At 37.1% G+C, this 57,671-nt stretch carries 48 protein-coding genes and 1 rRNA gene (1 of these 49 running past the window's edge); 25 read left to right on the top strand and 24 right to left on the bottom strand.

Annotation, left to right across the window (positions count from 1 at the left end):
* Both rrf and Q0983_RS16185 read left to right on the top strand, forming a co-directional pair.
* Window positions 1-96, top strand: a 5S ribosomal RNA gene (gene rrf / locus Q0983_RS16180); the annotation flags it as partial.
* 143 nt (window positions 97-239) lie between these two features.
* Window positions 240-755: a hypothetical protein gene (locus Q0983_RS16185; RefSeq protein ID WP_299555727.1), complete on the top strand. Its 516-nt coding sequence runs from the start codon at window positions 240-242 to the stop codon at window positions 753-755.
* On the opposite strand, the gene Q0983_RS16190 is transcribed toward Q0983_RS16185, so the two are convergent.
* From Q0983_RS16190 to trmD, 8 genes are all read right to left on the bottom strand, one after another.
* Window positions 736-978: a DUF6095 family protein gene (locus Q0983_RS16190; RefSeq protein WP_299555729.1), complete on the bottom strand. Its 243-nt coding sequence runs from the start codon at window positions 976-978 to the stop codon at window positions 736-738. The genes Q0983_RS16185 and Q0983_RS16190 overlap by 20 nt on opposite strands.
* Complete coding sequence (murQ, locus tag Q0983_RS16195; protein ID WP_299555731.1) at window positions 965-1,783, bottom strand: N-acetylmuramic acid 6-phosphate etherase; 819 nt, start codon at window positions 1,781-1,783, stop codon at window positions 965-967. Before murQ ends, Q0983_RS16190 begins: the two co-directional genes overlap by 14 nt.
* A 19-nt stretch (window positions 1,784-1,802) precedes the next feature.
* Window positions 1,803-2,612 carry a DUF4249 domain-containing protein gene (locus Q0983_RS16200; protein ID WP_299555733.1) on the bottom strand — a complete coding sequence of 270 codons (810 nt, stop codon included), beginning with the start codon at window positions 2,610-2,612 and terminating at the stop codon, window positions 1,803-1,805.
* Between the two features lie 3 nt (window positions 2,613-2,615).
* Window positions 2,616-4,991 (bottom strand): TonB-dependent receptor, encoded by a 2,376-nt coding sequence (locus Q0983_RS16205; RefSeq protein WP_299555735.1) that lies wholly within the window; start codon window positions 4,989-4,991, stop codon window positions 2,616-2,618.
* Window positions 4,992-5,073: 82 nt separating this feature from the next.
* Window positions 5,074-7,281, bottom strand: coding sequence for an NADP-dependent isocitrate dehydrogenase (locus tag Q0983_RS16210; RefSeq protein WP_299555737.1), 2,208 nt, complete (start codon window positions 7,279-7,281; stop codon window positions 5,074-5,076).
* An 865-nt stretch (window positions 7,282-8,146) separates the two neighbouring features.
* A complete protein-coding gene (rplS, locus tag Q0983_RS16215; RefSeq protein WP_299555739.1) occupies window positions 8,147-8,497 on the bottom strand; it encodes a 50S ribosomal protein L19 in 351 nt (116 codons plus the stop codon).
* Window positions 8,498-8,656: 159 nt separating this feature from the next.
* The gene (locus tag Q0983_RS16220) at window positions 8,657-8,989 is read right to left on the bottom strand and encodes a hypothetical protein (RefSeq protein ID WP_299555741.1); all 333 of its coding nucleotides are present in this window, start codon (window positions 8,987-8,989) and stop codon (window positions 8,657-8,659) included.
* Window positions 8,990-8,999: 10 nt separating this feature from the next.
* A complete protein-coding gene (gene trmD, locus Q0983_RS16225; RefSeq protein ID WP_299555743.1) occupies window positions 9,000-9,677 on the bottom strand; it encodes a tRNA (guanosine(37)-N1)-methyltransferase TrmD in 678 nt (225 codons plus the stop codon).
* Window positions 9,678-9,889: 212 nt separating this feature from the next.
* Between trmD and Q0983_RS16230 the strand changes: the two genes are divergently transcribed.
* The 6 genes from Q0983_RS16230 to Q0983_RS16255 all read left to right on the top strand — a co-directional run bounded on the left by Q0983_RS16230 (window position 9,890) and on the right by Q0983_RS16255 (window position 20,923).
* Entirely contained in the window at window positions 9,890-11,833 is a 1,944-nt protein-coding gene (locus Q0983_RS16230; RefSeq protein WP_299555745.1) for a peptidylprolyl isomerase, read from the top strand.
* A gap of 9 nt (window positions 11,834-11,842) precedes the next feature.
* A complete protein-coding gene (locus tag Q0983_RS16235; RefSeq protein ID WP_299555747.1) occupies window positions 11,843-12,694 on the top strand; it encodes a peptidyl-prolyl cis-trans isomerase in 852 nt (283 codons plus the stop codon).
* A complete protein-coding gene (locus tag Q0983_RS16240; protein ID WP_366141018.1) occupies window positions 12,678-14,117 on the top strand; it encodes a peptidylprolyl isomerase in 1,440 nt (479 codons plus the stop codon). Before Q0983_RS16235 ends, Q0983_RS16240 begins: the two co-directional genes overlap by 17 nt.
* Window positions 14,118-14,121: 4 nt before the next feature.
* Entirely contained in the window at window positions 14,122-15,075 is a 954-nt protein-coding gene (locus tag Q0983_RS16245; protein ID WP_299555751.1) for an AAA family ATPase, read from the top strand.
* Window positions 15,076-15,302: 227 nt separating this feature from the next.
* Window positions 15,303-18,080, top strand: coding sequence for a bifunctional aconitate hydratase 2/2-methylisocitrate dehydratase (locus tag Q0983_RS16250; protein ID WP_299555753.1), 2,778 nt, complete (start codon window positions 15,303-15,305; stop codon window positions 18,078-18,080).
* Window positions 18,081-18,655: 575 nt separating this feature from the next.
* On the top strand, window positions 18,656-20,923 hold the full coding sequence (locus Q0983_RS16255) for an aconitate hydratase (RefSeq protein ID WP_299555755.1): 2,268 nt from the start codon (window positions 18,656-18,658) through the stop codon (window positions 20,921-20,923).
* Between the two features lie 124 nt (window positions 20,924-21,047).
* On the opposite strand, the gene Q0983_RS16260 is transcribed toward Q0983_RS16255, so the two are convergent.
* The gene (locus Q0983_RS16260) at window positions 21,048-21,368 is read right to left on the bottom strand and encodes a YtxH domain-containing protein (protein ID WP_299555757.1); all 321 of its coding nucleotides are present in this window, start codon (window positions 21,366-21,368) and stop codon (window positions 21,048-21,050) included.
* A 108-nt stretch (window positions 21,369-21,476) separates the two neighbouring features.
* Window positions 21,477-22,139, bottom strand: a complete 663-nt coding sequence (locus Q0983_RS16265; RefSeq protein WP_299555759.1) for a GldM family protein — start codon at window positions 22,137-22,139, stop codon at window positions 21,477-21,479.
* Between the two features lie 87 nt (window positions 22,140-22,226).
* Between Q0983_RS16265 and mazG the strand changes: the two genes are divergently transcribed.
* Entirely contained in the window at window positions 22,227-23,000 is a 774-nt protein-coding gene (gene mazG, locus Q0983_RS16270; protein ID WP_299556021.1) for a nucleoside triphosphate pyrophosphohydrolase, read from the top strand.
* A gap of 373 nt (window positions 23,001-23,373) precedes the next feature.
* Here mazG and Q0983_RS16275 read toward each other — a convergent pair whose 3' ends face one another.
* From Q0983_RS16275 to Q0983_RS16325, 11 genes are all read right to left on the bottom strand, one after another.
* Window positions 23,374-25,848, bottom strand: a complete 2,475-nt coding sequence (locus Q0983_RS16275) for a DUF349 domain-containing protein (protein ID WP_366141019.1) — start codon at window positions 25,846-25,848, stop codon at window positions 23,374-23,376.
* A gap of 154 nt (window positions 25,849-26,002) precedes the next feature.
* The gene (locus Q0983_RS16280) at window positions 26,003-26,740 is read right to left on the bottom strand and encodes a shikimate dehydrogenase (RefSeq protein ID WP_299555761.1); all 738 of its coding nucleotides are present in this window, start codon (window positions 26,738-26,740) and stop codon (window positions 26,003-26,005) included.
* A complete protein-coding gene (locus Q0983_RS16285) occupies window positions 26,740-27,756 on the bottom strand; it encodes a DUF368 domain-containing protein (RefSeq protein WP_299555763.1) in 1,017 nt (338 codons plus the stop codon). Before Q0983_RS16285 ends, Q0983_RS16280 begins: the two co-directional genes overlap by 1 nt.
* On the bottom strand, window positions 27,756-28,679 hold the full coding sequence (locus Q0983_RS16290; protein WP_299555765.1) for a DUF368 domain-containing protein: 924 nt from the start codon (window positions 28,677-28,679) through the stop codon (window positions 27,756-27,758). Before Q0983_RS16290 ends, Q0983_RS16285 begins: the two co-directional genes overlap by 1 nt.
* Window positions 28,680-28,736: 57 nt before the next feature.
* Window positions 28,737-30,125, bottom strand: coding sequence for a tetratricopeptide repeat protein (locus Q0983_RS16295; protein WP_299555766.1), 1,389 nt, complete (start codon window positions 30,123-30,125; stop codon window positions 28,737-28,739).
* 152 nt (window positions 30,126-30,277) lie between these two features.
* Complete coding sequence (locus tag Q0983_RS16300) at window positions 30,278-31,465, bottom strand: aspartate aminotransferase family protein (protein ID WP_299555768.1); 1,188 nt, start codon at window positions 31,463-31,465, stop codon at window positions 30,278-30,280.
* The gene (locus Q0983_RS16305) at window positions 31,462-33,228 is read right to left on the bottom strand and encodes an OstA-like protein (protein WP_299555770.1); all 1,767 of its coding nucleotides are present in this window, start codon (window positions 33,226-33,228) and stop codon (window positions 31,462-31,464) included. Before Q0983_RS16305 ends, Q0983_RS16300 begins: the two co-directional genes overlap by 4 nt.
* 264 nt (window positions 33,229-33,492) lie before the next feature.
* Window positions 33,493-34,767 (bottom strand): adenylosuccinate synthase, encoded by a 1,275-nt coding sequence (locus Q0983_RS16310; protein WP_299555772.1) that lies wholly within the window; start codon window positions 34,765-34,767, stop codon window positions 33,493-33,495.
* A 13-nt stretch (window positions 34,768-34,780) separates the two neighbouring features.
* On the bottom strand, window positions 34,781-35,233 hold the full coding sequence (locus tag Q0983_RS16315) for a transcriptional repressor (protein ID WP_299555774.1): 453 nt from the start codon (window positions 35,231-35,233) through the stop codon (window positions 34,781-34,783).
* A gap of 26 nt (window positions 35,234-35,259) precedes the next feature.
* Complete coding sequence (locus Q0983_RS16320; RefSeq protein WP_299556025.1) at window positions 35,260-37,479, bottom strand: RelA/SpoT family protein; 2,220 nt, start codon at window positions 37,477-37,479, stop codon at window positions 35,260-35,262.
* Between the two features lie 72 nt (window positions 37,480-37,551).
* The gene (locus Q0983_RS16325) at window positions 37,552-38,127 is read right to left on the bottom strand and encodes a non-canonical purine NTP diphosphatase (protein ID WP_299555776.1); all 576 of its coding nucleotides are present in this window, start codon (window positions 38,125-38,127) and stop codon (window positions 37,552-37,554) included.
* 81 nt (window positions 38,128-38,208) lie between these two features.
* Here Q0983_RS16325 and Q0983_RS16330 point away from each other — a divergent pair, with 81 nt between their 5' ends.
* From Q0983_RS16330 to raiA, 5 genes are all read left to right on the top strand, one after another.
* On the top strand, window positions 38,209-38,598 hold the full coding sequence (locus Q0983_RS16330) for a hypothetical protein (protein WP_299555778.1): 390 nt from the start codon (window positions 38,209-38,211) through the stop codon (window positions 38,596-38,598).
* A 30-nt stretch (window positions 38,599-38,628) separates the two neighbouring features.
* Complete coding sequence (locus Q0983_RS16335; RefSeq protein ID WP_299555780.1) at window positions 38,629-40,203, top strand: hypothetical protein; 1,575 nt, start codon at window positions 38,629-38,631, stop codon at window positions 40,201-40,203.
* Between the two features lie 11 nt (window positions 40,204-40,214).
* Window positions 40,215-41,855 carry an AMP-binding protein gene (locus tag Q0983_RS16340; RefSeq protein ID WP_299555781.1) on the top strand — a complete coding sequence of 547 codons (1,641 nt, stop codon included), beginning with the start codon at window positions 40,215-40,217 and terminating at the stop codon, window positions 41,853-41,855.
* Between the two features lie 11 nt (window positions 41,856-41,866).
* Window positions 41,867-42,418, top strand: a complete 552-nt coding sequence (locus tag Q0983_RS16345) for a GDSL-type esterase/lipase family protein (RefSeq protein ID WP_299555782.1) — start codon at window positions 41,867-41,869, stop codon at window positions 42,416-42,418.
* A gap of 73 nt (window positions 42,419-42,491) precedes the next feature.
* On the top strand, window positions 42,492-42,794 hold the full coding sequence (gene raiA / locus Q0983_RS16350) for a ribosome-associated translation inhibitor RaiA (RefSeq protein ID WP_299555783.1): 303 nt from the start codon (window positions 42,492-42,494) through the stop codon (window positions 42,792-42,794).
* Window positions 42,795-42,817: 23 nt separating this feature from the next.
* Here raiA and Q0983_RS16355 read toward each other — a convergent pair whose 3' ends face one another.
* Complete coding sequence (locus Q0983_RS16355; RefSeq protein WP_299555784.1) at window positions 42,818-44,080, bottom strand: hypothetical protein; 1,263 nt, start codon at window positions 44,078-44,080, stop codon at window positions 42,818-42,820.
* A gap of 115 nt (window positions 44,081-44,195) precedes the next feature.
* Here Q0983_RS16355 and Q0983_RS16360 point away from each other — a divergent pair, with 115 nt between their 5' ends.
* Window positions 44,196-45,299, top strand: coding sequence for a hypothetical protein (locus Q0983_RS16360; RefSeq protein ID WP_299555785.1), 1,104 nt, complete (start codon window positions 44,196-44,198; stop codon window positions 45,297-45,299).
* 75 nt (window positions 45,300-45,374) lie between these two features.
* Window positions 45,375-46,514, top strand: coding sequence for a DUF2911 domain-containing protein (locus tag Q0983_RS16365; protein ID WP_299555786.1), 1,140 nt, complete (start codon window positions 45,375-45,377; stop codon window positions 46,512-46,514).
* 1 nt (window position 46,515) lies between these two features.
* On the opposite strand, the gene rlmH is transcribed toward Q0983_RS16365, so the two are convergent.
* Window positions 46,516-46,989: a 23S rRNA (pseudouridine(1915)-N(3))-methyltransferase RlmH gene (gene rlmH, locus Q0983_RS16370; protein WP_299555787.1), complete on the bottom strand. Its 474-nt coding sequence runs from the start codon at window positions 46,987-46,989 to the stop codon at window positions 46,516-46,518.
* A gap of 128 nt (window positions 46,990-47,117) precedes the next feature.
* Between rlmH and nadC the strand changes: the two genes are divergently transcribed.
* From nadC to priA, 4 genes are all read left to right on the top strand, one after another.
* Window positions 47,118-47,975, top strand: a complete 858-nt coding sequence (gene nadC, locus Q0983_RS16375; RefSeq protein ID WP_299555789.1) for a carboxylating nicotinate-nucleotide diphosphorylase — start codon at window positions 47,118-47,120, stop codon at window positions 47,973-47,975.
* An 84-nt stretch (window positions 47,976-48,059) separates the two neighbouring features.
* A complete protein-coding gene (locus Q0983_RS16380; protein WP_299555791.1) occupies window positions 48,060-48,986 on the top strand; it encodes a YihY/virulence factor BrkB family protein in 927 nt (308 codons plus the stop codon).
* A gap of 2 nt (window positions 48,987-48,988) precedes the next feature.
* Window positions 48,989-49,414, top strand: coding sequence for a DUF2147 domain-containing protein (locus tag Q0983_RS16385; RefSeq protein WP_299555793.1), 426 nt, complete (start codon window positions 48,989-48,991; stop codon window positions 49,412-49,414).
* 11 nt (window positions 49,415-49,425) lie between these two features.
* The gene (priA, locus tag Q0983_RS16390) at window positions 49,426-51,879 is read left to right on the top strand and encodes a primosomal protein N' (RefSeq protein ID WP_299555794.1); all 2,454 of its coding nucleotides are present in this window, start codon (window positions 49,426-49,428) and stop codon (window positions 51,877-51,879) included.
* Window positions 51,880-51,887: 8 nt separating this feature from the next.
* Here priA and Q0983_RS16395 read toward each other — a convergent pair whose 3' ends face one another.
* Window positions 51,888-52,583, bottom strand: coding sequence for a LytTR family DNA-binding domain-containing protein (locus Q0983_RS16395; RefSeq protein WP_147131013.1), 696 nt, complete (start codon window positions 52,581-52,583; stop codon window positions 51,888-51,890).
* 198 nt (window positions 52,584-52,781) lie between these two features.
* Between Q0983_RS16395 and rpsF the strand changes: the two genes are divergently transcribed.
* From rpsF to Q0983_RS16420, 5 genes are all read left to right on the top strand, one after another.
* Window positions 52,782-53,120, top strand: coding sequence for a 30S ribosomal protein S6 (gene rpsF, locus Q0983_RS16400; RefSeq protein ID WP_299555811.1), 339 nt, complete (start codon window positions 52,782-52,784; stop codon window positions 53,118-53,120).
* Window positions 53,121-53,122: 2 nt separating this feature from the next.
* The gene (gene rpsR / locus Q0983_RS16405; protein ID WP_299555813.1) at window positions 53,123-53,419 is read left to right on the top strand and encodes a 30S ribosomal protein S18; all 297 of its coding nucleotides are present in this window, start codon (window positions 53,123-53,125) and stop codon (window positions 53,417-53,419) included.
* Window positions 53,420-53,432: 13 nt separating this feature from the next.
* The gene (rplI, locus tag Q0983_RS16410; protein WP_299555815.1) at window positions 53,433-53,885 is read left to right on the top strand and encodes a 50S ribosomal protein L9; all 453 of its coding nucleotides are present in this window, start codon (window positions 53,433-53,435) and stop codon (window positions 53,883-53,885) included.
* A 132-nt stretch (window positions 53,886-54,017) separates the two neighbouring features.
* Window positions 54,018-57,197 (top strand): TonB-dependent receptor, encoded by a 3,180-nt coding sequence (locus Q0983_RS16415; protein WP_299555816.1) that lies wholly within the window; start codon window positions 54,018-54,020, stop codon window positions 57,195-57,197.
* 103 nt (window positions 57,198-57,300) lie between these two features.
* A protein-coding gene (locus tag Q0983_RS16420) for a DUF6495 family protein (RefSeq protein ID WP_299555818.1) crosses the window boundary here: on the top strand, window positions 57,301-57,671 show its 5' portion. The gene runs 97 nt beyond the window's last position; the window shows 371 of its 468 coding nt (coding positions 1-371); its start codon is at window positions 57,301-57,303; its stop codon lies beyond the right edge, outside the window.

A 57,671-nucleotide genomic window follows, 5' to 3' on the forward strand; every position in this document is an offset into this window, starting at 1 on the left:
AGCGATGGGGCTCACCTCTTACCATTCCGAACAGAGAAGTTAAGCCCATTAGCGCCGATGGTACTGCATCAGTGGGAGAGTAGGTCGTTGCCTTTTTTGGTACTGAAACAAGTTCAGTATTTATTAAAACCCTTCATAGAAATATGAAGGGTTTTTTGTTTTTGCCATGTAAGGAAAGCGTTTTGTTAAGACTAAATCTAAAATTTTTAAATTCAAATTATTTAGTTAATTTAGTTTGCATGGATATAATCATCGAATCTACGCTTAAAACCCTTAGAAAATCTAGATACTTATTAGAGCAACTTTCCGACGAAGCATTATGCAATGCTTCCATTTCACCATATTATTCCAGTATTGGCTCCCATATAAGGCATATTTTGGATTTTTACGATTGTATTTTCAATATTAATTCTGACAATGTTGTCGATTTAACAGCCAGAAGCAGAAACAGGGAAGTAGAATCTAAATGTTGTACTGCGCTATCTTATTTAGATGTTGTAGAAGGCAAATTAAGATCAAATGCATTTGAAATGTCAAAAACGGTTAGTGTCATTGACGATTTAGGTATGGGGAAAATTGAAATGCAATACACGGTGGCATCGCTTTTTTCGCAGGCTAATAGCCATACCATTCACCATTATGCCATCATTAATTATATACTGGAAGGGTTGAATATTACTTTTGAAGACAGCGATTTTGGTTATAATCCAACGACTCCAAAAGCACTCTTGAAAATTAAGAAGCTTTCTTTTTAAACATACTGTCTAAAATGGTATTAATGCCTTTAAATGCCAAATATACCGCAAGCCCACATATTACTATCGCTATAACCAGGAGAATGGAGTCTATAGGTGCTTTTATTTTGGTTTGAGAAATATAGATAAGTGTTGGGCCAATAAACATACACGCTAAAGACACCCCCATTATTTTAAGGCCTTTTACAAGAACTTCTTTATTTGTTCTTTTAGTTTCCGTCATTGTAGTTTTTAATGGCTAACCGCACACTTCCGTATTTATCCAATAACTTTTGAGCTTCCGCTTCAGTAATATGCAATTCATTCATGATCATTTTGGTTCCTCTGTCAACCAGTTTGTTATTACTTAGTTGCATATCAACCATTTTATTGCCTTTGATATGGCCTAACTGTATCATAGTTGTAGTGGTAATCATATTAAGCACCAGTTTTTGAGCTGTCCCGGCCTTCATTCTGGAACTTCCGGTAACAAATTCCGGACCTACAATAACCTCAATAGGAAATTGGGCTGTTTGCGATAGCGGACTGTTATGATTGCAGGTAATACAACCGGTTATGATATTGTTTTTGTTGCATTGCTCTAAAGCACCAATTACGTATGGTGTAGTACCGGAAGCGGCAATGCCAACCACAACGTCTTTATCAGAAATTTTATGGGCTTTTAAATCTTCCCAACCTTGTGTTGTTGAGTCTTCGGCAAATTCTACGGATTTTCTAATGGCAGAATCACCTCCTGCAATCAGGCCGATAACCAAATTATGGGAAACACCAAAAGTAGGCGGGCACTCCGATGCATCAACAATGCCCAGGCGTCCGCTTGTACCGGCGCCAATGTAGAATAACCTACCACCGGATTTTAATTTATTAACTATTTGATTTACAAGGACTTCAATTTCAGGAAGTACCTTTTCAACAGCCCAAGGAACGGTTTTGTCCTCTTTATTTATGTTGAAAAGTAACTCGCCGACACTCATCTTTTCAAGATGATTATAATACGAATCCTGCTCGGTAGTTTTTGTGAAACTCATGTTTCAAAAATACGTTATTTTATTGGACTGTATAATTAAAAACATCGGTTTCAGAGACTCTGAAATAGCCCAATGGAAAATTATCCGGATTGGTTTGATTTACACAATTGCCACGAACGGTAGCGGGTTGGGTCTCAAAAGGATCACCGGATTCATCATCAGTTTGTTGCAACAAAATAAACAGATATTGATAATGGAGTTGGGAAATTCCGGATATTTTTATTGTTAAGTCATCAAAAGGTTCTAAATCTTCGTCGGAATAAAACCCAAAAATTTGATTTCCGTTGTTGAACTCATCATCATAAACTTCTAAAGTAGGCACATTTTCCTCTAACGAAAACTCGAATAAATAATAGTTCTCGTCTTCAGGATCCGTATAATAGGCTTTTATTTCAATATCATCACCTGAAAATCCGCCGTTATTATTTTGTTCAACATAATCTATTGATGATACCGGCTTTAGAGTCTCTACGGCAGTATATACTTCATCATTGTAAGTAATGTCAAGTGTGTAAACACCATCTATTTCCGGAATAAATGTACTGTTTGTATAAATACCTGATGTTCCCTGCTCTGTAAAAACAAAAACATTATCATGCAAATCTCTGACATTAACTAATGCGCCTGTTGCCGGAGGGACCTCTTCATCAAAATACGGAGCTGTTAAGGATAACTTAATGTCCTGTTCGTTGCCTTGAGTCCCTTTTATCCAGGATAGTGAAGCATCTATTACCAACCTGGGTTCAGCCGTTTTTAAATCTACGTCAATAACATCTTCGCAGGAAAAGATCAGTAAGCCAAACAGGATGATGTAAATAAACTTTTTCACAAATTAGAACTTAAAATTATACGATATTGATGGTGCTATTCCAAAGATAGCTAATCTGGTAGCTTCGTTTACTCCGGTATCATAATTTTCACCAAAAGTGATGGATGCTGCATTTTTACGATTGTAAACATTATAGATGCTCAATACCCAATGGCTTTTCCATTTTTTTTCTCTTTTCTGCTTTGGGGTATAGGTCAGTGCAAGATCTAATCTGTTATAAGAAGGTAATCTGTCTTCATTTCTCAACCCAAAATTTGGAATGTTGATACCGTTATATTCGTATTGGCTGTTAGGAAATGTAACAGGTTGTCCTGTCTGAAAAATAAAGTTGGCATTTAGTTTAAACTTCTCATTCCAGTTGTAGTTAGTGGTTAATGAAATGTCATGGGTTTTGTCAAAGGGCGTTTTGTACCAGGCGCCATTATTTATTCCTGTTTCAACAGGCGTTCTGCCCTTTGTTTGTTGTTCGGATTTTGAAAGTGTATAAGCTAACCAGCCTTTAAATTTTCCTTCGTTTTTTCTCAGAAGGAATTCCAAACCGTAAGCACGGGCTTTTCCATTTAAAATAACCTGTTCAATAGCATTATTCGCTATCAAATCGGCACCGTCAATATAATCTATCCTGTTTTCTATGGTTTTGTAAAAACTTTCAACTTCTAAAGAATACAGGTTGTTTTTAAAATTCTTAAAGTATCCAACGGCAAATTGATGTAAGGATTGAGGTTTAACGTATTTTCCACTTGGTGTCCAGATATCTAAAGGCGTAGGGGCGTTGGTATTTGATAATAGGTGCAGGTATTGATTCATTCTGTTATAACTGGCTTTTACAGAACTGTTAGAGCCCGTTTGATACGCTAAAGAAAACCTGGGTTCAAAATTGAAAAAGCTCGCAATAACATCGCTTCGTTTATAAGATTCCGTATCAATGGGAGGAGCCATCATATAAATGTTAAAGTCTTCATTATAAATCACCGCTTCATCGTTTTCATAAACATTCAGTTCATCTTGTCCCAGCCTTAAAAAGGAGCTCAATCTCAAGCCATATGAAACCGATAATTTGTCAGAAACCTTATGTTCAGCGTCCACATAAAGGGCATTTTCAAACGCATATTTATCGGTTAATTTAAAGGGGTTTATTCCGGAGGTTGCCGTGGTAGGCCTTATATCTCCGGGATTAAATTTATAATACACACTGTTTAAACCGTATTGCAGTTTTAGCTTATCTGTTAAATAATGTTTGAAGTCGTATTTTAAGTTAAAATTTTGGATTCCGGATACCCAATCAAACTCCACAAAACTCAGTTTTAAATCGTAATAATAATCGGAATAAATTAATGATAGATTAGAGAACAGTTTATCAGAAAACAGATGATTCCACCTGAAATTCAAAACCGAATTTCCGTAACTATTTTCAAAAGTATCTTCAATTCTAAAGACGTCTCTCCCGAAATATCCCGATAGATAAATGTTGTTTTTTGAATTTATTTTATAGCTTAATTTGGTATTTAAATCGTAGAAATAGGCAATGTTATTAATGTCGAAAAGTGGTAAAAATAGGTGGGCATAAGTGGATCTTCCACCAAAAAGGAAAGAACCTTTGTCTTTTTTTAACGGCCCTTCGGCCAATAATCTGCTGGAAACAAGGCCAATGCCACCATTCATGTGAAACGCTTTACTGTTCCCTTCTTTTTGATAAATGTCCAGTACCGAAGACACACGTCCGCCATAACGAGCCGGAATGCCCCCTTTGTACAAACGAAGGTCTTTTATAGCATCGGGATTAAATACCGAAAAGAGTCCGAATAAATGCGACGAGTTATAAATAGTAGCTTCATCCAAAAGAATTAGATTTTGATCTGCCGAGCCACCCCTTACATTAAATCCGGAAGCACCTTCACCAACCGTGGTAACACCCGGCAAAAGGGTGATAGCTTTTACAATATCCGATTCGCCAAGCACTACAGGGATTTCTTTTATGGTGGCAGAGGTTAACTTATTAACGCTCATTTGAGGTTTTTTAATACTAAGTCTCTCTATGTTTTCCGTGATAACAACTTCGTCCAAACTTTCTAAAGCATTAACCAGACTGAAGTTTTTGCCAATGTTGTTTGTTAATTCAATGGTTTCGGTTTTTGTAGCATACCCTAAATAGCTGATAACAACAGTATAGGTTCCTTTTGGCAAAGTAATGGAGTAAAAGCCGTATTCGTTGGTGGTGGTTCCTGTTTGGGTTTCGGGAAAAATGATATTAACACCAATAAGGGTTTCGTTACTTTTTTCTTCAGTAATAACACCGCTTAATGTAACTTTTTCCTGGGCAATACCTTTAGTGAAAACACAAAGAAATATGATGAGAGAACAGAACCAAAGGTTTTGCATGCAAAAACAATTTTTTATAAAAATATAAAAAAAGCCCCTAAGACAGGAGCTTTTAACAAGTTGTTAGGCTTTTTGTTTAACATTATACGTTATTCAATACTTTGCCTAATATTTTATTGAATGTTTTGTTTGGTCTCATTACTGAGCTGGCCAATGCTTCATTAGGCATGTAGTAGCCTTCAATATCGATTGGTTTACCTTGAATGTCATTTAATTCCTTTACAATAGCTTCTTCGTTAGCGGCTAATTCTAATGCGATAGGTTTAAATTCGTCTCTAAGTTCAGCGTCCACATTTTGATTTGCTAATTCTTGTGCCCAATACATGGCTAAATAGAAATGACTTCCTCTGTTATCTAATTCTCCGGCTTTTCTTGAAGGGCTTTTTTTGTTATCCAAGAGTTTCATTGTAGCATTATCTAATGCTTCACTTAAAACTTTAGCTTTTAGGTTGTTGTTAACTTCAGCATAATGCTCTAAAGAAACGGATAATGCTAAAAATTCACCTAAAGAATCCCAACGTAAATGATTTTCGGCTAATACTTGTTGCACGTGTTTTGGTGCAGAACCACCTGCCCCCGTTTCAAATAATCCACCACCATTCATTAAAGGTACTATGGATAACATTTTAGCAGAAGTCCCTAATTCCAAAATTGGGAATAAATCTGTTAGGTAATCACGTAATACATTACCTGTTACAGAAATAGTGTCCAGGTTTACTTTTACTCTATCCAATGTGTATAAAGTAGCTTTGATTGGAGATTTAATATAAATTTCTAATCCCGATGTGTCGTGATTTGGTAAATAAGTATTTACTTTTTTAATAAGTTCAACATCATGAGCTCTGTTTTCATCTAACCAGAATACAGCAGGCCAACCAGTTGCTCTGGCTCTGTCAACCGCTAGTTTAACCCAATTTTGAATTGGGGCATCTTTGGTTTGACACATTCTAAAAATGTCGCCCGCTTCAACTTCTTGCGATAAAAGCACATTGCCGTTTGTATCTATAACTTCAACGGTTCCAGCTTCATCTAATTGGAAAGTTTTATCATGAGACCCATATTCCTCGGCCTTTTGAGCCATTAGTCCCACGTTAGGAGTTGTTCCCATTTTTACCGGATCAAAAGCACCATGTTCTTTACAGAAATCTATGGTTGCCTGGAATACACCGGCATAAGATCTGTCTGGAATTAAAGCCTTGGTATCTTGTTGTTGTCCCTCTGCATTCCACATTTGTCCTCCTGTACGAATCATAGCAGGCATTGAGGCATCTACAATAACATCAGAAGGTACATGTAGATTTGTAATTCCATTGTCAGAGTCTACCATGGCAACAGCTGGCGCATCTTCATAAACAGCTTTAATAGCAGCTTTTACTTCTTCTTCTTTAGCATGACCTTCTATTTTGTCATAAACATCTCCAATACCATTGGTAGCAGTAACACCTAATTCATCAAATAGTTCCGCGTATTTTTCAAATACATCTTTGTAGAAAACTTCAACAACAGCTCCAAAAATAATCGGGTCAGAAACCTTCATCATGGTAGCTTTCATATGTAATGATAACAATACGCCATTCGCTTTGGCATCAGCAATTTCTTTTGCGGCATATTCCTTAAGAGTACTAATGCTCATTACAGAAGTATCAATAATTTCTCCGGCTAACAAAGGAGCATATCCCTTTAGCTCTTTACCGTTGAAAGTAATTTTAAAGTCTGTAGCTTCAGCTAGGGTGATAGATTTTTCTGATCCATAAAAGTCATTTGCTTCCATAGAAGCCACGTGAGTTTTAGAATCCTCTTCCCATTTCCCCATTTTATGAGGATTCTTTTTGGCGTAATGGGAAACAGCTTTAGGTGCACGTCTATCGGAGTTCCCTTCCCTTAAAACAGGGTTTACCGCACTACCTTTAACTTTATCGTATCGAGACTTAATGTCTTTTTGTTCATCGTTTTTTGGTTCACTTGGATAATCTGGTACCGCAAAACCTTTAGATTGCAACTCTTCAATAGCTTCTTCTATCTGAGGAACAGAAGCACTAATATTGGGTAATTTAATGATGTTTGCTTCAGGTTTTTTTACCAGTTCGCCAAGTAGGGCTAAATCATCAGGAACACGTTGATCTTCATTTAAGTAATCTGGAAATACAGCTAGTATTCTTGCTGCTAAGGAGATGTCTTTAGTTTCAACATCAATTCCAGCAGACTCAACAAAAGATTCAACAATTGGTAAAAAAGAACGTGTTGCTAAAGCAGGAGCTTCGTCTGTTTTGGTATAAATAATTTTAGACATTAGTGTCGCTTTTTTTGAATTATTATGATGCTAAAAACCCGTAAAAAATAGAAGATTCGTTTTTAGCGATGCGAATATACAAAAATAGACATTTATAACTGTTTAAATGTTAAATGAAAACTAACAAAATAGTTAAATTTATTAGAATTTTAAAAAAGTGGTTAACCAATACGAATTTGACAAAAAACCGACCGAGAAGTTATAAAAAAACAAAAGCCATATCACTGCAGAACTTAATCTCCTTTGATATGGCTTTCTTTGAAATCACATTACTGCAATCTATTCAGTATTGCTACCAAATCGGTTTAAATTTTCATCAAACCTTTTCAATTTCAGTCTTGTCATTTCAAGTGAAACATTTTTCCTGTAATTTTCAAAATGTATTGACATATTACTAAAATGTTTCAGTTAATTGTTTTTTTTGATGCTATTAACCTCACCTTTCGTTTGCACGTTGGGTTTGTTTAAAAGCATTGCTCTTATTTACAGCGTTCACTTTCGCTCCCGTTGCTTTTTCAAGCTTTCGGCTTTACCAGTTGCCACCTACTTACGTATGTGGGACTTTTTAAAGCTTCATGGTTCTTCAGTTTTCCACGCATACACCTGGCACTTCAAAACCTCAAAAAACAATTAAAAATAAAGAACGTTACCTTATTTGAAATAACATTAATTCATCTTAAAATGAAAACAACGCCCTAAGACCTGTTGTTATTTCTTTTGCTAATATAGAACCAGATTTCAAAAAAACAAATTTTTCAAGCTATTAGATATCAACCATTTATAAACCATACTTATTAACAATTTGTTAATAAAAAAGCCCTGATATAAAATCAAGGCTTTCATTGTTTTAGTGTTTAAGGTACTACTAGTGTCTGCTTTCTTTAATTCTGGCTTTTTTACCGGTAAGACCTCTGAAGTAATAAATACGTGCTCTACGAACTTTACCACGTTTATTAACTTCTATTTTTTGTAATGCAGGTAAATTAATAGGGAAAATACGCTCTACCCCAATGGAACCTGACATTTTTCTAATAGTAAACGTTTCAGAACTTCCTGATCCTCTGCGTTGTATTACAACACCTTTGAAAAACTGGGTTCTTGTTTTGTTTCCTTCTTTAATTTCGTAATAAACAGTAATGGTGTCACCGGCGCTAAACTCCGGTATGTCTTTTCTTGTTACAAATTCGTCTTGTACAAATTTTACTAAAGATTCCATCTTTTTAAATTTAATAATGGTTAATTCGAAACAACATACACGATTCTCGCCAGAGGTTAACCCGAAATTGGCTGCAAAGATACATAAAAACTAATAAGTTGAAAGTAATAAGTTAAAAGTTTTTTGTCTTTAATTCATCCCAAAGATGGACTATTATAATTAAGACTTTATATGTTGTCTTGCTAACCGGGCAGAAAGCATTATCAATCCTATGGCAAAGATTAATACCGACAAGCCACTCAAAAGAGAAATCGTTCCCTGTATTTTTAAGAGGCCTTCGGGGTCCTTAGATAAAATGGGTAGAATTGTGCCTAAAGCGGCCATCACAATCTTTAGAATAGACCCGAACAGCATTAAATAGGTAGCGGTACTTTTGATTTTTATAATTAAAATAATACTGGCAACAAGCATTATTAAAAGTGCTAAAAATGATAAGGTTGTACCTATATAAAAGGAAATCATAAAATCGTTTGCAGCTGAAAAGGTATCCATAAGTGTGTTTTTAGTCTTCTAATAAATCCGGCCTACGTTCTTTAGTTCGCTGATACGCCTGTTCTTCACGCCATTTTTCAATATCGGGAAAATTACCGCTAAACAATACTTCGGGTACTTCCCAGCCATTGTAATCTCTTGGACGCGTATAAATAGGTGGTGCTAATAAATTATCCTGGAACGAATCGGTCAGGGCAGAGGTTTCATTGCCTAAAACTCCGGGGATTAATCGTATGACCGCATCACAAAGTACGGCAGCACCTAATTCGCCACCGGACAGCACGTAATCACCGATAGATATTTCACGCGTTATAAAATGATCTCGTACACGCTGATCCACACCTTTATAATGGCCGCAAAGGATAATAATGTTTTCTTTAAGCGACAGTTGATTGGCAATACCCTGGTTTAAAGTCTCGCCATCTGGTGTCATATATATAATATCGTCATAATGATGTTCTGCCTTTAGTTTACTGATGCATTTGTCAATAGGCTCTATCATCATTACCATTCCGGCCCCACCACCAAACTGGTAATCGTCAACACTTTTATAATTGTCGCTAGTATAATCTCTTAGATTATGTAAATGGACTTCCACCAGATTAGCTTCAATAGCTCGTTTTAAAATAGAGGCTTCAAACGGACTTTTAAGTAATTCAGGTAACACCGTTATAATATCTATACGCATGAGTCTTCTTTATGGAGCAAAGATAATTTAATTGTTGGGTTTATTAAGAAGCAAATTATTAATGTAAAATCAAACTTAAAAAGAAACTCTTCCGATATACAATTTTAATCTAAAAAATCAGTTAAAGAACTAATGTTTAATGCTTTGTTAAACCACTTGCATTATAGCTATATATTAGTATTTTTGTAGCCATCTGAATAATTTTTTACTCCATGTCAAGAAGATTTTTATTTACCTTTTTAGCACTACATTTTATAACTACGGCTTATACCCAAACCTCACAGGATGAGGTGCTTTTTTCGGTAGCCGATGAACCGGTTTATGTTTCAGAATTTTTAAGGGTTTATAACAAGAATTTGGATCTGGTTCAGGACGAATCTCAAAGGGACATTGATCAATATTTAAAACTCTTTACATCGTACAAATTAAAGTTAAAGGAAGCCAGAAGCCTGGGCTTGCATGAAAAGCTATCTTATAAGAGGGAACTTGAAAACTATAAAAAGCAATTGGCTAAAGGTTTTATGAAAGATACTAAAGTTACCGATGCTTTAATAGAAGAGGCTTATGAACGGGTTTCATATGATGTAAAGGCAAACCACATACTAATAAAAATACCTCAAAATGCAAACCCGAGGGATACTTTAGTGGCCTATAACAAGTTACTTAAATTACGGGAAAGAGCTTTAAACGAAGGTTTTGATAAGGTCAGAAAAGAAGTTCATGACGGCAAAACTGTTTTTGGTGAAGCACTTGGATATTTCTCAGGGTTTAAAATGGTTTATAAATTTGAATCGGCCGCTTTCAATACGCCGGTAGGAACCATTTCACAACCGTTTAGAACACGTTTTGGCTACCATATAGTTAACGTTCTGGATAAAAGAAAATCAAGGGGGGAGCGCACCGTGGCCCATATTATGGTGATGGAAAAGAAGGATGATACACTTACTAAACCAGAAGTTAGAATACAGGAGATCTATAGTAAACTGCAACAAGGTGAAACATTTGAAGATTTAGCTAAACAATTTTCCGATGATAAAAGTTCTGCTTCAAAAGGGGGGCAATTGGCACCGTTTTCCAGTGGTCAGTTAAGAGCGGAAAAATTTGAAGAAACAGCTTTTAATTTAGAGAATAAGGGAGATGTGTCAGAACCGTTCAGGTCGGCTTATGGCTGGCACATTGTTAAGCTAATCGATAAAAAATTAATCCCTCCGTTTAAAGACATGAAAGGGGAATTAGAGGTCAAAGTCAAACGTGACGACCGTTCAAAATTAATAGATGAAGCCTTGTATACATCACTAAAAAAACAATATAATGTGAATAACAATCGGCAAGCGCTGGATTATTTTTCATCTATTTTAAATGATAATTACTTCAAAAGAAGCTGGAAATTACCTGAAGACTTTAAAGCTGCTGAACCGCTGGTAAAAATTGGAAGCAAACAGCTCACATATCAGGATTTTGGAAATTACCTGCTTGAAAAACAAAAAGGAAGAATTTATAAAAAGCCTTTAAAAGCGTTTACGTTTGGAATGTATGAGGACTTTTTAAATGATAACTTAGTACAGTACAAAGAAGCTAATTTGGAAAACGAAAATGAGGAGTACGCGCATATTTTGGATGAATACAGAGATGGATTGTTGTTGTTTGACCTTATGGAAAATACCATTTGGAATGCCTCTAAAACGGATTCTGTGGACATTGTAAACTATTATGAGCATAATAAAAGTAAGTATGTTGTTCCCGAACAAATTGATGCTGTTGTGGCCTCATCTTCCAGGCAAAAAACACTTAAAAAGGTTGCCAAACTTCTGGAACAGGGTTTGGAGTTAGATAAAATTAAAAAACTAATAAACAGTAATAATAAGATCGAGGTCATTTTTACCTCGGAACTTATGGATGCTACCAATAAAGCGCTTCCAAAATCGATTCCATTTAAAAAAGGCATTTCCAAAATTTACAAACATAATGGCGGTTTTGTGGTGGTTCAGGTAAAAGACGTTTCACCGGAAACCCAAAAGACTTTTGAAGAAGCTAAAGGCCATGTTATTAGTGATTATCAAACGTATAAAGAAGAAAATTGGGTAAACACTTTAAGAGAAAAATACAAGGTAGTGGTGAATCAGGAAGCCCTAAAAAAGGTGAAATCTCAAATTTAAAAGTATTAGGTGCGTATAAAATTAATCATACTGGTTTTGTTTGTAACACTGGTGTCATGTGATTTTTTCAAAAGGCAGGACGAACAAACCGCTGTTGCCAGAGTCAATGAGTCATATTTATACTATGACGATATTAAAGATTTGGTGAATGATGAAACCAGCGTGGAAGATAGTACGCTTATTGTCCAGAATTTTATTAACAGATGGGCTACGCAACAACTGTTTATGGATGGTGCCAAGCTTAATTTAAGCGAATCTGAGCAGGAAACCTTTAATAAGTTAGTTAATCAATATAAAAATGATCTGTATACTAAAGCCTATATTGAAGCTTTAGTAAAACGAAGTATAGATACCCTTGTTGACACCGATGAAGCCCAGGTATATTACGACAATAATAAAGAAGTTTTCAAACTAAACGAAGAACTCATAAAGTTCAGATATATTCATGTTGATGAAAATATTATTGATTACGATAAGATAAAAGAAAAGTTTGAACGCTTTGAGGCTCAGGATAAAAAGGAATTAGACTCTATTTCGCTTCAATTCAATTCCTATTCATTAAACGATTCCATTTGGATCAGATTAAGCCAGGTTATTGAAAAAATTCCGGTAGTAACCCCTGAAAATAAAAACGAACTGTTAAAAAAATCTAATTTTGTGCAACTCAAAGATTCATTAGGAGTATATTTGATGCAAATTAATGATGTATTGCTGAGGAATAATACAGCACCGCTTGAATACGTTAAGCCTACCATAGATCAAATAGTTATCAATAAAAGAAAGCTAGAGCTTATTAGGCAATTAGAAAAAGATATTATTAAAGATGCTATTAAAAACAAACAATTTGAGATTTATAAATAATATAGGATCCGCTTGTGTTCTATTTGCTTGCTTGCTGGCAATAAACGTTTTATCTGCCCAGGAAATTATTGAAGATAAGCCGAAAGAAGAAAAACCGGCTGAAAAAAAAGATAGTACTTCAACTACCTATAAAGCTGTTAAGGTAGATGGTGTGGCAGCGGTAGTTGGAGATTACATTATTTTAGAATCGGATATTCCAAAAGAAAGAGAACAAATTGCTGCTGCAGGTGGTAATATAGAAGGGGTAAAAGACTGTGAGTTAATGGGGTCCATGTTAGAAAAAAAACTCTACGCCCATCATGCCATTCAGGATAGTATTCAGGTGTCTGATGCTGAAATCCGCGGCCAGGTAGATTATCAAATTCAACAATTCTTACAGTACTTTAACGGTTCCATGGAAAGACTTTTAGAGTATTATAAAAAAGATGATGAGCAAAGTTTCAGGGATGAAATGTTTGAGATAAATAAAAGCAACCAGTTAGCCTCTAAAATGCAGGCAAAAATTGTTGAAGAAGTGGAGATCACCCCTGAAGAAGTGCGTGAGTATTTCAATAAGATCCCGGTAGACAAACGGCCTGTTTTCGGAACTGAATTAAAAGTGGCTCAAATTGTTGCAGAGCCTAAAGTTACGGAAGAAGAAGAGCAAAGAATTATAGACCGGTTAAATGGCTTTAGGGAAGATGTCATGGAAAGAGGTGCCAGTTTCAGATCTAAAGCCGTGCTTTATGGCCAGGATCCGGGATTGAAGGATGCGGGTTATAAATATATCTTAGACAGAAAAAAACCAAGAATGGTTAAAGAATTCAGACAGGCAGCTTTTGCTTTGCAAGAAGGTGAAGTGTCCGAACCATTCAAAACAGATTTTGGCTATCATATAGTATATTGTCAAAAGATCAGGGGGCAGCAATATGATGTAAGCCATATTCTGTTAAGGCCAAAGGTTTCTGACCAGGCCATTAAAGAGGCCAAAGAAAGGCTGGAAAAAATAAGGCAACGTATTGTTGACGGTGATATTTCTTTTGCAGATGCAGCTAAAGAGGCCAGTGACGAAAGGGAAACTAAAAATGATGGTGGGCAATTAATAAATCCCGAAACTCAGGATTATAATTTTGAATTGACAAGAATGGATACGGGGCTGTATGCACAGATCCAAAATTTAAAAGATAATGAAGTGAGTCTGGTGATGAAAGATGAGGACAATCGCGGTAACGTAAAATATAAGATCTTAATGGTCTCGGATAGGATAGATGAGCATCAGGCCGACTATGCCAGGGATTTCCTGAAAATAAAAGAATTGGCCCTTAAAGAAAAGCAGTTAAACGCCATCGAGAAATGGCAATCTGAAAAAATAATGGATACTTATATAAAGATTAGTGGAAAATATAGGGATTGTGATTTTTCTAGTAACTGGTTAAAAAAATAGCATTATGTCTGACGTTGCTGCCGTAGAAGAGTTTGTAAAAAAATATAAAGCGTTAAAACAGGAGATAGCCAAAATTATTGTCGGACAGGATACCGTTGTAAATCAAATTTTGATTTCTATTTTTTCCGGTGGGCATTCTTTACTCATTGGTGTTCCGGGCCTGGCAAAAACTTTAATGGTAAATACCATAGCACAGGCTCTAGGATTGGATTTTAAGCGCATTCAATTTACACCGGATTTAATGCCAAGTGATATTTTGGGAAGTGAGATCTTGGACGAAGACCGTCATTTTAAATTTGTCAAAGGCCCTATTTTCGCCAATATTATTCTGGCAGATGAAATTAACAGGACACCACCCAAAACCCAGGCAGCCTTATTGGAAGCCATGCAGGAACGAGCGGTTACGGTTGCCGGGCATCACTATAAATTGGATCTGCCCTATTTTGTATTGGCAACACAAAACCCTATAGAGCAGGAAGGAACGTATCCGTTACCGGAAGCTCAGTTGGACCGTTTTATGTTTGCTATTAATTTAGATTATCCGTCATTTGATGAAGAAGTGGAAGTAGTCAAGGCTACAACGAACGATGAAAAAATAGAGGTAAATGCGTTGTTCACTGCTGAAGAGATCCTGAATTTCCAACATGTGATCCGTCGCATTCCTGTGGCTGATAATGTTATAGAATATGCTGTGACCATGGTTGGAAAAACCAGGCCCGATGGTGAAGCTGCTGCAGATTTAGTAAAACAATACATCGATTGGGGAGCAGGGCCAAGGGCCTCTCAAAACCTTATTTTGGCGGCAAAAACACATGCGGCCATTCATGGTAAATTTTCACCCGATATTGAAGACGTTCAGGCGGTAGCTAATAGTATTCTTCGCCATAGAATTATTAAAAATTACAAAGCAGAGGCTGAAGGTATTTCAGAAAATCAAATAATTAGCAGTTTATTTTAGAGGTTTTAAGCTCCGGTTTTGTTGATCAGCTATTTTTTATCACAAAATAATGCTAAAAACCTAATCATTTTATTTTAAAATAGCACTATAATAATTTCGTATCATTGCCGGTTGTATTCCCTTAATTATTTTTAAATCTTTGCACTATAATTCGTATTTTGCGTCGCTTTTTGAAAAAATGCGTTTGCTTTTTTCCAGGCCAATTTAATCATTGAAATACTTCATTTATGCAAACTTATAACGATTACATCAAGGAGATTGAGGAAAGAAAAGCTCAGGGACTACACCCTAAGCCAATTGATGGAGCTGAATTAACAAGCGAGATCATCGCTCAGATTAAAGATTCAGATAATCCACACAGAGAAGATTCTCTAAACTTTTTTATTTATAACACCTTACCTGGTACCACAAGTGCAGCCGGTGTCAAGGCCAAATTTTTAAAGGAGATCATTCTTGGTGAATCTGTAGTTGAAGAAATTACCCCTGATTTTGCATTGGAGCAATTATCACACATGAAAGGAGGGCCTTCAATTGAAGTTTTATTAGACTTGGCTTTAGGAACTGATGCTGCCATTGCGGAAGCAGCTGCCAAAGTGTTAAAGACTCAGGTGTTTTTATACGAAGCCGATACGGAGCGTTTAGAAGAAGCTTTTAGAGCTGGAAGTACTATTGCTAAAGACATTATTGAAAGTTACGCTCAGGCAGAGTTCTTTACAAAACTTCCGGAAGTTGAGGAGGAAATAGACATTGTAACTTACATTGCCGGAATAGGTGATATTTCAACTGATTTATTGTCTCCAGGTGCTGATGCACACTCAAGATCAGATAGAGAATTACACGGTCAGTGTATTTTTGAGCATAACAAAGACATGCAACAAGAAGTGTTGGCTTTAAAAGAGCAGCACCCTGATAAGCGCGTGATGTTGATCGCCGAAAAAGGAACTATGGGCGTAGGGTCTTCAAGAATGTCGGGTGTAAATAACGTGGCGCTTTGGACAGGTATTTCATCTAGCCCTTACGTACCTTTTATCAACATTGCACCAGTAATTGCGGGCACTAACGGTATTGCTCCAATTTTCTTAACAACTGTTGGAGTAACAGGTGGTATTGGAATCGACCTTAAAAACTGGGTAACTAGAAAGGATGCCGAAGGTAACACCGTTTATGATACCGATGGAGAACCTGTATTAGAGCAAGTATATTCGGTTGAAACAGGAACTGTTTTAACTATCAACACTAAAGAAAAGAAACTATATAACGGCGATCAAGAATTAAAAGATATCTCTGCGGCTTTAACACCACAAAAAATGGAGTTCATTAAAGCCGGAGGGTCTTACGCAGTGGTTTTTGGTAAAAAATTACAAACCTTTGCTTGTAAGGTTTTAGGAATTGAAGTGCCTCAGGTTTACGCGCCTTCAAGGGAGATTTCCATTGAAGGACAAGGTCTTACGGCGGTTGAAAAAATATTCAATAAAAACGCCGTTGGAACTACGCCGGGGAAAACATTACATACGGGATCTAATGTACGTGTAGAGGTTAACATTGTTGGGTCTCAGGATACTACAGGTTTAATGACCTCTCAGGAGTTGGAAATGATGGCAGCAACGGTAGTGTCTCCTATTGTTGATGCTAGTTACCAATCCGGATGTCATACCGCCTCGGTTTGGGATGATAAGTCTAAAGCTAACATCCCTAAGTTGATGAAGTTTATGAACGACTTCGGGTTAATCACAGCACGTGACCCTAAAGGCGTTTACCACTCCATGACTGATGTAATACACAAAGTATTAAATGATATTACAGTTGATGATTGGGATATCATTATTGGTGGAGACTCACATACACGTATGTCTAAAGGTGTGGCTTTTGGTGCCGATTCAGGAACCGTTGCCTTAGCGCTTGCTACAGGTGAGGCTACTATGCCAATTCCGGAATCTGTAAAAGTGACCTTTAAAGGGAATATGAGAAGTTTCATGGACTTCCGTGATGTGGTGCATGCAACGCAACAACAAATGTTGAAGCAGTTTGGTGGTGAAAACGTATTCCAGGGAAGAATCATTGAGGTGCACATAGGTACCTTAACGTCAGACCAGGCCTTTACATTCACAGACTGGACGGCAGAGATGAAAGCCAAAGCCTCTATCTGTATCTCAGAAGATGAAACTTTAATAGAATCACTAGAGATTGCAAGAGATCGTATCCAAATCATGATTGAAAAAGGTATGGATAACGAAAAGCAAGTGCTTCAGGGCTTAGTTGATAAAGCTAATACTAGAATTACAGAGGTTAAAACAGGAATCAAACCAGCCTTAAAACCAGATGCTAACGCTAAGTATTATGCTGAGGTTGAAATCGATTTAGATGAAATTGCTGAACCAATGATTGCCGATCCGGATGTAAACAACGAGGATCCTTCTAAACGTTATACACATGATACTATCCGTCCGTTATCTTACTACGGAGGAACTAAACAAGTAGACTTAGGATTCGTTGGGTCTTGTATGGTTCATAAAGGTGATATGAAGATCCTGGCCCAAATGTTAAAGAATATTGAAGCGCAACAAGGTAAGGTAGCGTTTAATGCGCCATTAGTGGTTGCTCCTCCAACTTATAACATTGTAGATGAGTTAAAAGAAGAAGGCGACTGGGAAGTGTTACAAAAGTACTCAGGATTTGAGTTCGACGATAACGCACCAAAAGGCTTGGCACGTACCAAGTATGAAAACATGTTGTACTTAGAGCGTCCCGGTTGTAACCTGTGCATGGGTAACCAGGAAAAAGCAGAGCCGGGAGATACCGTTATGGCTACCTCTACGCGTTTATTTCAGGGAAGGGTTGTTAAGGATTCCGGTGAGAAAAAAGGCGAGTCTTTACTATCTTCAACACCGGTAGTGGTATTATCAACCATTTTAGGAAGAACCCCTACTATGGAGGAGTACGAAGCCGCTGTAGATGGTATTCTCTTGACTAAGTTCAAGCCATCTCAAAAAGAGTTAGTAATCTAATTATAGACACAAGCATATAATTGAAAGCCTGAGTTTATAACTCGGGCTTTTTGTTTTTATCATTTGTCATGCTGAACTGTCAGACTGAGCTTGTCGAAGTCTCGTTTCAGCATCTCATTATTATTAGTTGGGCGTTCCCCTTAATACCTACAAGGTTTCTACTTCGACTCCGCTCAGCACGGGCAAAACCTTGCAGGAAACGGGTCGGGCTTTCCGCTATATCTTTTTTTAACGTCATTGCGAGGAGGCACGACGTAGCAATCTGTTAATTTACATTCCTAATTCTTAGCTTAATGCTTCTTTTACAAAAAAGGATGCCGCTACAATCCCTAACGCGGGCATACCTGTCAGGATCAATTCATTCGGTTCACTTACTTATTATACGTTTTTCTTAGGTGTCACACTGAGCGCAGTCGAAGTGCATTTAGGAAGTTCATTTTTAAATGATTTATTAAATAGATTTTACCAAATTAAGAATAAAAGCAATCTATGTTCAAAGGTTTTAAACGGTGTCCTAATTTCGTATATTAGTAATCCTGAAAAATAAAGCATTAAACATTAAATAGATACAGCTTATGACATTTGACATCGATATGATAAAAGGGGTTTACGCGCGAATGAAAGCACGTGTAGATGCGGCCCGCGAAGTCGTTGGAAGACCACTGACACTTTCCGAAAAAATATTGTACAATCACCTTTGGGAGGGTATGCCCGCTCAGGCTTTCAAAAGAGGCAAAGACTATGTTGATTTTGCACCTGATAGAATTGCTTGTCAGGATGCCACAGCGCAAATGGCCTTATTGCAATTTATGCAGGCCGGAAAAAGTAAGGTTGCCGTTCCAACTACAGTGCATTGTGATCACTTGATCCAGGCAAAGGAAGGAGCCGCTATAGATTTAAAACGAGCAAATGATGTCAGCAGTGAAGTATTTAACTTTTTGGAGTCAGTGTCCAATAAATACGGTATAGGTTTCTGGAAACCGGGTGCAGGGATTATTCACCAGGTGGTATTGGAGAATTATGCCTTTCCGGGAGGTATGATGATCGGTACGGATTCACATACGGTAAATGCAGGCGGATTAGGTATGTTAGCCATTGGGGTCGGAGGCGCCGATGCTGTTGATGTGATGGCCGGCATGGCCTGGGAACTGAAATTTCCAAAGCTCATTGGGGTGAAGTTAACCGGTAAACTGTCCGGGTGGACCGCACCTAAAGATGTCATTTTAAAAGTAGCTGAGATTCTTACCGTAAAAGGAGGCACAGGAGCCATTGTAGAATATTTTGGGCCGGGCGCTTTAGCCATGTCCTGTACGGGAAAAGGTACCATTTGTAATATGGGTGCGGAGATAGGAGCAACCACATCTACCTTTGGGTATGATGAGTCTATGGACCGTTACTTAAGAGCTACCGATAGAGAAGGGGTGGCTGATGCCGCTAATGAAGTGGCCCCCTATTTAACTGCGGATGCTGAGGTATATGCCAATCCGGAGCAGTATTTCGATCAGGTTATTGAAATTAATCTGTCTGAATTAGGCCCGTTACTAAACGGACCGTTTACCCCGGATCTATCTACGGAAGTAGGTTCAGACATGACAAAGCGCGCCACCGAAAACGATTGGCCATTACAAGTAGAGTGGGGGTTAATAGGGTCTTGTACCAACTCCTCTTACGAAGATCTGTCGCGTGCTTCATCTATAGCGCAACAGGCCTTAGATAAAAATTTAAAAACCAAAGCCGAATTCGGAATCAATCCAGGTTCTGAACAGGTACGATACACTGCGGAACGCGATGGTATTTTAGAAGTATTCGAAAAACTGGATGCCACTATATTCACCAACGCCTGCGGACCTTGTATCGGGCAGTGGGCCCGTTATTCTGACCCTAAGAATGCCCCAAAGAACAGTATTGTACACTCGTTTAACAGAAACTTTGCGAAGCGGGCTGATGGCAACCCCAATACGCACGCCTTTGTAGCCTCTCCTGAGTTAACAGCGGCTATTGCTATTGCCGGACGTTTAGACTTTAATCCGTTAACCGATAAGTTGATTAACGAAGACGGCGAAGAAGTGATGTTAGAGGAACCTACAGGATGGGAATTACCACCTAAAGGGTTCGATGTAAAGGACAATGGCTATTTAGAGCCCGTTGAAGATGGAAGCGGTGTAAACGTCGTTGTAAAAGACGATTCTGAACGTTTACAGTTACTAACTCCATTCGTTCCTATTGGTGATACCATTACAGGTGCTAAATTATTAATTAAAGCCTTTGGCAAATGTACCACGGACCATATTTCCATGGCAGGTCCCTGGTTACGTTTCAGGGGGCATCTGGATAATATTGCCAACAACACATTAATTGGTGCCGTAAACGCCTTTAACCAGAAGACAAACTTCGTTAAGAATCAATTGACAGGAGATTATGGTGGTGTGCCGGATGTACAACGTGCTTATAAGGCTGCAGGTATTAAAACCGTTGTTGTTGGTGATCATAACTATGGAGAAGGGTCTTCCAGAGAGCATGCGGCTATGCAACCGCGTCATTTGGGAGTTGCGGCGGTGATTGTAAAATCCTTTGCACGTATCCACGAAACAAACCTTAAAAAGCAAGGCATGTTAGGATTAACCTTTGCTAACGAAAGTGATTATGACCTGATTCAGGAAGACGATACGTTCAACTTCTTAGATCTAAATGAGTTTGCACCTGGAAAACAACTAACGGTTGAGATAGTTCATGCTGATGGCAGTAAGGATACCATTAAATTAAACCACACGTATAATGATTCTCAAATTGAGTGGTTTAAAGAAGGGTCTGCCTTAAACTTAATTAAAAAGCAAAATGCTTAATTTAACCTGCAAGGTTTTGAAAACCTTGTAGGTTTGACAATGAATAAAAAAATCCAACGTGAGAGCGTTGGATTTTCATGTTTAAATATTTTGTTTGTCATGCTGAATTTATTTCAGCATCTCATTAACTCGTATGCTGATAAGTTTTATTCTTTTCCTTTAGAATAGCCAATTGCTTTTCTAAAAACGTAATGGCCTGCTCGGTTTTATAACTGGCTTTGGACCTGAAGTCTTTAAAATCTTCTTTAAATTTTTCCTTACCGGATTTGGCGGCTTTAGAAACATCCTCTTTTACCTCTTTAAAATCTTGGGTGATTTGGTCTTTTATGTCTTTACCTTCTTTTTTAAGCTTGTCTCTGGTGACCTTACCTTTTTCAGGGGCTAATAACACTCCTATACCGGCACCAACCAATACGCCTAACACTATGGCTCCTTTATGAATCATTGCTTTTCCTTTTTAATATTGAACTCGTTTTACTAAATAAGTAGTAAAACTCACTGATTTGTTACAAACAAATTCAGTGTCAGTTGATTAGAGCGGTTTTCAGTAGTTTCAACGTTTATCCATTAACTCTATAAACATTGGAGGTGTAGCTTTTCCACAGGAAAAGGATGAAGAGTAATATTGGACATCAAAAATTAATATTTCTTGTCCAATGTTTAGTTTTTTGATTTTAGAAAAAACATCTTCAGAAATTAAATCTCCTTCTACTTGAATTACTTCTCGATGTCCTAATTTTATTTTGTACCCAGAAATATTAATACTATGATTAAACATAAAGTCCTTTATATAGACCTCTAGTTTGGCACCTTTCAACTCTTCAAGAGTCATTTTTAGATTATTAGCTGAGTAGGCATTAATTCTTAATCTCGGTCTTGGGATGTCTTTGATTTCAAAATTAATGCTGTCTGAATTAACTATAGCTCCGTTAAGATATGATTTAGCAACTAACGTTTTTGTTTTAGACCTAGTAGTAGTACAATTAATATTGTATTGCCCCAATAAATCTTTCTTTAAAAGTGCACTTTCCGTCTCGTATAATTGAATACTATCGGCTTTTGGAACATCAATTCTGACTTTATTGTAAATTCCCCGATATAGTATTTTTGGAGATTTCACAAACTCTACTAAAGGGATGAAGTCCTTGTTTCCTTGACTAAACATGTTTGAGGAAACATATAATAAAGCTAATGATAAAATAATTTTTTTCATCATTGAGGTTATAAAAAAATGAACGGATTTGTATGTTCTTTATTGTATGCTCAATTCAGCAAAAACACTACTTTTACAAAAACTTCAAAAATGAACTCCAGACAAGACCAGCTTAAAGCCTTTGATAGATTGTTAACCATTATGGACGAGTTACGTGAGCAATGCCCGTGGGACAAAAAACAGACTATGGAAACTTTGCGTCACTTAACCATTGAAGAAACCTATGAATTAGGCGATGCCATTTTAGATAATGATCTGGATGAGGTTAAAAAGGAGTTGGGAGACCTGTTGTTACATATCACATTTTACGCTAAAATAGGCAGTGAGACCAACGATTTTGACATGGCCGATGTCTGTAATGAAATCTGTGAAAAGCTCATTAACAGGCATCCGCATATTTATAGTGATGTAAAAGTTAATGATGAAGAAGATGTCAAACGCAACTGGGAAAATTTAAAGTTAAAAGAAGGCAAAAAAAGCGTATTAGAAGGGGTTCCCAGAAGTTTACCGGCTTTGGTAAAAGCTAACAGGATCCAGGAAAAAGTGGCGGGTGTTGGGTTTGACTGGGAACAACCCGAACAGGTTTGGGAAAAGTTACAGGAAGAACTCTCGGAATTTCAGCATGAAGTAAAAATGGGCAATCAGGAAGCCATGGAAAATGAATTTGGAGATGTTATGTTCTCTATGGTGAATTACGCCCGCTTTTTAAATATAAACCCGGAGAACGCTTTAGAGCGCACCAATAAAAAATTCTCTAAACGCTTTCAGTATTTAGAGTCCAAAGCCAAAGCTCTAAACAAAAACTTAAAAGACATGACACTTGCTGAAATGGATGTGTTTTGGGAAGAAGCCAAAAAGCTTTAATTTGTCATTCTGAACGCAGTGAAGAATCTCTTAACGTTCATTTTGTCTTGATACAAAACCCTTCGACAACGCTCAGGATAAACCCAGCCAAAAAATCAAGAGTATTTAAAGGAAATTTTATCGATTATCATCGATAAACCACTGCTAAATCTTCATTTCATGCTTATTACTTCATAATGCACTTCCATTCGATTTACAGTTATTTCTGAAAATACTAGTTCTATACCATCCGGATTTTCTTGTAGGTCGGAATAAAAGAACATTGTCATTCTGACACTGAGTTTGTCGAAGTGGAAGAATCTCTTGTATTTAGGTATTAATTTAAAGAGATTCTTCTCTCCATTGCATTCCGTTCAGAATGACAAATGAGTGTTTAGTAAAACTCCTTAATTTTTTGAAGCTTGGATTTCCAAAGTTTTAAAGACTCTTCATGTGCTCTGATATTATTACGAACTTCTTTTACCAACGGATTATCATCCTCAACATTGGTAAAAAACTGTAAGTTGTTTTCAAGCTGATTGATCTTACTTTTAACTTCGTCAATCTTTTTACGGATAAAAGACCGTTCATTATCCAGGTTTTTAGAATCTTCCGAAGCATTGATACTATCCAGTTTATTTTCAAACTTGATCATCTCTACCTCATTTTTATCCATTTCCAAACCGGATAGTAACTCGTCAACGGTTTTCTGGAATTTCCCTTCAATATAGCGTTTATCATTAGGCACTCTTCCTATAGATTGCCATTTTGTTATCTGGTCTTTTATAGTTTGAATGTTTTCTTCTTTATCCCCTTCTAATTTAAGGTCTTTTAAAGCATTCAGAAGTTCGCTCTTTTTACTAAAAGCCTCAAGAGTTTCTTTGTTTGCAGCATTTCTGGTAGCATGCAACCTGTCAAAATAATGATTACAGGCGGTTTTAAATTGCTTCCAGATCCTGTCGCTGTCTTTTCTGGGGACATGACCGATCTTTTTCCAATCACTTTGGATTTTCTTCATCAAGGGGGTTACGGTATCGTAATCCTCACTGTCCTTATTGTCTTCAGCTATTTTAATTAACTCCAGTTTTTTCTGAAGATTGGTGTATTGTTCTTTCTTCAGATCTTTATAAAAGGCATTCTTTTTTCTGTTGAACGTTCTAACAGATTCCTTGAATTTGGCCCAGGTACTTTCGTTTACTTTAATAGGCACTTTTCCGGCATTAAAGAAATCGTTTCTTAAGCTTTCAATTTCCTTGATTCTCTTTTGCCAGGCATTATGGGTATTACTGCCTTCCTGGGCAGTTATGGCCTCTATATTAGCAATTATTTCAAGCTTTTTCTCCAGGTTCTTTTCGTAGACCTTGTCTATTTCCTTAAAGTAAACCTGGCGTTTATCGTTAATTATTTTGGTAGCTGCTTTAAATTGTTCCCAGATCACTTCTCGGTGCTCTTTTCCAACGGGTCCGAGCTCTTCCTTCCACATTTTGTGCAATTCCTGTAACTCTCTAAAAGCACGCAGTACATTGTCGTCTTTGGCTAGTTCCTCGGCACGCGCAATAATCTTTTGCTTCTTTTCCAGATTGTGTTTAAAATCCAGATCCCGCAAGTCTCTGTTTAAATGCAGAAAATCGTAAAACATCTCTACATGATGGTGGTAGCTGTTCCAGGCATTATTGTACTTATCCCTGGGAATAGGGCCGGTAGTTCGCCAGCGTTCCTGAAGTTCTTTAAAATGTTTATAGGTGGTATTGATGTTTTCCTCAACATTTATTAAGCCTTTTAACTCTTCAATAATTTCAAGTTTTTGGGCTAAATTCTCCTTGAGGTTTTTTTCAATATTCTGGTAATGCTCGTTAAGCTTTTTTCTATAATCCCTGTAAGCTTCTTTATAACGTTTTTGAACAGGCGAGGAATAGTAGAAATCTATTTCATGACCGCCCTCATTAATAAATTCTTCCTTTTTTTCGTCTATTAAAGCCTGGAATTTAGATTTAAAAACGCCATTGATCTTATCTACATGGGATCTGATGGCCTGAACTTTTTCATTCTTTAAAAGCTTTTCCAACTCAATGGCTAAAGCTTCTAACGACATAGATTCATAATCTTTTATCTGAATGGTGTGACGCTCTTTATTGCCTTCGTCTTCGGCATCTTCGGCATTGGATTCTTCTATTTCATTGATAACTTCTTCGTCTGATTCTTTGGTAGACTCAACAGCTTCTTTCTGCTCAATAGGTTCCGTATTCGCTTCCTCAACAGATTCACTAGCTGAAACTTCTACTTTGGTAGCGGTGTCTTCTTCTTCTGATTCTTTGGTTGACTCAACAGCTTCTGTCTGCTCAATAGGTTCCGTACTCACTTCCTCAACAGATTCACTAGCTGAAACTTCTACTTCGACAGGGGTGTCTTCATCGTCTGATTCTTTGGTTGGCTCAGCAGCTTCTTCCTGCTCAATAGGTTCCGTGCTTGCTTCCTCAACAGGTTCACTGGCTGAAACTTCTACTTCGGTAGAGGTGTCTTCTTCTTCTGATTCTTTGGTAGACTCAACAGTTTCTTTCTGCTCAATAGGTTCCGTACTCGCTTCCTCAACAGCTTCACTGGCTGAAACTTCTATTTCAGTAGAGGTGTCTTCTTCGTCTGATTCTTTGGTTGACTCAACAGCTTCTTTCTGCTCAATAGGTTGCTCACTCGCTTCCTCAACAGATTCACTGGCTGAAACTTCTACTTCAGTAGAGGTGTCTTCAACGCCTTGCTTTTCAACAGGTTCTAACGCGTCGTTGTCAGCTGAATCTTTGGTTTCGGGCGTATTAGCATCTAAATTATTCTTGTCAACTTCTTCTGCATTTTGCAGGTTCTTAATATCAGACATTTTAAAAAATGTTAAGGTTCAAAAAAATTGCTTTAGTCTTTAAAGATACTAACAACTAAATATATTTACAAAGAATAGGTTGTGGTTTTAACGTTTAAGTAAGATTTTTTACCCGTTCTATGGTATTTGGGCCTTTGAAATACGGATCAGGCTACTATAAATCCCAGATAGACCAGGCTTTTTCTGCTTGTAACTCCAACATTTTCAGTCCGTTAATGGTAGTGGCGCCATATTGCTTCCCTTGTTTTAGGAATTTAGTTACTTCGGGATTGTAGATCAGGTCGAATAAAATGTGTTTATCCGTAATGCCATTATAAGGAATATCAGGGCATGCTTCAACATTTGGAAAGGTTCCGAGTGGTGTACAATTGATAATCACCGGGGTTTTTTCAATATCGGCCTCAGTAAGCGTGTCATAGGTAAATGCAATGCCTTCGGATTGTTTTCTGGATACGTATTGATATGCTATCCCTAACTTTTTTAAACTGTAGGCGATGGCTTTACTGGCGCCGCCTGTACCCAGTATCAACGCTTTTTTGTGATGTGCTTTCAGGTGGGGCTCAATAGATTTTTTAAATCCGTAACAGTCGGTATTATAACCCACCAATTTGCCTTTTTTTGTTATTCTAATGGTGTTTACGGCACCAATGTCGGCTGCTTTTTTGTTTATTTTGTCAAGATAGGGCATTACTACTTCTTTATAAGGAATAGTAACGTTCATGCCTTTCAGGCCTTTGGTGTTTTTAACAATGGAAGGAAATAAATCAATAGATTCAATATCGAAATTCTCATAGGAGGTATCTGTTATCTGCTCGTTTTCAAATTTAGCCTTAAAATAAGTCCTTGAAAACGAATACGAAATGTTCTTTCCTAAAAGCCCTAATTTGTTCATTACTTTATTTTTCTGGTTTTTTGTCCGTACCATTCTAATGCCAAAACTATCAGTATGCCTACAATAATGAAGCCAATAGCCAAAAAGGTATCACCATCTAATTTTGGCAGGAATCTCTGGTAATTTTCAATGATTTTTTCTCCGCTGGAATCCAGGATAAAAGAGCCGTCCGTGTTAGTTTGATACAAGGTTCTTTTCCAGGGCCAAACCACCCCTAGAGACCCTATTATGAAGCCCATTAACAGGGAAAGCGTGATAGTTCTGTAGTGTTTTAAAACGTAATTTAATATATGTGAAAACGTTACTAGTCCAGCCACGGAACCTATAGTGAAAATGCTTAACACTTGTAGCATTCTTACCCTTTCGGCATTATCTAAAAATGAAAAATCACCCGTAAATACATCAAATATAGTATCGTAAAGGGCGTTTACGGAATCAACCAACAGCAACACATAATTTCCCATTAGGATCAGGATGAACGAGCCGGAAAATCCAGGGAGTGTCATACCCGAAACACTGATCATGCCGCAGAAAAAAACAAAAAATAAATTGTCGTTCTCTCTTGCAGGATCTAAAAAACTGATACTGATGCCTATAATAATACCAATAGAGAGGGAAACAAATGCCTTGGGGCACCAACCTTCAAAATCTTTACTAATGTAATAAATGGAGCCCATGATCATACCAAAGAAAACACTCCAGACATATAATTCGTAGTGTATAATAAGATAATCTAATAACTTGGACACGCTAAAATAACTAATGATCATCCCGAAAAAGAGAAGTCCGATAAAACGTCCATTTATATATCTGAAGAAGCTTTGAAAACGTCCGTTGATCAGAAGCTTAAAAGCTTTGCCATTAAACTTTTGAAGCGAATAAATAAATTCTTCATAAAAACCGGCTACAAAAGCCACCACACCTCCAGAAACTCCCGGCACTTTGTTTGCAGCCCCCATGCCTAATCCTTTTAGAACTAGAAAAACCCTGTCTTTGAATGTTCTGGTACTTTGCATTATTGTTTTTTAGAGCCTAGTTTTTCAAGAATAAAAATAGTTGCAAACCCAAGCACCATTAAACCAATGGCTATGGCTAATTGATTAGGGCCTTCAAAAGAAAAAGGTGAAACACTTTCTTCTAAGAAGGGAACCTGTTCGCCCTTTGAGTCAGTTCTGTATGATAAGACTTTTTTCCAGGGCCAGATTTTGTTTAGTGAGCCCAGAATAAACCCTGTTAAGATGGCCAATGTAAGATTATGATAGTTTTTAAAGAGCCACTTTAAAAGTTTTGAAAATGACAGTAGTCCTACTACAGCACCTAAACCAATGATCAATATAGTTTTAAGGTCCTTATTATTCAAGGCTTCCAGGACCGGTTGATAGGCTCCGAGTAAAACCAAAATAAAGGCCCCTGAAATACCTGGTAAGATCATGGCACAAATAGCTAATGCCCCGGCAATAAACAAGAACCAACTTCCGGAATTAGAGGTTACCAATGAAGGGATCGTGGTTATGTAATAGGCTACAAAAGCACCGGCTATTAAACCTATTATTGATGCAATACGCCATTTTTTTATTTGTTTTCCAACAAAAATAATGCTAGCCAGAACCAGTCCGAAAAAGAAGGACCAGATTAATATAGGATGGTTATGTAAAACCCATTCCAAGCCTTTGGCGAGCGATATTATACTAATACCAATACCTACAAATAATGCTAATAAAAAGTTGCCGTTTAATTGATTCCAGGCCGATTTGAAGCCTTCATTCTTTAAAGTTTTGAATAATGAGACATTAATGTTGTTAAGCGCGGTGATTAATTCTTCATATATGCCGGAAATAAATGCTATGGTACCACCGGAAACGCCTGGGACAACATCAGCAGCTCCCATAGCCAGCCCTTTTAAAGAAATGACAAGATAATCAGTAAAACGTCTTTGCATTAATTCGATTTTTTTAAACGAAAATCAAAGGTATGCATTTTAGACCAACGTTTTAAACTATAAATTTTGTTTTAGTAAGTTTTTAACAAGTATTTTATTGGATACTTCCGGGAACAGTTCTTCAAGAATAAATGAGAATTCCTCATTATACCTGATGCCATTTTTTAAGTGAAATTCGCCTTTTTCGTTTTCATTGTTTAAAAAGTACAATCCTGCCAATCTATACTCAATTTCAGCATTTTCAGGATAGAATTCCACGGCTTGTTCAAAATTATAAATAGCGGCTTCGGGCTCTCCCAATTTAATGAGCAGATCACCTCTTGACAACCAGGTATTTAATTCGTAATTACCAAGTTCTAGGGTTTTTTTGAAACCACGTTCGGCTTCTTCGTAAAAATTGAGTCTTTGGTTTATTTGAGAATACAACTTCCAGTAAGTTACATTTTCAGAATCTATATTAATGGCCTTATTTATATAATACAGGGCCTTTTGATAGTTTCTCTTTTTGTTATAAAATTTGGTAATGGCAATCCACCCTTTGTCTAATAACGGGTCTTCATGAACGGTTTTATAATAATACTGTACCGCCAGTTCGTCATTCTTTAGTTTTTCATAGCACGAACCAATCCGTAAAAGCGCAAAAGATGTGGGCTCATCTAATTTTAAAGTGATGCTGTAGTTTTCAATGGCATCATTATAGCGGTTTAATTCTTCCAGTACTTTTCCCTTTTCCAGGTAAGCACCAACAAAAGCATCGTCAGAAATAATGGCAAAATCAAAAGCAGCCAGTGCCTTTTTGTATTTTTTCAACACCACATACTGCTTGCCCAGTTGATGCCACGCCACTTCACAATAAGGGTTTTTATCTAAAAACATATTTAGGTATGAAATGGCATCTTCATTTTGGTTTAAAAACTCAAAACAATAGATGACATTATAAAGTGCTGAATAGTCATTTAGATCAGCCTCCAGGCATTTCATAAAATAAGTTTTGGCACTTTCGTATTCATCCAGAAAAAGGTATTCCATACCTATTAAAGAGTAGAGGTCAACTAAATCATCAGCGAGTTCTAATGCTCTTTTAAGTACATCAATTGCCTGTTGATGCTCATCTTTTTTTGATAGAATATTAGCTTTTTGAATGTAGATTTCTTCATTCGCGGGGTCTAAGCTATAAAGTTCATTTAATAAATTGTCAGCCTCAACAAGTTTGTCTTCAAAAACATAAACTTCCACTTTAAAAAGCCTTAAATTAATCGACGTTGGATGTTGATCTAACCCCAATTTAATGGCTTTTTTAGCTAGTGCAATTTTTCCTTGATTCAGGTAGTGGTGGATGATGTTTTCGAATTCTTCAGAATCGAAGAATAAAATATGATTTGTTTTTAACATCGATTCAAACTTGGTAAGAGGCAAATTGTTGTTGTCGTTATGACTAAACTCCATAAGCACATATGTAAGGTTCTACCTGAATAAATTTAAGTTTCTATTTGCTTTATTTTATTGGATGGCACAAATGTTTTTAACAAAGTAATGAACAGTTCAGTTGTTACTTTGTTTTCAGAGTGTTCTGGTTTGATTTTCAGTAAGTTGAAGTGCTATTGTTGTTGCTTAATGCTATCCAGAACCTCGAGGATTATGGTGCATCCTTTGATGATCTCATCTTCCGAAATGGTTAAAGGCGGTGTAATTCTTACTGCTTTCTGTTCAAAAAGAAGCCAAAAAAGGATCAACCCTTTATCCTGACTTTTTAAAATTAGGGCGTTGGTTATTTCAGCAGAATCGGTCATTATGGCAAGCATTAAACCTTTTCCTCTAACTTCTTTTATAAGTGGATGTGCCAATAATTTTCTAAAGAGTTTTTCTTTTTCCAGGGCCTGAGCCATTAAATGACTTCGGGTAATTTCTTTTAATGTAGCTAAAGCAGATGCTGCAATTACGGGATGCCCTCCAAATGTAGTTATGTGCCCTAATTTGGGGTTGTCTTTTAGCAAATCCATTAATGCACCCGAAGCGGTAAAAGCACCAATGGGCATACCACCACCTAAGGCTTTGCCAGTCACCAGTATATCCGGTGTGCAATTATAGTGTTCAAAACCAAAGAGTTTGCCTGTTCTTCCCATACCGGGTTGGATCTCATCTAAAATGAGCAGGGCACCTACTTTATTGCAACGTTTCCTGACGTTTTGCAGGTAGTTATTTTTTGGTTCAATAAAACCGGCACCTCCCTGGATAGTTTCCAATATAACGCAGGCGGTTTTATTTGTGATACACTCTAGGTCTTTTTCATCATTAAAGTTTATGAACTTAACATCCGGTAATAGCGGCCTGAAGGCTTGTTTACGTGCTTCAAACCCCATAACGCTCATAGAGCCCATAGTGTTTCCGTGATAGGCTTTATTGGCGGCGATTATTTCACTTCGTCCCGTAGCACGTTTTGCAAGTTTAAGGGCGCCCTCGATAGCTTCTGTGCCCGAATTTGTTAAATAGGTTTTTTCGAGCGGTTCGGGAAGGTTATCCGCTAATAGTTTTGCAAGCGCTACAGCTGGTTTCTGGATGTATTCTCCGTAAACCATAACATGCATATACTTATCTAACTGCTCTTTTATGGCTCCCACAACTTTTGGATGGTTATGGCCTAAAGGGCAAGCGGATACGCCGGCAACAAAATCTAAATAGGCTTTTTTGTTAGTATCGTAAATATAAGACCCACGGGCATGTGATATTTCCATGGCCAATGGATGTGGTGTGGTTTGCGCCTGGTATTTGAAGAAGTCCTGTGTCACTTTTTCTCCTTAGGAGTTGTATTAGAAGTGTTCTTTTTTGCTTTAATGTCTTCTGTTATAATATTTTTTGAAGCATGGCCCCCTGCCTGTTCGATCCGTTCCAATAAATCGGCATCAAAAAAATCATCCGGAGGGACATAGTCTTCAAGCCCTTTTATTACCGGTAATTCTAATGGCGGGTCATCTTTAAACAAATCTTCAATACTATTCAAACGTTCTTCTTCCCGCCAGTCAAAACCTCTTAAGAGTTTATCTCGTTCTTCGTATTGTGATTCCGGGTGTAAACTCCCGTCAACCTGATTTAACCGGGTATATTCTTCAATAGTGCCCTGATCAAAAAGAATAGAAATGCTACCGGATTTGGCTTTATCAATTCCAATGAGTTCCTGCTGATCATTTCGGGCGTAAAAAATAGATTCGGCATTTTGGGTAATATCTACCTGGCGGAGTTTGTTTTCGTCATTGAACAGGCCTTTTAAACGCATACCATAAATTTGATTAAAGCCTGTTTTACTAATGGTATCCTGACTAATAATAAAGGCGTTTTCAAAAACCAAAAGCGAGTCAATTTTCTCAGACTCCGGATTAGAAATTAAATGAATGGTATCCCCGGTCATTTGATTTTCCAGGTTCCACATAATGGGTTTTCTGGCGGTTGAAAACCTATCCGACGAACCAAATTTGTTCAAATTGATCAGTTGGGTCAATCCGGTCTTCTGGTTGGAATGGATGGAATCTGCTTTTCCGCTTAAGTCTGATTTATAAATTCTGGCATTATAGAAGGCCCTGATAATTCTGTTCTCAGGTTTTCCGGTAACCATTATTTTATCGGCATGCATATAAACGGAATCCTTTTCCTGAACCGTTATGGCCAAAGCACGTTTGGTAATAAATACCGAATCTTTTTCTTCGCCTTTAAAAACTTCGGCATAATGGCCTTTAATAATGCTATGGTTTATCGTGTCAGTGACCTTAATATTGTTAGAAGCTGAGGCAAAGTCTTTGGTAGTATCAAAATAAAGGCTATCACCTTCAATGATCCTGTTGTCATAATCAATTCTTGCATTTTTAAGCGCATAACCTACTTCAATTTCGGAGTCATAAAACCCTTTTTCACAATAGGTTTTGCTTTCAGGCGTGGTAATGGTAGAGGGGCCGAATAAAAAGGCGTGTCCGGTATCTGAATAAAAATCGAAAAAATTAGATTTAATTGTAGTACTATCATTAACTAAAACAACATCTTCAACAAATTTAAATTTGTTTTCCTGCATATAATGCCTCCCTATTTTACTGGTAATGGTAGTTGTAGAATCTTTTACCACGGTACCACCGCTTCTGTAAAATGCTTCCTGTCTTAGCCTGTCAAAGAAAAGCGTGTCTGATAAAACGGTTGTTTTAGGGTCTTCTAAAATGACATCACCTCTTGCTAAAGCCAATTGTGTTATACCACTGTATTCAATATACTTAGACGTCATATTTACGGTGTCGGCTTGTTTCATTCTTACATTGCCGTACGCCTCAATAAAGTTTTCTTTACCGTAATGAATGGCTTTGTCACACCAAAGGTCTATACTTTCATGGGAAATATGAACTTGTTGAGAATCATCCCGGGTTAAAACTCTGGCTCCGGGATACTTGGCTTCATCTATGGTTAACCTGCCGGCATATTCAATTTTAATTTCTTTCTTTTCCTGGGCCTGAAGGTGTACTCCTGAAAATAAGCCAATAAACAAAAGAAAATATATAAGGTGTGCTTTATTCAACGTGAAACAATTTGAAGCAAAAATAATGATATGTGACTACTATACCATATGTTAATTCAAATTACCATAATAAAATGCCCTTTTTCCCTTTCTGCTTCTTTAAAAAATATAACCGTAGCTATGGCTATGCTTAGATTTTTTAAATTACATAAAACAAAAAATCATCATTTTCTTCAACGGTAATTTGAATTAACATATGGTATTTGAAACGAAAAACGCTCCAAAATATTTTTGGAGCGTTTTCGATAAGATTATTGATGTTGTTTATTTTCTAAAAATAGTCTGTTTTCTATCCGGCCCAACAGACACAATAGTAATAGGGATTTCCAGTTCTTTTTCCAGGAAATCTATATAATCGTTTAATCCCTGGGGGAATTGAGACGCATCGGTCATCGTAGTTAAGTCTTCTTCCCAGCCTTTAATTTCGGTGTAAACAGGTTCTACATTTTCAGCTTCAATGTTATAAGGCAAATGTGCTATGGTTTCACCTTTGTATTTATAGGCGGTACATACTTTTAAGGTTTTAAAACCGGAAAGCACATCGGCTTTCATCATGTTAAGCTGCGTTACACCATTTACCTGGCACGCATATTTTAAAGCTACCAGATCCAACCATCCGCAACGTCTTTTACGTCCGGTTGTAGCTCCAAATTCATGGCCTACACGCCCCATGGTTTCACCGTCTTCATCGAATAACTCCGTTGGAAACGGACCGGAACCAACTCTTGTGGTATACGCTTTAAAAATACCAAAAACGTCTCCTATTTTATTAGGCGCCACACCCAGGCCTGTACAGGCACCGGCAGCGGTTGTATTACTTGATGTTACAAACGGATAGGTCCCAAAATCTATATCTAAAAGCGACCCCTGGGCCCCTTCGGCCAGAATGGTTTTGCCTGATTTTTGCGCCTGGTATACGTACTCTTCAGAATCGATAAACGTTAAGGATTTTAAAACGTCTATGGCTTTAAAGAATTCGGTCTCCAGTTCTTCCAGGTCATATTCAATATCCACATCGTAAAACGCAATCATGGATTCGTGCTTGTTAGCCAGATTTCTGTAACGCTGTTTCCAATCGGATAACTCTAAATCACCCACGCGAATACCATTTCTTCCGGTTTTGTCCATATAGGTTGGCCCAATACCTTTTAAGGTGGAGCCGATTTTGGCTTTACCTTTTGCAGCTTCACTGGCAGCATCCAAAAGTCTGTGTGTTGGTAAAATAATATGTGCTTTACGAGAAATAAGCAGCGACTTCTTATAGTCAACATCTTGTTCAGCTAACTTATCAAGTTCCCCTTTAAAAATCACAGGATCAATGACCACGCCGTTACCAACTAAATTCATGGCATCACCATGAAAAATCCCGGAAGGGATAGTATGTAAAACATGCTTTTTTCCATTGAAAACCAGGGTGTGTCCCGCATTGGGCCCACCTTGAAAACGTGCTATAATATTGTAGTTGTTGGTAAGTACGTCAACAATTTTTCCTTTGCCTTCGTCTCCCCATTGTAGTCCTAGTAGTAAATCTACTGCCATTGTAAAAAAATAGTTATTTGGATGATTTTCTATTTCCGTAGAAATAAAGTGAGTGGTTATTGATTTCGATATCGAAAACTTCTTCGATAGTTTTTTTTATGGATTGAATTCTGGGATCGCAAAACTCTATAACTTCACCCGTATCGGTAAGAATGACATGATCATGCTGTTTATCAAAATACGATTTTTCATAATGTGCCTGGTTTTGCCCAAACTGATGTTTTCTAACCAAACCGCATTCTAAAAGTAATTCTATGGTGTTATAAAGTGTAGCGCGGGATACTCTATATTTTTTGTTTTTCATATTAAGATATAGCGACTCTATATCAAAATGTTCATTGTTATTATAGATTTCCTGAAGTATAGCATAGCGTTCGGGTGTTTTCCGGTGTCCGTTACTTTCTAAAAAGTCGGTAAAAACACTTTTAACTATTTCCTGATTTTTATTATCTGCCTTTGCGCTCATAATTCCGTGGCAAATTTACACTTTTTTTACAGTCTGGTAACCTTATCTATACCATTAATTTTTTTAAGTTTTTCAACAAGCTTTTTTATGATGGTATTGTTCTTTACTTCTATATTGACTTTTCCTGAAAAAAGCCCGTCATCACTTTCAAAATTAAGACTTTTCATATTAACATGCATGTTAGATGAAATAATTTGAGTGATCTCATTTACAAGCCCGATATTATCAATTCCCGATATGGCAATTTTAGCAATAAACTCCTGTTGTGAAGAATCAATCCATTTTGCAGTCATGATCCTGTAAGCATAGTTTGATTGTAAACTCACCGCATTAGGGCAATTTTTTTTATGGACTTTAATACCATCGGAAACGGTTAAAAAACCAAAAACCTGATCGCCCGGAATCGGGTTACAACAATTAGAAAGTTTATAATCCAGTTTTTCTTCTTCTTTGCCAAAAACCAGTAAGTCATAATTTGCCGTGACCTCTTCTTTATCAATATCTTCCTTGCTGACGTTGGCTTTCCTCTTAATTTTGTTTTTAATAAAACTCATTAAGACATTGCTTCTGGAAGAGGCGAAGTTTTTGAGCATGGTATTATCAATGGTGCCAATACCAACCCTGTAAAACAGATCTAAACTGGTTTTAAGCTTGAAGTAATTAACAAGTTCATTTGTTGAAGCTTCGTTAAGCGTTATTTTAAGCTGCTTTAATTTTCTTCTAAGGATTTCTTTGCCTTCTTCACCAATGCGCTTTTTGTTTTCTCTAAGGGCAGATTTTATTTTACTTCTGGCCCGGGCCGTTGTAGTGTAATCTAACCAGTTTGAATTTGGTTTTGCACTGTCTGACGTTAAGATATCCACCTGATCACCGCTAACCAATTCATGGCTCAACGGGACCAATTTACCATTTACTTTAGCGCCTCTCGTTTTCATGCCAACTTCGGTATGGATACTAAAGGCAAAATCTAATGCGGTAGCCCCTTTTGGCAAGGATTTTAGATCCCCTTTAGGGGTGAATACAAATATTTCTTTTGAATATAAATTGAGTTTGAACTGCTCAACAAAATCAACCGCATTGGTTTCCGGGTTTTCAAGGGCCTCCTGTAACCTGTTGATCCAGGTTTCAAGGCTGTCTTCTTTTTCGTTGCCTTGTTTGTACTTATAATGTGCTGCATAGCCTTTTTCGGCTATTTCATTCATGCGTTCACTTCTGATTTGAACTTCCACCCAACGTCCTTTTGGACCCATAACCGTAATATGCAAGGCTTCATAACCGGTAGATTTAGGAGACGATATCCAGTCTCTTAACCGGATAGGGTTTGGCCTGAAATGGTCTGTTACAATGGAATAAATTTTCCAGGCAAAGAACTTTTCGTTTTCCAGGTCACTTTCATAAATAATTCTGATAGCAAATTTGTCATAAACCTCATCAAACGAAACCCCCTGAGTCATCATTTTTTTTCTGATGGAAAAAATGGATTTAGGCCTTCCCTTTATGGTATAGTTAAATTGCTCTTTGTTCAATGACCTTTTTATAACACTACTGAACTGTTTTATATATTGATCCTGTTCTTCTTTACTATCCTCTATTTTACTAAGAATGTCGCTATAAACATCCGGTTCGGTATATTTTAAACCCAGATCTTCCAGTTCGGTTTTAATGTTGTATAAACCGATCCTATGGGCCAAAGGGGCATAGATGTATAAAGTTTCAGAAGCTATTTTTTCTTGTTTGTCCGGACGCATAGCATCCATCGTCTGCATGTTGTGTAGCCGGTCTGCAATTTTTATAATGATCACCCTGACATCATCGTTAAGGGTTAGCAGCATTTTCCTGAAATTTTCTGCCTGTAAAGACACATCCATGTCTTTTTCTTTACTTAAAGACGATATTTTAGTGAGTCCGTCAACAATGGTAGCAACTGTTTTTCCGAAGCGTTTTTCAATATCTTTAATGGTATAGTCTGGGCTATCTTCAACCACATCATGCAGTAAAGCAGCAGCAATGGAGGTGCCGTCTAATCCAATTTCCTGGGCCACTATTTTAGCAACTGCCAGAGGATGGAAAATATAGGCTTCACCGGATTTTCTACGTTGATCTTTATGGCCGTCAAGAGCCACTTCAAAAGCACTTCTTATAAGTTTTTTGTCATCATTGGAAAGCGTAGTATAGCTTACCTTTAAAAGTTCTTTGTAGGCTTTGGTAATGGCTGCATTCTCTATTTCAATATCTTCCGCTGTCATCATAGATTAAAAGTAACATAAAGAATATTAACAGCCAACAAGAATGCTGAATTTTGTAGTGGTTTTTAAGTTTTACCGATTTAAAAAATCTACTAATTGTTTTATGGCTTTTCCACGGTGACCGATCCTGTTTTTAAGGCTTAAATCCATTTCAGCAAAGGTTTCTTTGTAGTTTTCAGGCCTGAAGATGGGGTCATAGCCAAAGCCGTTTTTACCGTGTTTAGTCTCCGTTATAGAGCCTTTGCAAATACCTGTAAATGTATGCAGTTTGTTGTTTAAGTGGAGTGCTATAACAGTTTTGAACCGGGCATTTCTATTATCTTTATCATGTAATGCTTCCAGAAGTTTATTCATATTATCTTCAGCACTACGTTGTGCCCCGGCGTATCTTGCCGAATACACTCCGGGAGCACCATTTAAAGTATCAACTTCCAATCCGGTGTCATCGGCAAAGCAATCGTATCCGTAATGGGTTTTTATGTACTCCGCTTTTTGTCTTGCGTTTCCTTCAATGGTATTTTGTGTTTCCGGAATGTCTTCAAAGCAACCGATGTCTTTTAAGCTTAGAAGCTTAATGTGTTGCGGTATTAAGGCTTGAACTTCTTTTAGTTTATTGTCGTTATTGGTGGCAAAGACTAGTTTATCCATTTTCAAAAATTGGGTTGTAGCTATATTGAGTTTTTTTAATTAGCTTTATGAAATACAAAGCAAAATTAAAATTTATTAGGTATGAAAAAATTATTTGTGATTGCAGCTTTTATATTGTTCGGTTTATGTAATGTGCAAAGTCAAAACATCAGGCAGACAGCTGTAAAGACTAAATATGACAATGTGTTTTACAGAACGCCCAACAGTAAGTATGCACCTTTTTTAGTTGAACGCATCGTGTATTCTACCAGTTTCAAGGGATCTAAATCTGAGAACATATACCAGGTTTCTATTTATGGTAGTGTAAAGGGTGAAAAAAAACAATTAAATTATAATGCCGGATCAACGGATGAACTTGCGTATTATAAAAAGGTTTTTACGGGCAGATATAAGAAAATAAACTTGTATGAAGGCAAATACAAGGTGGGGGCTAAAACTTATTTCGACACCTCCATTGGGGTTGAGTATTAGAGGTTTTTAAACTTGTTAATACCAATTGTTATGAATAAATTATTCCTTTTTTTATTAATCGTTTTACTTGTCAGTTGTAAGACGGATAAATCCAAAGTTGATTATTTAGGGGTTGCGAACCTGGATGTCACGGGACACAAAGATGCCATTCCTTTATTTGAAAAGGGGCTTTTATTACTTCATAGTTTTGAATACGTAGATGCCAGGGAAGCTTTTTTGAGAGCGCAGGAGATTGATCCTGACATGCCCATGGCTTATTGGGGTGAAGCTATGACTTATAACCATAGTTTATGGAGGAATCAGAAATACGAAGAAGGATTTGAAGCGGTAAAGAAAATCAAAGCTATTGAGGACATAGCTAATTTAACACCGCTGGAACAGGATTTAATAAAGGGATTAGAGATTTTATATAAGCCTAAAACCCCTAAGCAGCAGAGAGATCATGAGTATATGGAACACCTGAAAGGCTTGAATAGTAAATACCCTGACAATCATGAAGTAGGGGCATTCTATTCGTTATCATTATTGGGTTCCGTTTCTGAAGGAAGAAATGACTCCATTTATGGTTTAGGTGCCGATATTGCCAAAAAGATCTTAAAAGAAAATGCTAAGCATCCCGGAGCTTTACATTACCTTATCCATTCTTATGATGATCCTGGCCATGCAGCATTAGCGTTGGAAGCAGCCAATTCTTATGCTGTGGTTGCTCCGGATGCCAGTCATGCTTTGCATATGCCATCGCATATTTTTGTCGCTCTTGGTATGTGGGACCGGGTTATAGCTTCCAATATTGATTCTTATGAGGCCAGCGTTACAAGAATGCAGGAGAAGGGATTGGATAATGACGCGCGCGGGTACCATGCCTATCACTGGCTGGAATATGGTTATCTTCAAAAACAGCAGTTAGAGGAAGCTGAAAAGATGGTTTGGGATATGCAGACCTATTGTAATGAGAAACCCTCAAAAAGGGCCAGGGCGCATCTTTTATTTTTAAAAGGCACTTTTTTGGTCGAAACTGACCTTTGGGATCATGATATTGTTGATATAGAAGTAGATGTTTCCGATCTGAATATTACACTAAAAGCTCAAAACTTTTTTATAAATGGTATGAAAGCTTACAAAGATAAAAATGGGCAGGCTCTGGATAAGGTTATTGAAGCGTTTAATAAGGCATTAGAAAAAGAAGCCTTGTTAGTCCAAAACCTTAGTAATGGTTTTTCGGTATGTGCTTCGGTAGACAGGTCTATGCCTGATCAAACCGATATAGAGGAGTCTAATGTTATGAAAACACAGTTGCTGGCATTACAATCCTGGTTGAACGATGATATGGAAGCAGCAGAAAAATTGTTAAAGGCATCGGTTCAATCAGAAGATCAATTGAGTTACAGCTACGGTCCGCCTTTTATTAAAAAACCAACCAAGGAACTGTACGGAGAATTTCTGATCTCTCAGGAAAAATATGCAGAAGCTATTACCATGTATAAAGGCGCTTTAAAACGAGGCCCCAAACGATTGGCAGCATTATCCGGAATGAAAAAATCTGCTGCACTATTAGGAGATGATGCTTTGGTAAAAGACATTGATTTGGAACTAAGTAAAATTTGATATAAACTTTAATGAGCAAATTCAAGTCACCCCTTGAGGCTTTTTTATATTGGGAAAAAACAACGCCCAGTGCTGTGTTTTTAAAACAGCCTGTTAACGGGAAGCATATCAATTTTACTTATGCTGAGGCTGGAGCAGAAGCCAGAAAAATAGCTTCGGCGCTAAAACTGTATCAGTTGGATGAAGGTAGTCACGTAGCCATTTTATCAAAAAACTGTGCACATTGGGTTATGGCCGATTTGGCCATCATGATCTGTGGCTATATCTCTATCCCTATTTATCCAACATTAAATGCCAACTCGATCAACCTTATTTTAGAACATAGTGAATCTAAAGCTATCGTAGTTGGTAAGCTTGATGATTTTAATTCGCAAAAAGAAGGGCTTCCCGGTATCCCGGTAATCAGTGTCGGGCTTTATGGGGAATCTACAGGTGATCTGTGGGAAGATTTACTAAAAAAAAATGAACCGTTAAAGGACTTACACAGGCAAAATCCTGACGAACTTCATACTATAATTTATACTTCCGGGACCACAGGGACCCCTAAAGGCGTGATGCATACTTCGGGGAATTTAATGGAAAGTGCCCACACGTTAACCGAAGTATTTGAGTTGCCAAATAATTTGAGGTTGTTTTCCTATTTACCATTAGCCCATGTGGCAGAACGTTTGCTAATAAATGCCGGTGTGGTTTTAGGGGGCGAAATTTCGTTTGCAGAATCATTGGATACCTTTGCGTCAGATTTGGAAAGCACCCAACCGCATATCTTTTTTGCGGTTCCCAGGATCTGGACCAAGTTCAGAGAGAAAATATTAGAGTCGCTGTCTCAGAACAAATTAAATATTTTATTGAAAATTCCTTTTCTCAGCACCTTCTTAAAAAATAAATTGAAAAAGAAATTAGGGTTAAAGGAGGCTTATTTTGTTTGTTCTGCGGCAGCACCGTTGGCGTCTAGTTTAATTGAGTGGTTTCAGACATTGGATATACATATTATGCAGGGATACGGGATGACCGAAGACTGCTGTGTCTCTCATTTTAACACGTATCGAAATAATAAAATAGGGACTGTTGGCAAGACCTTATATAATGTAGAGGCAAAACTTTCCGCCGAAGGCGAAATATGTATAAAAAATAACTGCTTAATGAAGGGATATTTTAAAGCCCCCGAAATGACCGCATCTGTTTTTGACACCGAAGGCTATTTAAAAACCGGAGATATTGGGGAGTTTGATCACGACGGTTATTTAACCATCACCGGAAGGGTTAAAGATCAGTTTAAGACCGATAAGGGTAAGTACATTTCACCATCTTATATGGAGCTTATACTGTCTAAAAACACCGATATAGAACAGGTTTGTGTCGTGGGATCGGGCATTCCGCAACCTATAGCGTTAATAACACTTTCGGAATCAGGAAGCGCCAAAGAAAAAAATAGATTGATTGAAAGTTTACTATTCACAGTAAGTGGCATGAATCCGACCCTTGAAAGCCATGAAAAGATTGAAAAAGTGGTGATCATGAAAGAAGAATGGAGTGTTAATAATGGTTTATTAACACCTACTTTAAAAGTAAAACGAAACAGTATAGAAAAGATTCATAAACCATTCTATACCGAATGGTTTGAAATGGATGAAAGCGTGATTTTTGAGTAAACGGTTTGAAAATGAGCACAATTAAAATTGCATGTGTTGGTGATAGTATAACTTTTGGCTATGACATTCAGGAAGCACATAAATGGACCACCCTTTTAAGGAATGAATTACAGGTTGAGGTGCTGAATTTCGGCATCAACGGCGATACTACAAACGGTATGCTTAGCAGGTTTAATGAAGTGCTTTTTGAGAACCCCTCTCTCATAATTGTAACAGGTGGTACCAATGATTTATGGTATGGCTTAAAGGACGAGCAAATAATAGCCAATATTAACGCTATGGTTAAACATGCTCAGCATCAAGACATAGATTGTTTAGTTGGCATCCCTACACCAAATTTTAGCCTTAACGCCGTCAATTTAGTTGATGAAGATTATGCTGAATGCATCAGGAGCTTTCAAAACAGGTTGATAAAATTCTGTTTGTTAAAAGAGATATCTTATATCGACTTTTCATTAGGTATGAAAGAAGCACATTATTTTGATGATGGATTACATCCAAATGTTGAGGGACAACAGGTTATGATGTTAAATGCTCTTAATGTGTTAAAAAAAATAATTTGATATGATAAATGTCACTTGATTTGCTCCAAAAGAATTCTAAATTTATAATATTGTTAAACCTAATTCATAAAATATGACAATTAATATTCAGTATGTGCATATAGGAAATAGTGATGCTATGAACGAATATGTGGAAGAAAAATTAAAGAACCTTCATAAAAAATATGAATGGATCATAAAAGCCGAAGTACATTTTGAAGTGGAGCATAACGACAAGTTAAAAGGCAAAATTTGTAAAATGGAGTTAAGCGTTCCCGGGCCAAGGATTTTTGCAAGTTCCAATGAAGATAATTATGAGGAAGCCGTAAAGAACACCATAAAAGATCTCGAGATCCAGCTTAAAAAACGCAAGCAGGTATTTAACAATTATCATTAGTGTTGCTTGAAAATTGGTAGTATTTATTGAAAGTTGTTTTTTATTATAACATTACCGTTTTTATCGGTGATTGACAGATCTTTTACTTCACCGGCACCTAAAAATTTATATCGTAAACCTACCAGTTTACCCATAGATCGGTTGTATGTTCCGGAGTAGATCTCTTTGTTGTCAATATATACTTTAATCAGTTTGTTCTCAATGCTGATCTTAATGTCTTTGAAGGTAGAAAAGTTGGATCCGAAAGCAGACAGATCTTGTTCTTTTCCATTGAGAAACACATCATTTAGCATGACATTGATGTTAGAGACACAACCGGGAATTGTAAACGGGATAATGATGGCGCCTTTTGAACCTATTAAATAAATATTGATCGTTTCACAAACAGCCCATTTATCCCTGTAAGTGTTTTTAAGGGTAGTTTCCAGGGTAAAATTGTCGCCGGAAACAGCACCTAGATCCTCAATGAAATGAAAGGTGGAAATTACCGGAGTTTGGCTGGAACTAATTTCTGAAATTAACAGCGAATCAAGAAAAAGCCCCTGGTTTATAAACTGATCTTTTTCCAAATACTTAGGTATGGGATCATAATCTATAGAGGCACTCCAACCATCAGATTTAATAAACAGATCATGCTCTTTTATGACATTATTATCCACTAGCAGTTTGGCCCTGAAATAACCCGGGAAATAATAAATCCCGGTAGCTTGTTTTTGTCCTTTTTTAAGTTTGATGGTTTTGGTAGGATCCCAATATTGTTGAATATAAATACTATCGGATTTAATTAAAGTCAGATCAAAATCAAAAACAACAGAATTAGGCATCCCTGTAGCAATGGGCTTACTGGAAAACTTGATTTTTTCAATATCCTCTAATGAAATAGGGTCTTTTTTAGATGTTACAGATGAATATAAAGTAATGAACACCAGAGCCAAACCGGCTGCTAACCCAAAAACCAAAGGCATTTTAATGAGCGTTTTGCTATGGGCTTTTTTAGGACGATTAACTTTAGAATGCGCATTCTTAAAATCCCTCCAGTTCTGATAATCTATAAATTGAGATAGGGTGTTAAGTGTACTAATACTGGGGTTTCCCTTATAGCTAACTTTACCCCAAATACGTTTTAGAGTGGTGGGGCTTAGTAATACCCTGGTTTTTTGTTGAATAGTTTCACTCAGCTCATTAAATACGTCATTATGCCATTCCGAGGCGTCGCCCCAGTTGAGTTTTTCTTCAATACGTTGAAGGCATTTTTGAATTAATATGTGTTCTTCAGAATGGTTCATTAGGAGTAACAAAAGTCGTTAAATTAAACCTTGTGTCCAAGAATGAACGGTTTTGCACCAATTTGTTTGCATTATTGTGCGGGTGATTTTTCAATTTTATTAAAAATTTTAAATCATGCAAAAATATTTAAAGTCAATTGGTTTGTTCTTAGTGTCCGTAAGTTGTTTTTCGCAAAACAGGATTCCTATTGATACTATGCACTGGGACATTAAAGCAAAGTCGTATGTCATTGAGAATTATAAGGGAAAGAAAGCTATCTACCTACAAGCAGGTTCTATGACATTAAAAGACAGTGTTTTTTTAAACGGTACAATAGAATTCGATATTTATCTTAAGGAAACCCCGGCATTTCCGGGGGTGTATTTTAGAGCCGGTGGCTTTAATGGGGAGCAGTGGTATATGCGGCCTCATTTATCCGGAAAACCGGATGCCAATCAGGCAGCTCCGATTATTAACGGGATATCACCCTGGCAACTCTGTTTTGGGCCAAAATACTCGTTCCCGTATCATTATAAATATGACAACTGGACCCATGTCAAACTGGTTGTTAAAGATGATAAGGCCCAGGTGTTTTTGGACTATTCAGAAGAACCAAACCTGTCATGGAAATTGTTTTTACCCGCTAAAGGGGGAGAAATAATACTTCGGGGAGGTAACCTGGAAGCGTTCCATATTGCCGATATAAAAATTAATAGGAAGGAAGCTAAACTGATCAACTACAAACCTGTAGAACGAAAGCCCATAGAAGGCCTTGTTCCGGAATGGGAGCTATCGGATATGTTTGAAAGAAAGCTTTTGGATAACCCGCTAAATATCCCGGATGTGATAAAAAAGAGAAGCTGGGGAAGAAAAATTCAAGTTGAAGAAGGTACCGCAGCAAATATTTCAAGACAACAACGGTTGTTTAATGGCGAACCGGGAGAAACAGTTTTTGCAAAAATTGTCATTCATTCCGAAGTAGATCAGATGAAGCTTTTTCATTTTGGCTATAGTGATGATGTAGTGGCCATTTTAAATGGAACACCCATATATAGGGGCACAAATAAATGGCGGTCCAGGGACTACAGGTATCTTGGGACCATCGGGCTTTTTGATGCTATTTATCTTAACTTAAAAAAGGGTAAAAACGAATTGTTAATGGCCGTTTCTGAGAATTTTGGAGGTTGGCTAATAACCGGGAAATTTGATACCACAGATGGTATATCTATCGCAAAATAATGTCATTAATGAACTTAAGGGCAGAAGGAGAGCACCTGATACTATAAAACAGTAAAAATCAAAAGCTAAACAATTATGAGTTCAAATAATCCATTTATAACAGTTACAAAGTCATTAAAAAACATCCCCCTCTTTTTATGTGTCTTATTAATGACATCCGGTTTGGTTTTAGAAGCACAGGATGTTCAGAATTCAAGGCGCATGAGCCATAAAATGGAAATAGCCAGGGTAGTGGGAACTACAAAAATCAGCATGACCTATCATAGTCCAAAGGTTCAGGGACGGAAAATCTTTGGAGGTATAGTGCCATACGATTTTGTGGTTGATAACAAAGAATATCCCTGGAGAGCCGGTTCAAATAACAGAACCATAATTGAGTTTGAACACAATGTGACCATTAATGGTCAGGAACTGCCGGCAGGTAAATATGGCCTTTTGGTTTTGGTTAATGAAAAAGAATGGACTTTTATTTTTTCAACCGATTATAGTTGGGGCGCATTTAATTATAATCCGGAAAATAATGTCCTAAGAATAAAAGCTAAGGTGAAAAACAGAGTATTTCAGGAATGGTTGAGTTATGATTTTGTTGACCCTAATCCGGAAAGCGCAGGCATTGAATTAAGATGGGAAAACGTTTCTGCCGGATTTACAGTTGGTTTGGATGTGTCTGAAAATATTTTGGCAGATTTAAGAGATAAAGAAGATAAAACAGCTCGTGATTACAGAGTCATGGCGATAGAGACCATGAAAAAAGACCCAGGCAAATTAGAAGAAGCACTTATGTATTTAGAAAAAGCCTTAAGCAAGGTACATACGTTAGAGGGCGATTATAAACAGGCGGAAACTTTTTTCATTAATATTCTCAAATCAGATTACTTAATTTCCAAGGGAGCTATTGAAGAGGGGAAGTCACTAAAACAAGAAACCATAAAAAGTTCACAGGGATTTAATATGTATTATTATGCTTTAAATACTTTAATCGTTAAAGGCGACAGAGAAGAAGCTTTTAAGTTACTTACAGCTAATATGGAAACCAATCCAAAACAGTGGCAGGCTTATTTGGCTATGGGAGAGTATTATCTAAAAGCGAACAATCAAAAAAAAGTAGTGGAAAATTTTAAAAGAGCCTATGAATTAGCGCCTGATCCCTCTAAAAATTATACCAGATATTTGTATTTGCAAAACAAGCTGATCTTAGAAAGAAGTGCTCCCTAAATTACCTGTGGTGATACGGTTCGTTTTTTAGAATAGTAAACCCTCTGTACACCTGTTCAATAAAAAATAACCTAACCATTTGATGCGAGAAAGTCATTTTTGACAATGATAATTTTCCGTTGGCCCTTTGATATACCTCTTGAGAAAACCCATAAGGCCCGCCAATAACAAAAATCAGTTGCTTGATACCGGAATTCATGTGTTTTTGTAAATAAGATGAGAACGTAACAGAGTCAAACTGTTTTCCGTTTTCATCCAGCAGTACTAAGGTGTCAGAATTATTTACTTTGCTCAATATCAGGTCACCCTCTTTTTGTTTTTGCTGGCCTTCACTCAGGTGTTTAGACTTTTTCAAGTCAGGAATAATTTCAAAAGAAAACTTTATATAAAACCCTAAACGCCTGGTATAATCATTTATAAGTGACTGTAATTCATTATTATCGGTTTTGCCAATGGCAATTAGTTTTATCGTCATAATATCAAAAATATAGGTTTCTGTTTACGAAATTTTTATTTAAAATTGGAATAAATAATAATTTCGCAAAAGTAAAATTTAAAAAAGTAAATCTATTTATTATTTTTGTTCCAAACCAACAAAAAAATATGATTACACAAGAGCATTTTGATCAGGAAGTCAGATCTATTATTGCTAATGCTATTAGAGAAGATGTTGGAGATGGCGATCATAGTTCTTTAGCCTGTATTCCGGAGAATGCCAGAGGGAAGGCTAAACTTTTAGTAAAAGATAAAGGTGTTATAGGAGGGGTTAATTTTGCGAAGAAAATTTTTGCTTACGTTGACAAAAACTTAAAACTGGATGTACGTATTGAAGACGGAACTGAGGTGACCTACGGTGATGTGGTTATGTATGTTGAAGGGCCCTCACAATCTATCCTGAAAGCTGAGCGTACTGTGCTTAACTCCATGCAAAGAATGAGTGCCATTGCTACAAAGACCAGGCAGTTTGTAAACCTGGTTAAAGGCACCAATACTAAAATCCTGGATACCAGAAAAACAACACCGGGTATTAGGGTGTTGGAAAAATGGGCGGTTAAAATAGGCGGTGGTGAAAACCACAGATTTGCTTTATATGATATGATTATGCTTAAAGACAATCATATTGATTTTGCCGGAGGCATTACCAAGGCCATTGAAACGTCTAAACTGTATTTGAAAGAAACGGGTAAGGACTTAGATATTATGGTAGAGGCCAGAAATTTAAGTGAGGTGGAAGAGATCTTGATGAATGAAGGTGTGTACCGTATCTTACTTGATAATTTCGATTACGAAGATACCAGGAAGGCAGTTGAAATGATCGGAGATAAATGCTTAACAGAATCTTCGGGCAATATAAACGAAACAACCATCAGGCATTATGCGGAGTGTGGCGTAAACTATATTTCCTGCGGGGCACTTACCCATTCCGTTCATAATATGGATTTGAGTCTGAAAGCGATGTAGAAGTTTTATTTAGAAAGGTATTATAGTATTTCTTATTTCTTAAGGTCAGATTTTAATAACTTTGTGGTTTAATACAAGTGATTTATGACCAAACCCATTGAAGACAAACTAGACAACATTCCTGTTATAAATGTCTTGGTGCGGTTCTTAAAAAAAATTAAGCTTCCCGGGTTAGAAGGGTTGTCTCTCTACGATTTATTAGAGCTTTACATTATTGGTATCGCAAAAGGCGCATTGACCACAAGAGCCAGTGCTATTGCGTTTAGCTTTTTTATGGCTTTATTTCCTTTTTTACTGTTTGTATTATTCATTATTCCATATATCCCGGTAGAAGGCTTTAAAACAGATTTTTTAGGGTTTTTAGAATCGTTTTTACCACCCAATACGTCCGATTTTTTTATCCACAACATTTTTGAAAATATAGACCAGTCACAGAGAGGCGGATTATTATCGTCCGTGTTTGTATTGTCTATCGCTTTAATGGCTAACGGGGTGAATGCGGTATTTTCAGGGTTTGAATATTCATATCATGAACAGTTGACCCGAAACGTGTTTAAACAATACATGTACGCGTTGGGGATTGCTTTAATATTGGCGTTTTTATTGATAATAACCATTGCGTTTTTAGGGTACTTTCAAATCTATATTGTTCAGGAACTGTTGGAAGTGCTGGAGGTGGATGCTCAAAATGTATTTTGGGCTAATTTTGCGCAATACCTGTTCTTTATCATTATGATCTATTTGGCTACGGCCACCTTGTATTATTTTGGAACACAGGAAGGAAAGCATTCTAAATTCTTTTCAGTAGGTGCACTTTTTACCACTTTGCTCATCATGTTGTCATCGTACTTATTTGGGATCTATATTGAGAATTTCGGGCAATACAATAAACTGTATGGTTCTATTGGGGCTTTATTGATTCTTTTATTTTATCTGTGGCTAAATGCCAATATTTTACTTTTAGGGTACGAGCTAAATGCATCGTTAAATAAGTTAAGAAAAAGGTGCTGATCATGAAGTTGTTTTTCTGTACCATATTATTTTTTTTAGTGTCATCTACCCTGCAATCTCAAGATGTTTTTGGAAAATGGAGGACGATAGACGGTATAACGGATGAAGCAAAATCAATAGTTGAGATTTATGAAGATAACGGGAAGGTTTTTGGTAAAATAGTAGAGATATTAAATCCTGAACAAAAGGGCGCCTTGTGTAAAAAGTGTTTTGGAGAGGAAAAAAACAAACCGGTTCTCGGTTTGGTATTGATAAAAAATATGGAACGTGCTGGGAAATATTATAAGCGGGGAACCATTTTTGATCCGGAACATGGAAAAAGGTTTAGATGCCGGTTAATGCTTACCCAAAACCCCAATATTTTACAGGTTAGAGGATATGTAGGCTTCCTGTATGCTACGCAATACTGGAAACGTGTTATCAATTAATGCTATAGAAGTTGAAGTTCTTTATAGATGTAATACTGCCCATACCGTTACAAAAGCTATTTACCTATAGCATCACTTCCGCGGAAGCTGATTTTTTAAAAACAGGCATGCGTGTTGCAGTGCCTTTCGGAAAATCTAAAATTTATACCGGTATTGTTTTTAATGTTCATACGGAAGCCCCTTCAGCTTATGAAGCTAAAGAGATTCACCAAATTTTGGATGAAGTACCTGTTGTCAATCAAATACAATTGGAATTATGGCAGTGGATTGCAAAATATTATATGTGCACTTTAGGCGATGTGATGCGTGCTGCTTTACCCGGGGCCTTTGTTCTAGAGAGTGAAACGGTTGTAACAAAAAGTTCGGTTAAGAAACTTGACGAATCTTCATTGAAAGATGATGAGTTTTTAATTTATGAAGCCTTACATCATCAATCGTCTTTAAAAATTCATGATATTTCCGGTATTCTTGATAAAAAAAATGTGCTTCCGGTAATTAAAAGGCTTATTGAAAAGGAAGCTATTACAGTTGAAGAAGAAGTCTATGAAAAGTACAAGCCTAAACTGGTGCGATATGTTAAGTTGCATGCTAATTTTTCTTCGGAAGACGCTTTGCAGGATTTACTGGATAAATTAAGCAGGGCCCCTAAGCAACGCGATGTCATCATGACCCTGTTTTCATTGTCTGCCACAACGAAGAAACCGGTAAAGGTGTCTGACCTATCAGGTGAAAGCGGAGCATCATCTCAAATCATAAAAACGCTAATTGATAAAGATATTTTGGAGGACTATTTTATTCAGACGGATCGGGTGCAATATTCCGGTGATGAAAATGAAGCATCCAAAACCTTAAATGAACACCAGGAAGCAGCTTTAAAAGCTATAAAGACAGCTTTTAACAATAACCATGTTACACTGCTGCACGGCGTAACATCGTCCGGTAAAACGGAGATTTATGTAAAACTCATTGAAGACGTTATTCAAAAAGGGCAACAAGTGTTGTATTTGTTACCTGAAATAGCATTAACAGCGCAGTTGGTGAATAGGTTGCAGAATTATTTTGGAGAAAAAGTAGCTATTTTTCATTCTAAGTATTCCGCTCATGAACGCGTTGAGGTGTGGAATAACGTTTTGAATAACGCTTCGAAAGCGCAAATCGTTTTAGGGGCCAGGTCCTCTATATTTTTACCGTTTAGTGATTTAGGGCTCATCATTGTTGATGAAGAGCATGAGCAATCCTTCAAGCAATTCGACCCGGCACCCCGATATCATGCCAGGGACACGGCAGTAGTATTGGCATCCATGCATAAGGCCAATACATTGTTGGGATCCGCTACCCCAAGTTTGGAAAGTTATTTTAATGCGAAACAGGGGAAGTATGGTCTGGTGGAATTAATGTATCGATACAACAATGTATTGATGCCGGATATTGAATTGGTTGACATTAAAGATAAGTTGAAACGCAAGCGCATGAAAGGGCATTTTAGTGATAGGCTTATTGAAGAAATGACCGAAGTCTTGGCCGAAGGACAACAAATTATATTGTTTCAAAACCGCAGGGGGTTTTCTCCGATTGTTGAATGTAATACCTGCGGGCATTCCCCGCAATGTCCCAACTGTGATGTGAGTTTAACCTATCATCAATACAGAAATCAGTTGCGTTGCCATTACTGTGGCTATAACATGGCTATGTTACAGGATTGTATGGCTTGCGGTAGCCCGGATTTGGATAATAAAGGTTTTGGTACCGAACAAATAGAAGAAGAAGTAAAGATCTTATTTCCAGAGGCTAAAGTAGCCAGAATGGATTTAGATACTACCAGGGGAAAGTATGGTTATGAAAAGATCATCACCGCCCTGGAGCAACAGGAAATAGATATATTGGTTGGTACTCAAATGCTTACCAAAGGGTTGGATTTTAGAAATGTAAGGCTGGTTGGTATTATGAATGCAGACAATATGCTGAACTTCCCGGATTTCAGAGCGCATGAACGAAGTTTTCAATTAATGGTCCAGGTGTCGGGTAGAGCAGGGCGTACCGAAAAAAGAGGTAAAGTTTTGATTCAAACCTATAATCCGTATCACAATATCTTGCAGCAGGTATCTACAAACAATTATATGGAGATGTTCAAGGAGCAAATGAACGACCGGTATAATTTCAAGTATCCGCCGGTTTATAAACAGATAAAGATCACATTAAAACATAAAGACTACAATAGGGTGGAAGCCGCGTCTATTTGGTTTGCAAAGTCGTTACGGCAATTTTTCGGAGAAGCGGTTTTAGGGCCGGAATCACCACCAATTGCCAGGATAAGAAATCAATTTCATAAAAATATCCTGGTGAAGATCCCTAAAAAGCAATCCTTATCAAAAACAAAAGAAGCTATCATTAAAATAAACAATAGCTTCTTGAGTATAAAAGATTTTCGGTCGGTAAAAGTAATTTTAAATGTCGATAACTTTTAATTTGATGTTTAAATATTATTTAAAGCGTCAACCAATTGTGTCTTTTTGTTTCTACTTAAAGGAATTTCATAAGCCCCAACTTCAACATTTTTACTGTTAAATCTGTCAATCTTATCAAGATTTACAATATAGGATTTGTGGATTCTTAAAAATTTACCTTCAGGTAATTCGGCTTCAAAAGCTTTCATTGTAGATAACACTACCAAGCTTGTTTCTTCTGTAACTAATTTTACATAATCACCCAGTGCCTCAATCCATTTAATATCTTTAATATAAACCTTACGTTTTTTAAGGTTACTCTTAACGAAGATATGTTCACCCTCTTCTTCGTTTTGATTCATTAATAATCTGTGGTGTTCTAAAGCTTTTTCTACGGAAGCATTAAAGCGTTCTCTGGTGATTGGTTTGTGTAAATAATCGGTAGCATCATAATTAAACGCTTTAAAAGCATATTCTGTTTTACCGGTTACAAAAATAATTTGGGGTTTCTTGTTTAATACGTCCAGAAGTTCAAATCCGTTCAGAACTGGCATTTCAATATCTAAAAAGATAAGATCAACCTGATGCGTATTCAACCCGTTTTTCGTTTCTAAAGCACTACTGTACTCTGCAATTAAGTTAAGAGAAGGGTGATTCTCGACTAACTTAACTATAGAGAGACGTTGTATTGCTGAATCGTCTACTACTACACAGTTTAAAGTCATAACATTTGTATTATTTCGGTTAAGATATCGACAATAGTACAAAAAATTCCGCCAAAAACCAAAAAACATCGACAAACAACACGATTTAACAAAATTTTAACATTTTGGAAAGTGTTGCAATATAATAAATTTAATGTTGTTTTATATGTATATATTAATTATTTTTGCACCCAATTTTTAACAATTAAATAGATTTTTATGAATCATTATGAAACTGTTTTCATCTTAAATCCCGTTTTATCTGATGATCAGATAAAGGAAACAGTAAAGAAATACGAAGATTTTCTTGTTTCAAACGGCGCTAAGATGGTATCAAAAGAAGATTGGGGGCTGAAGAAATTGGCCTACCCGATCCAGAACAAGAAAAGTGGCTTCTATCACTTATTTGAGTACACCGTTGCCGGTGAGGTCATTAATAACCTGGAGTTAGAGTTTAGACGTGACGAGCGTTTTATGCGTTATTTAACGGTTAAGTTAGATAAGCATGCTATTGCTTGGGCGGAAAGAAGAAGAGAAAAACTTAAACAAAAAGCGTAATTATGGCATCTATAGAGCAACAATCAAAAGGAAAAAAAGACGGAGAGATCAGATATTTAACTCCGCTTAATATTGAAACCAGCAAACAAAAGAAATATTGTCGTTTCAAAAAATCTGGAATTAAGTATATAGATTACAAAGACCCGGACTTCTTATTAAAGTTTGTAAACGAACAAGGTAAAATTTTACCAAGACGTTTAACAGGAACCTCATTAAAGTATCAAAGAAAAGTGTCTGTAGCTGTAAAAAGAGCGCGTCACTTAGCTTTAATGCCGTATGTAGCTGATTTATTAAAGTAAAATACCGATAACAATGGAACTTATATTAAAACAAGACGTTGAGAATTTAGGATTTAAAGACGATGTTGTAACAGTTAAGAACGGTTACGGTAGAAATTTTTTAATCCCAACAGGAAAAGCTATTTTAGCTACGGTTTCTGCTAAAAAAGTATTAGCAGAAAATTTAAAGCAAAGAGCTTTTAAAGAAAAGAAGATCATTGATGATGCTAATGCCACGGCAGAAGCGTTAAAAGCATTAGAAATTAAAATAGCTTCTAAAGTAGGAGCAGGTGACAAATTATTTGGTTCTGTTAATAATATTGATTTAGCAGCGGCATTAGATAAAGAAGGTCATGCCATAGATAAAAAATTCATCAATGTTATTGGTGGTAATGTAAAGCGTTTAGGTAAATATACTGCCATTATTCGCCTACACAGGGAAGTATCTGTGGAATTACCATTTGAAGTAATTGCACAGGCAAAATAATATTAACAGCTAGTTAATAAAACATTATTGTTAAAAAAAGGCTACTCGAAAGAGTAGTCTTTTTTTTTGTTATTTTTGGTATTCGCATTTTCTATGCGTGCATAACAGACTAACTCATTTAAAACAAACCGAATGAAGAAAACAATCCTATCCATTTTTTTCTTGTTTTTTTGTGTCCTTGCTTTTTCGCAGGTAACAACATCAAACATTAAGGGTCTTATTCTAGACCAAAATTCAGAACCGCTTCCCGGGGCTAATGTAGTAGCTATTCATACGCCAACCGGTACCAAGTATGGAGCAGCTTCAAACATTGACGGAAGATTCAACTTATTAAACTTAAGAGTTGGAGGTCCTTACAGTATTACCATTAGTTTTATTGGTTACCAGGAACAAACGTTTAATGATGTGTTCTTAACATTAGGTAAAACGCAGAATATTGATGTAACCCTGGTAGAGGACAGTCAGCAATTGGACGCGGTAGTTATTCAGGGTACCGGAGGTACAGGGACTTTTGGTAGTGACCGTACCGGAGCTGAGACCAGTGTAGGAAGGCGAGAGCTAACCAGGTTGCCAACCATTTCCAGATCTCAGTCAGATTTCACCAGATTAGAACCCACAGCAAGCGCAGGGTCTTTTGGAGGTAGAAATGATCAGTTTAACAACTTCTCTTTAGACGGGGCTATTTTTAATAATCCATTTGGATTGGATGCTGCCACCCCTGGTGGTCAAACCAGTGCACAGCCTATTTCACTGGATGCTATAGATCAGATTCAGGTCACTACGGCACCTTATGATGTTACCCTCTCAGGTTTTACTGGAGCCTCGGTTAATGCAGTAACCAAAAGTGGTACTAATGAATTCCATGGAACGGTATATGGCTTTTACAGGGATGAAACCATGACCGGTAAGAAGATTAGAGGTGAAGAAGTAACGCGTCCGGACTTAAACCAAACACAATACGGCGTAAGTATTGGCGGACCAATAATTAAAAACAAATTATTCTTCTTTGTTAATTATGAAAGTGATGACAGAGATGATCTGGGAACTAATGGCTGGGTGCCAAATACGGGCTCCGGAGCTATTAATGAGTCCAGGGTTACTGAATCAGATTTGATGGCAGTTCAAAGCGCGTTGGCTACTTTGGGCTATAATACCGGTGCTTATGAAGGATTTACCTATGCTTCAAAATCTACTAAAGGGATTGTTAAATTAGACTGGAATATCAATGATAATAACCGTTTGGCAGTTATTTATAACTGGTTGGAAGCTTCAAAGGAAAAACCGGCGCATCCAACAGCCCTTGGTTTTAGAGGGCCCAATGCAGCCACATTACAGTTTGAAAATACAGGTTATGAGATCAATAATAATTTAAAATCTGTACAAATAGAATTAAACTCTACGCTGTCAGAGAATTCAACTAACAAGCTTCAGGTAGGATACACACACTTTGATGATTTTAGAAATCCGTTGTCCGTACCGGCCCCTACTATAACGATTTTAGAAGGCGGGTCTAATTATATTATTGCCGGTCATGAACCATTTTCTATCAATAACAGGTTAGATCAAAAGGTGCTTCAGTTTACAGATAATTTAAACTTTTTTACAGGAGACCATACGTTTACCATCGGTACCTCATTTGAAAAATTTGAATTTGATAACTCTTTTAACCTGGGAGCCTATGGTGCCAGGGGGGTGTTTTTCCCGTCTTACGGAAGTGTAGCCGATTTATTGGCTGATGCAGCTCCGGGCGGTGGATTAGAAGCCATGTTGAATGACGCTACAGCAGCACATGCTTCTTTGGCAGCTAATGGCGAAGGTAATGCCGGAGGTTGGGCCCTGGCAGAAACTAACGTCGGACAATTGTCATTTTATGTTCAGGATGAGTGGAACGTGACCGATAGATTTAAACTAACTTACGGGTTACGTTTTGATAAACCCTTATTCTTCGACTCTGCAGAAAAAGCGCAGGATGTTATTGATCTGGCCTGTTGTTATGTGCCATCAATGCCTCTTTATAACCCAAATACCAACAGTTCCACAACATTGGATAATACCAAAATGCCTAATAATGACTGGTTGATCTCTCCCAGAGTTGGTTTTAACTATGATGTAAATGGCGACCAAACCTTACAGTTACGTGGAGGTTCCGGGTTATTTACCGGTCGTTTCCCTTTTGTGTGGTTAGGTAACCAAATAGGTAACCCCAATGCCTTTTTCTGGCAGGTGGTTGACCCTGATTACAAGTTCCCACAAGTTTGGAGAACGAATTTAGGAGCTGATAAAAAGCTTGAAAACGGTTTGATTTTAACGGCTGATGTGTCTTATACCAAAGATATTAACGGCGCTCATGTGCAAAACTGGGGGTTAAGACCGCCGTCAGGAACTTTGTCCGGAGTCGATAACCGTCCTTACTACACGGATGCTGATATGCTTAATTTCTTCGGAATTGGGGGAGGCCCATTTGTGTTCAGTAATTCTGATAAGGGACGAATTTGGAACGCTTCCGTTAAGGCTCAAAAGACCTTTGAAAATGGTTTATATACCATGTTAGCTTATAACTACCTCAATTCAAAAGATGTGAACTCTATTGAGGCAGAAATTACCGGGGATGCTTTTGTATTTAATCCGGCATTAGGAAATGTTAATAACGACGTGTTATCCTATTCAAAATACGGTGACACACATCGTTTTATAGGTGTTGCCAGTAAAAAGTGGACCTATAGCAACGATAAAATGGCTACTACCATTTCTACATTCTTTGAGTATGCCCAGGGTGGCCGTTTTAATTACACGTATGGAGGGGACTTAAATGGAGATGGTTCCGGTTTAAATGACCTTATATATATTCCGACTGCCAGTGAAATTGGTCAGATGCAGTTTGCTGATGCGGGTGATGCAGCAGATTTAGAGGCTTATATTCAGCAAGATGATTACTTAAGCGAAAGAAGAGGCCAGTATGCCGAGCGTTATGGCGCTTTAGCTCCCTGGAGAGGTCGTTGGGATATCAAATTTTTACAGGATTTTAATATTAGAATAACTGAAGATAAAACCAATACCATACAGTTAAGTGTTGATATTTTGAATTTTGGTAATTTCTTAAATTCAGACTGGGGCGTTATTCAGCAACCTAATAATATTCAGCCAATTGGTGTTACGTTCCCGGATGCAGATCCTGATCCGGGCAATTATGTTCCGGACAGAACGCAGGCACCTATCTATTCGTTCAATGATGATTTATCAGATACATTTGGATACGATTCCAGTTTGTTGTCTCGTTGGCAGATGCAAGTAGGATTACGTTACATTTTCTAGAATACTAGTCATAATATTATTAAATTTGCGCTCCTGATTTAGGAGCGCATTTTTTATAAAAATAATTTGTTTCTCTCCTTTTTGGGGAGATTAAGAAGGGCACATGAAATATTCAAGACTAACAAAGGAACAATTTGAAGAGTTACACCAGGAGTTCATCAATTTTTTGGCAACGCAATCCATTACGGCTGATGAATGGGCAAATTTAAAGGAAAATAAACCTGAGTTGGCGGAAACGGAATTAGATGTTTTTAGTGATTTGATTTGGGAAGGCGTTTTAAATAATGCAGAATATTTAGAACATATTTCGCCACAACATATGTATTTGTTCAGGTTGGGGGACAACAAGATGCAGGCTATTGTACTCAACCTGAAAAACGATGTGGATATTACTACTACTGAGGGTTACAATTGGTTGCGAGAGAATTTAATGGATGAACATGTTGAGTTTTTTCAGGCGGATAAAGACTATTC

This window comes from Seonamhaeicola sp., assembly GCF_028281565.1.
In the GTDB taxonomy this organism is placed as follows: Bacteria; Bacteroidota; Bacteroidia; order Flavobacteriales; family Flavobacteriaceae; genus Seonamhaeicola.

Coding starts and splice junctions, on each gene's coding strand:
- Q0983_RS16185 (WP_299555727.1), top strand. CDS start 240: ATGGATATAATCATCGAATCTACGCTTAAAACCCTTAGAAAATCTAGA.
- Q0983_RS16190 (WP_299555729.1), bottom strand. CDS start 978: ATGACGGAAACTAAAAGAACAAATAAAGAAGTTCTTGTAAAAGGCCTT.
- murQ (WP_299555731.1), bottom strand. CDS start 1,783: ATGAGTTTCACAAAAACTACCGAGCAGGATTCGTATTATAATCATCTT.
- Q0983_RS16205 (WP_299555735.1), bottom strand. CDS start 4,991: ATGCAAAACCTTTGGTTCTGTTCTCTCATCATATTTCTTTGTGTTTTC.
- Q0983_RS16210 (WP_299555737.1), bottom strand. CDS start 7,281: ATGTCTAAAATTATTTATACCAAAACAGACGAAGCTCCTGCTTTAGCA.
- rplS (WP_299555739.1), bottom strand. CDS start 8,497: ATGGAATCTTTAGTAAAATTTGTACAAGACGAATTTGTAACAAGAAAA.
- Q0983_RS16220 (WP_299555741.1), bottom strand. CDS start 8,989: ATGGATACCTTTTCAGCTGCAAACGATTTTATGATTTCCTTTTATATA.
- trmD (WP_299555743.1), bottom strand. CDS start 9,677: ATGCGTATAGATATTATAACGGTGTTACCTGAATTACTTAAAAGTCCG.
- Q0983_RS16230 (WP_299555745.1), top strand. CDS start 9,890: ATGTCAAGAAGATTTTTATTTACCTTTTTAGCACTACATTTTATAACT.
- Q0983_RS16245 (WP_299555751.1), top strand. CDS start 14,122: ATGTCTGACGTTGCTGCCGTAGAAGAGTTTGTAAAAAAATATAAAGCG.
- Q0983_RS16250 (WP_299555753.1), top strand. CDS start 15,303: ATGCAAACTTATAACGATTACATCAAGGAGATTGAGGAAAGAAAAGCT.
- Q0983_RS16255 (WP_299555755.1), top strand. CDS start 18,656: ATGACATTTGACATCGATATGATAAAAGGGGTTTACGCGCGAATGAAA.
- Q0983_RS16260 (WP_299555757.1), bottom strand. CDS start 21,368: ATGATTCATAAAGGAGCCATAGTGTTAGGCGTATTGGTTGGTGCCGGT.
- Q0983_RS16265 (WP_299555759.1), bottom strand. CDS start 22,139: ATGATGAAAAAAATTATTTTATCATTAGCTTTATTATATGTTTCCTCA.
- mazG (WP_299556021.1), top strand. CDS start 22,227: ATGAACTCCAGACAAGACCAGCTTAAAGCCTTTGATAGATTGTTAACC.
- Q0983_RS16275 (WP_366141019.1), bottom strand. CDS start 25,848: ATGTCTGATATTAAGAACCTGCAAAATGCAGAAGAAGTTGACAAGAAT.
- Q0983_RS16280 (WP_299555761.1), bottom strand. CDS start 26,740: ATGAACAAATTAGGGCTTTTAGGAAAGAACATTTCGTATTCGTTTTCA.
- Q0983_RS16285 (WP_299555763.1), bottom strand. CDS start 27,756: ATGCAAAGTACCAGAACATTCAAAGACAGGGTTTTTCTAGTTCTAAAA.
- Q0983_RS16290 (WP_299555765.1), bottom strand. CDS start 28,679: ATGCAAAGACGTTTTACTGATTATCTTGTCATTTCTTTAAAAGGGCTG.
- Q0983_RS16295 (WP_299555766.1), bottom strand. CDS start 30,125: ATGGAGTTTAGTCATAACGACAACAACAATTTGCCTCTTACCAAGTTT.
- Q0983_RS16310 (WP_299555772.1), bottom strand. CDS start 34,767: ATGGCAGTAGATTTACTACTAGGACTACAATGGGGAGACGAAGGCAAA.
- Q0983_RS16315 (WP_299555774.1), bottom strand. CDS start 35,233: ATGAGCGCAAAGGCAGATAATAAAAATCAGGAAATAGTTAAAAGTGTT.
- Q0983_RS16320 (WP_299556025.1), bottom strand. CDS start 37,479: ATGACAGCGGAAGATATTGAAATAGAGAATGCAGCCATTACCAAAGCC.
- Q0983_RS16325 (WP_299555776.1), bottom strand. CDS start 38,127: ATGGATAAACTAGTCTTTGCCACCAATAACGACAATAAACTAAAAGAA.
- Q0983_RS16330 (WP_299555778.1), top strand. CDS start 38,209: ATGAAAAAATTATTTGTGATTGCAGCTTTTATATTGTTCGGTTTATGT.
- Q0983_RS16335 (WP_299555780.1), top strand. CDS start 38,629: ATGAATAAATTATTCCTTTTTTTATTAATCGTTTTACTTGTCAGTTGT.
- Q0983_RS16340 (WP_299555781.1), top strand. CDS start 40,215: ATGAGCAAATTCAAGTCACCCCTTGAGGCTTTTTTATATTGGGAAAAA.
- Q0983_RS16345 (WP_299555782.1), top strand. CDS start 41,867: ATGAGCACAATTAAAATTGCATGTGTTGGTGATAGTATAACTTTTGGC.
- raiA (WP_299555783.1), top strand. CDS start 42,492: ATGACAATTAATATTCAGTATGTGCATATAGGAAATAGTGATGCTATG.
- Q0983_RS16355 (WP_299555784.1), bottom strand. CDS start 44,080: ATGAACCATTCTGAAGAACACATATTAATTCAAAAATGCCTTCAACGT.
- Q0983_RS16360 (WP_299555785.1), top strand. CDS start 44,196: ATGCAAAAATATTTAAAGTCAATTGGTTTGTTCTTAGTGTCCGTAAGT.
- Q0983_RS16365 (WP_299555786.1), top strand. CDS start 45,375: ATGAGTTCAAATAATCCATTTATAACAGTTACAAAGTCATTAAAAAAC.
- rlmH (WP_299555787.1), bottom strand. CDS start 46,989: ATGACGATAAAACTAATTGCCATTGGCAAAACCGATAATAATGAATTA.
- nadC (WP_299555789.1), top strand. CDS start 47,118: ATGATTACACAAGAGCATTTTGATCAGGAAGTCAGATCTATTATTGCT.
- Q0983_RS16380 (WP_299555791.1), top strand. CDS start 48,060: ATGACCAAACCCATTGAAGACAAACTAGACAACATTCCTGTTATAAAT.
- Q0983_RS16385 (WP_299555793.1), top strand. CDS start 48,989: ATGAAGTTGTTTTTCTGTACCATATTATTTTTTTTAGTGTCATCTACC.
- Q0983_RS16395 (WP_147131013.1), bottom strand. CDS start 52,583: ATGACTTTAAACTGTGTAGTAGTAGACGATTCAGCAATACAACGTCTC.
- rpsF (WP_299555811.1), top strand. CDS start 52,782: ATGAATCATTATGAAACTGTTTTCATCTTAAATCCCGTTTTATCTGAT.
- rpsR (WP_299555813.1), top strand. CDS start 53,123: ATGGCATCTATAGAGCAACAATCAAAAGGAAAAAAAGACGGAGAGATC.
- rplI (WP_299555815.1), top strand. CDS start 53,433: ATGGAACTTATATTAAAACAAGACGTTGAGAATTTAGGATTTAAAGAC.
- Q0983_RS16415 (WP_299555816.1), top strand. CDS start 54,018: ATGAAGAAAACAATCCTATCCATTTTTTTCTTGTTTTTTTGTGTCCTT.